We start from the raw sequence: 57,018 nt of genomic DNA, 5'->3' as shown, positions 1-57,018 counted from the left end.
GTGATAGAGTCCGTCAGCTTTTACCTTTTCGCGGAGGTCAGCCCAATCTTGTCCACTTGGAATGAAAATACCTTCAAAGAGTTCTTTGACGCGGTCAGATTGTGGTTGGTAGTCACCAGTCACGTATTTATCGAAATAAGTGCCGTCTGCGTATTTTGATTTTTCAAAGTTATGGAAGGTAGCCTTGCGTTCGCGGGCAATGTTATTTGATTCTACCAAGGTCCAGTAGTTAAGGAGCATGAAGTAGATGTTGGTAAATTCTACGGCTGTTTTTGAACCGTAGTCGATCAGGTTCTGGGCCAAGTATGAATGAAGTCCCATAGCTCCAAGACCGATAGAATGAGCACGTTCATTTCCTGCTTCAATAGATGGTACAGCTGAAATGTGTGAATGATCAGTGACATAAGTCAAAGCACGAGTCATGGTACGGACAGAAAGTCCAAAGTCAGGTGACTTCATGAGGTTGACGATGTTGGTTGAACCAAGGTTACATGACACGTCTGTTCCCATAGTCAAGTATTCCTGAGAGTCGTTGATAACGCTTGGAGTTTGTACTTGAAGAATTTCTGAACAGAGGTTAGACATGATAATCTTGCCGTCAACAGGGTTACTACGGTTAGCTGTATCGATGTTGATAACGTATGGATAGCCAGACTCTTGTTGGAGTTTGGAAATTTCTGTTTCCAAGTCACGTGCCTTGATTTTTGTCTTACGAATGCGTGGGTTTGCTACCAACTCGTCGTATTTTTCTGTGATGTCAAGGTAGCTATAAGGGACACCGTATTCCAACTCAACTGAGTATGGGCTGAAGAGGTACATATCTTCGTTTTTACGTGCCAATTCGTAGAATTTATCAGGAACGGTAATACCGAGTGATAAGGTCTTCACACGAACTTTCTCATCGGCATTTTCTTTCTTAGTCGAAAGGAAGGAAATAATATCTGGGTGGAAAACATCAAGATAAACGACACCAGCCCCTTGGCGTTGCCCAAGCTGGTTAGAATAGGAGAAGCTGTCTTCGAAGAGTTTCATAACAGGAACAACCCCAGAAGCCGCCCCCTCATAGCCCTTGATTGGAGCACCTGCCTCACGCAGGTTGCTGAGGGAGATACCGACGCCACCACCGATACGGGACAATTGTAGCGCAGAGTTGATAGAACGTCCAATAGCGTTCATATCGTCTGTGACTTGAATGAGGAAACAAGACACCAACTCACCACGACGGGCACGGCCTGCGTTGAGGAAAGACGGTGTTGCTGGCTGGTAACGCAAATGAATCATTTCGTTGGCCAGGTTTAGTGCCAATTCTTCGTCGCCCTCAGCAAAATACAAGGCGTTGAAGAGGACACGGTCTTCCATGCTTTCCAAGTAGTAGGCACCGTCGTTGGTTTTAAGGGCATACTGGTTGTAAAACTTGTAGGCTGCCATGAAAGACTTGAAACGGAAGTTTTGGTCTTTCAAGAATTGATCAATTTTGATGATAAATTCTGGACTGTATTGGTCCAAAAACTCTTTTTCAAGATAGTTTTCTTCTAATAAATAGGCAATCTTGTCTAAAATACTATCAAATTGCTTGGTATTTGGGAGGACGTTTTCTTTAAAGAAGGCCTTAACCGCTTCTTGGTCCTTGTGGAGTGGGATTTGCCCATTAACAGGGCGGTTGATTTCGTTATTCAAACGGAAGTAGGACACATCGCCTAATTCTTTCAAACTCATAGTCGCAATCTCTTTCTATACATAAGTGGAAGTTGATGGTGATTATACTAAGGATTTCAATTTTGCAGGTTGGAAACCAGAAAAGACTTCTTTTTCAGTTTCAATAACTGGCGCTGCTGAAAAACCAAGGCTTTTCACATGTTCGATGTATTCTGGTTGTTCGTCTAAGTTGATTTCAGTATAGGCTACATTGTGTTGGTCAAGAAATTTCTTGCTCATCTTGCATTGTACACAATCGTTTTTCGAATAAATAGTAACCATTCTATTTCTCCTTTATTGATTAAATTCACCAATCTAGGATACTAGATTTTGGGGTCAAAGTCAAGAAGGAAGTTTATTGAAAATCACAAAATATAGTGTGTTAAAAAATGAACAAATACCATATATAGTACAAAAATGTATACGAAATAAACAATTGAATACTAGAATTTTTCATGTGGCTAAAAGTTAATTTGGTAGAGATATTGAAGTGATCTAGAGTTACAAATTGGTTATTTTTTGATTGGAATTCCCTTGTTAGTTCGTAGCGAGTTGGTGTTTGAATATCATTCAATAGATTGTTGAAACAGTTGCAAGTTGAGTAAAATTTCTTATTTTTATTAACCTTCAAACAATTTATTTTTTTAATATGCGGTACATGTCAGAAAATGTCACATATTAAGTAATCTATATATTGAATAAATATTACGATCTGTGCTATACTATTCAATAATGCCGAAAGAGGTTAAAATATGGAAAAATCACATAGAAAACGCTTGTTTCATAAAGGGAAAGAATATTCATATTATGCATTGAATTCGATTTCAATGGAAGAAAAAGTGGATATTCAATCACTTCCCTATACTATTCGTATTTTATTAGAGAGTCTTTTAAGAAAAGAAGATGGTGTGGATGTTACAAAAAATCACATAATGGAGTTACTTCATTATCAGGCTGCATCTCCTAAAGGAGAAATTCCTTTTAAACCTAGTCGTGTTATTTTGCAAGATTTTACAGGTGTTCCTGTTGTGGTAGATTTAGCCTCCATGCGTGATGCGGTGGTGAAAGCAGGTGGAAACCCTGAATTGATTAATCCGGAAATTCCAGTGGATTTAGTCATCGACCACTCCGTTCAAGTTGATTTTTTTGGGACTGAAGATGCTCTGGAGAAAAATATTGCCTTAGAGTTCGAAAGAAATAATGAACGTTATGAATTTCTGAAATGGGCAGAGAATTCCTTTGAAAATTATCGCGCTGTGCCTCCAGCAACAGGAATTATCCATCAGGTAAACATTGAATTTCTAAGCGATGTTATTATCAACAAGGATGGTTTGCTTTATCCAGATTCTATGTTTGGTACAGACAGTCATACGACCATGATTAATGGTATTGGTGTACTTGGTTGGGGTGTAGGTGGTATTGAGGCGGAAGCTGCAATGTTGGGTGAAGCATCTTATTTTCCTATCCCTGAGGTGATTGGTGTTCGCCTAGCAGGGCAATTGCCTAAGGTTGCCACTGCAACGGATTTGGCGCTTAAGGTCACTCAACTTCTACGTCAGGAAAATGTAGTTGGGAAGTTTGTCGAATTCTTTGGACCAGGTTTGTCTTCTCTTACATTAGCGGATCGAGCAACTGTTTCCAATATGGCTCCAGAATACGGTGCGACTTGTGGCTATTTCCCGATTGATGGAGAAACTTTACATTATATGAGATTGACCAACCGTTCGGAGGAGCACGTAGAGTTGACAGAAGCCTATGCTAAGGCTAATTATTTATTCTATGATGCTGAACGTTTTCCGTCTTATAGCAAGGTTTTAGAATTGGATTTATCGACAGTAGTCCCATCTATTTCTGGTCCTAAAAGACCACAGGATTTGATAGAATTAACAGATGCAAAAGCAGAGTTTCAGGCTAGTTTAATACGTGAAGTAGGTGTGCGTGGATTTGGTTTGGAGGAGGCAGAGTTAGATAAAACAGCCATGGTTAAGTACGTTGAAGGAGAGGAGCAAATTCAAACAGGTCATGTTGCTATTGCGGCGATTACCTCATGTACAAATACATCCAATCCGTATGTCCTTTTGGCGGCAGGATTACTGGCAAAAAATGCGGTAGAAAAAGGTCTGGCAGTTTCTAAGACGGTCAAGACGTCATTGGCACCAGGCTCAAAAGTAGTGACTGGCTATTTGAAAAAATCAGGTTTGCAGACCTATCTAGATGCCTTAGGGTTCAATTTGGTTGGTTATGGTTGTACAACTTGTATCGGTAATTCAGGTGATCTGCGTCCCGAAGTAGCGGAGGCGATTAAGGAAGAAGATTTATTGGTTTCTGCGGTATTATCTGGAAATCGTAACTTTGAAGGACGGATTAATCCATTGGTAAAAGCTAATTTCTTAGCGAGCCCTCCGCTAGTAGTTGCCTATGCTATTGCGGGAAATATGAATGTAGATTTAACAAGGGAACCGCTGGGGTATGATGAGAAGCAACAAGCTGTCTACCTTGCGGACATCATGCCAAGTCGTGAGGAGGTAGATGACTACATTGAGCGTTATGTGACTCGTGACCTTTATAAGGAAGAATACCAACAGGTATTTACAGATAGTCAGGCTTGGAATGCGATTGAAACAAAGACAGATAAGAATTACAATTGGAATTCCTCTTCTACCTATATTCAAAATCCGCCCTATTTTGAAAATATGCAGGCAGATTTATCCATAAAACCACTGGAAAATTTATCTGTTTTGGCTAAATTTGGCGATACCGTAACGACAGATCATATTTCCCCGGCAGGGAATATTGCACGATTGAGTCCAGCCGCTCGTTATCTCGAAGAGAATGGCATTGTTTATAAGGATTTTAATTCTTATGGAAGTCGTCGTGGAAATCACGAAGTCATGATGCGTGGGACTTTTGCAAATATTCGTATAAAGAATGAGCTGGCAGATGGAAAAATTGGTGGTTGGACAAGAGTTGGCGATGAGATTCTTCCTATCTATGATGCAGCCATGAAATATAAGGCCGCTGGTATTGGTAGTATCGTCATTGCTGGTAAAGACTATGGGATGGGGTCAAGCCGTGATTGGGCAGCCAAAGGTTCAAGTTTACTTGGTGTGAAGGCCGTTCTTGCTGAGTCATTTGAGCGGATTCACCGTTCAAATTTAGTGATGATGGGTGTTCTTCCTTTACAATTTTTAGAAGGTCAGTCGGCAGAAAGTCTTGGCTTGACTGGACATGAAAGCTATACAATTGATTTGCCAGAAGATGTCGGTGTTGGTCAAATTGTAACAGTTCATGCGCAAACAGACGATGTTACAAAGGAGTTTCAAGCTCTGGTGCGGTTTGATGCAGAGGCGGATATTCGTTATTATCGCCACGGAGGTATTTTACCTATGGTAGTAAGAAAGAAATTAGGAGGAAAGGTATGACAGAAACGAATGGGTTAAAAGATACGATTGCCTGTGATACGCGAATCAGTGCAATTGAAAATGACCGCTTGTCCTATGCAGGGTATGACATTGCTGAATTGATGGAGAATAACGCTTCTTTTGAGGAAGTCATCTATCTTCTGTGGAACCTGCATTTGCCAACTCAGATTGAATTAAATTATTTTGAGAAACGCCTGCGAAAAGAATATGCGATTTCAGATGCGGTAGAGCAATGTATTCTGATTCAATCACGGCGACATTTGCATCCTATGAGCGTGTTGCGTTCGACAGTATCTCTCCTTGGAGTATATAATGTACACGCTGAAGAGAATTCGTTAGAAGCTTTGTATGAACAATCTATTCAGATTATGGCCAAGGTTCCGACGATTATTGCAACATTTGCTCGTTTGAGAAGCGGATTGGTTCCAATTGAACCGCGGTCTGATCTGGGTTTTGCGGCGAATTTTCTTTATATGCTGAATGGTGAGGAGCCGAGTGATTTACAAATCAAAGCTTTTAACAAAGCTTTGGTGCTTCATGCTGATCATGAATTGAATGCGTCTACTTTTGCTGCGCGTGTCACGGCATCAACGTTAACGGATTTATATTCTTGTGTTACCACGGCAATTGGGACTCTGAAAGGCTCATTGCATGGTGGTGCAAATGAACGAGTGTTTGACATGTTGCTGGCTATTCGCGAGAGTGGTGATACCGAGAGATATTTGCAGAAGAAGCTGGATTCGAAGGAAAAAATTATGGGATTTGGCCATCGAGTCTATAAAACGGTTGATCCTCGTCAAGAGTATTTGAAGGAGATGGCGCGTGATTTGACATTCGGAACAGACGATGAAGCGTTTTATAGATTGTCAGAGGAAGTAGAGAGTTTTATTAAAAACAAAAAAGGTTTAATTCCAAACGTAGATTTTTATTCGGCGACAGTTTACCATGTGCTAGGTATTGATAGTGATATTTTTACATTGATTTTTGCAATGAGCCGTATGGCGGGGTGGATTGCACATGTCCAGGAACAACGGAAAAATAATAAATTGATTCGTCCGCGCTCTTCCTACTTAGGCGGTAGGAATTTGGTTTACATCCCGATTGGAAAGAGGTAAATATGGCAGAAAAAATCCTGATGAGAGAGGGACGGTTAATTGTCCCAGATTGTCCCGTTATTCCCTATATTGAAGGAGATGGTATTGGTAGGGATATTTGGTCAGTCAGTCAAAAAGTTATTGATGCTGCAGTGAAAAAAGCCTATGCAGGTCAACGTTCTATTCAGTGGAGGGAGGTTTTTGCAGGAGAAAAGGCTTATGAATTAACGGGGACTTCTTTGCCGAGTGAGACACTGGAAATAATCCGTGAGCATTTAGTTGCAATCAAAGGTCCCTTGGGGACGCCGATTGGGAAAGGTCATCGTTCTCTTAATGTTGCACTTCGTCAAGAATTAGATTTGTATGCCTGTGTGCGTCCGATTCGCTATTTTAAGGGAGTGCCAAGTCCGCTGAAAGAGCCTGAAAAGACGGATATTACTATTTTTCGTGAAAATACAGAAGATATTTATGCAGGTATTGAATGGGAAGCTGATTCAGATGAAGTTGCCAAAGTCATTTCCTTTTTACAAGAAGAAATGGGAGTGGTAAATATCCGTTTTCCAGAATCTTCAAGTATTGGTATCAAACCGATTTCGGAAGAAGGGAGTAAACGCCTTATTCGCTCTGCAATAGAATATGCCCTAGAACATCAATTGAAGATAGTGACTTTAGTTCATAAGGGAAATATTCAAAAATTTACAGAAGGCGGTTTCCGCAAGTGGGGTTATGAATTGGCGAAAGAAGAATTTGCTACAGAACTTGCAGAGGGGACTTTGGTAGTAAATGACATTATTGCGGATAACTTTCTGCAGCAGATTTTATTGGCGCCGGAAAACTTCCAGGTGGTCGCTCTTACAAATCTAAATGGAGATTATGCATCAGATGCTCTTGCGGCTCAGGTCGGAGGAATAGGCATCTCACCGGGTGCTAACATTAATTATCAGACAGGTCATGCCATCTTTGAAGCGACACATGGAACTGCTCCTGATATTGCAGGAAAGGATCTGGCTAATCCATGTTCCCTCTTGCTTTCGGCTTGTATGATGTTGGAATATATAGGCTGGAAAGAAGCAGCTGTTTTAATTATTCAGGCCTTGGAAGACGCTTTTATAAATAAAAATGTTACGCTTGATTTTGCTAAAATTTTGGACGTTGCTCATCAATCTACTAGTCAATTTTCAGAAGTTCTAATAGATTCTATTTAATGAAGAAAAAGTAAAAAGAACCTCTCTTTTTATGACGGAAACATGAAAGAAAGGTAAAAAAATCTTGAAAATGATTTCAAAAAGTGGTATAATGTCCTTTGTAAGGGTTATCATTTGCTAACCTACAATTTTTGAAAAAACAAAGGAGAATCCAACTATGGCTTCAAAAGATTTCCACATTGTGGCAGAAACAGGTATTCACGCACGTCCAGCAACTTTGCTTGTGCAAACAGCTAGCAAATTCGCTTCTGATATCACTTTGAACTACAAAGAAAAATCAGTTAACCTTAAATCTATCATGGGTGTTATGAGTCTTGGTGTTGGTCAAGGCGCTGACGTAACAATCTCTGCTGAAGGTGCTGATGCTGACGACGCAATCGCAGCTATCACTGAAACAATGGAAAAAGAAGGATTGGCATAAGAATATGACAGAAATGCTTAAAGGAATCGCAGCATCAGATGGTGTTGCTGTTGCTAAGGCATATCTACTCGTTCAGCCAGATTTGTCCTTCGAAACTGTTACAGTTGAAGATACAAATGCAGAAGAAGCTCGTTTGGATGCAGCTCTTGCAGCATCTCAAAACGAGCTTTCTCTTATTCGTGAGAACGCAGTAGCTAGCCTAGGTGAAGAGGCCGCAGCCGTATTTGATGCACACTTGATGGTTCTTGCTGACCCAGAAATGATTGGTCAAATTAAGGAAACTATTCGTGCTAAGAAAACAAACGCTGAGACTGGTTTGAAAGAAGTAACGGATATGTTCATCGCTATTTTTGAAGGTATGGAAGATAACCCATACATGCAAGAGCGTGCAGCAGATATCCGCGACGTTGCAAAACGTGTCCTAGCTCACTTGCTTGGCGTTCGTTTGCCAAACCCAGCAACAATTGACGAAGAATCAATCGTTATCGCACATGACTTGACACCTTCAGATACAGCACAATTGAACAAACAGTTTGTAAAAGCCTTTGTAACAAACATCGGTGGTCGTACAAGCCACTCAGCTATCATGGCTCGTACACTTGAAATTGCTGCTGTATTGGGTACAAATAACATTACTGAAATTGTGAAAGACGGCGATGTCCTCGCTGTTAACGGTATCACAGGTGACGTAGTGATTAACCCTTCTGAAGAAGTGATTGCAGAATTTAAAGCAGCTGGTGAAGCCTATGCTAAACAAAAAGCTGAGTGGGCACTTTTGAAAGATGCTCAAACTGTTACAGCTGATGGCAAACACTTTGAATTGGCAGCAAATATCGGTACACCGAAAGACGTTGAAGGTGTAAATGATAACGGTGCAGAAGCTGTTGGTCTTTACCGTACAGAATTCTTGTACATGGACTCACAAGACTTCCCAACAGAAGACGAGCAATACGAAGCTTACAAGGCTGTTCTTGAAGGTATGAACGGTAAGCCTGTTGTGGTTCGTACAATGGATATTGGTGGTGATAAGGAACTTCCTTACTTCGATCTTCCACACGAAATGAACCCATTCCTTGGTTTCCGTGCCCTTCGTATCTCTATCTCTGAGACTGGTAACCAAATGTTCCGTACTCAGTTGCGTGCCCTTCTTCGTTCATCAGTACATGGTAAACTTCGTATCATGTTCCCAATGGTTGCCTTGTTGACAGAATTCCGTGCAGCAAAAGCAATCCTTGAAGAAGAAAAGGCCAACTTGTTGGCAGAAGGTGTAGCAGTTGCGGATGATATCCAAGTTGGTATCATGATTGAAATCCCTGCAGCAGCAATGCTTGCAGACCAATTTGCCAAAGAAGTTGACTTCTTCTCAATCGGTACAAACGACCTTATCCAGTACACAATGGCTGCTGACCGTATGAATGAACAAGTTTCATACCTCTACCAACCATATAACCCATCAATCCTTCGCTTGATTAACAATGTTATCAAGGCTGCACACGCAGAAGGCAAATGGGCTGGTATGTGTGGTGAGATGGCTGGTGATCAACAAGCTGTTCCACTTCTTGTAGGTATGGGCTTGGATGAGTTCTCTATGAGTGCAACATCTGTCCTTCGTACACGTAGCCTTATGAAGAAACTTGATACAGCTAAGATGGAAGAATATGCTCACCGTGCCTTGACAGAATGTGCAACGGCAGAAGAAGTTCTTGAACTTCAAAAAGAGTATGTTGATTTCAACTAATTTAAGAATAATAATCTTTTGAAATAATGTTGAATACTATTTTCTATTTTTGGGAGGGCTATTATGAGTCGATTTGCAATGTGTCCAGACTGCGGGCATCGTTTAAGTAGAGTTAAAGATAGTTTTGGCTATTGGGACGAAGAAACGTATATTTGTAACTATTGTTCTGATGAAAATGAGTATAACGAATATGATGAAGAATCGCTAAGTGTTTTTGAAGCAGCTGATATTTGGTTCTCAAATGGCAAAGATGAAGAATTTATGTTTGGTTTTACTGAAGACGAACTAGAGGAAGCATTATAATTTAAAATTAGAAAGAGTATTTTTATATATTTCTTTATTGAAGATAAATGTAAAGTTTGGAGTAGATAAACTACTTCAAACTTTTTTGTTTTATGTGACAAATAAACCACCCGCTATGCGGGTGCGCGATGAAGGTTATACCAAAAAAACTCCAAACGCGATACAATAAAGGTGTTCAAGCCTATTGTAAAGCGAAAGGAGAAAAATATGGCGCAAAAGGCACATAGTTTATCACATACAAAGTGGTTGTGTTCTACCACATTGTCTTCACACCTAAGTATAGACGAAAAATCATCTATAATCAATATCGAAGTGGTTCGGGAGAAATATTCCGACGTTTGTGTAGTTATAAAGGCGTAGAAATTATCGAAGGACATCTGATGCCAGATCATGTTCATATGTTAGTCAGTATTCCTCCGCGATTAAGTGTATCAAGCTTTATGGGCTATTTAAAAGGCAAGAGTGCTCTAATGATGTTTGATAAACACGCCAATCTCTCTATAAATTTGGTAATCGTCATTTCTGGGCAGAGAGCTTCAACAATTTGGGGAATTGTTGAAGAGTGTAAGTTGGACTTAATGAAGTCACAATTAAGAAATATATACAAGAATAAAGAAATTATCCAGTGGATGATTTCTTCACGAGCTGAAAATCTAGAAAGCGAGTTAAACATGATATAGCACTTGATAAGTTAAGTGTAAAAGAGTATGAAGATCCCTTTAGGGATAATGGCAAGTAGTACGAATGCCTCTTTAAGAGGCTAGTGACGAGTCAAAAGCAGTGAGGCTTGAACAAAGTGAAAGCCAGCGTCTTTAGGCGCTGGCTGGTGATGTGGGCTTATAGCCCTTGTTCAAACCACCCGTTTGACGGGTGGTCATGATTTATTGGTTAGATAACAACTAGTCTTAGTATCTACATTTAAAGGGTTAGTAGAATCTAAACGTATCGTATCTTATTTTTTGAGAATATATCTATTTGGAGAATATGGTGTACGGTCAAAGTTTGTTTCTTGATTGAGAATTTCTTTAGCAATTTGCCAACCGATAATTGGGCCATTTGTCAGGCCGGTAGAGCCTAGACCACTAGCTACCCAGACATTGGGCATATCCTCAATATTTCCGTAGAATGGTGAATAAATTGAAGTATAGGCGCGCGTTCCAATGCGAGTTCTGGCTACAGGATAGTTTGCCAAATCAGGCATGAATTCAGCTATTTTATCATGCATGGCTTGGATTTTTTCAGGGTCTAGTTCTAAATCGTACCCCATATCATCTTCATGAGTTGCACCAATAATGATTTTTCCATTTTCAAATGGTAGGATGTCAATCTCTCCGTAAGGCATACAAACTGGCCAATTATCAGTATCGAATTCTGTATCTAATTCTAACAATTGTCCTTTTTGTGGTCGAACATCCACTTGATAACCAAGAGGTTCAAGAATATGTGGCAACCAGGCCCCTGTGGCTAAGATAATATGGTCAGCAGTAAGCACTTGATTATCTACTTCGACAGTATGGTTGTCGAGCAGTTTTGCTTGTCCGTAGATACGTGTACCACCATTTTTCAAAAATTGTTCCTGAAGAATATCAATCAAACGCCCACCATCAATACGACCGCCACCTTCTAAATGGATACCAAAATAGTCTGGTTTAAGTAGTGGCAAGTACTGGTTAATTTCCGAGCCTATAAGCGGAGTAATTTCGCCAATAGTCGGAGTATCTACGCGACGTTCCTCAGCAATTTTTTGGATTTTATCAAGTAGTTCAGGCTTACTTTTTAGGCCGATGGTTCCAGTCTGTTTGAATGGAATTTCAGTAGCACCTGATTTTTCCAAATCGGCTACCAATTGACGGTAGAAAACAGCACCATCGGAAGTCAGCTTGTACCAGTCTTTATTTTTTTTCTGAGCCATCCATGGGCAGATGATACCTGCGGCAGCTCGTGTGGCTGTTCCAATACCTGAATCAATGAGAGTAAGATTGACTTGTTTTTCTTGGGAGAGATAAAAGGCTGCAGTAGAGCCGACAATTCCTCCGCCTATAATAATAACTTGTTTTTTCATAAGTTAATTATATCACAAATTCAGAAGTTTATTTATTTTTTTCAACATGATACAATAGAAAATAAGAAAAATTGAGGAGTTCGTGTGTCAGATATAATGTATCCTGAGGTCCTAACCGTTGGAAGTGGGGCCGTAAAAGTTGCAACAGTCGGAGATAGTTTGACTTATGGATATGGCTTGGAGAATCGTGAAAAAGATGCCTATCCTTGTATTCTAGCTGAGAAACTTGGGCATCACTATCAAGTTTCAAATTACGGATTGAGTGGGCGTTCACTTCAGTCAACTGCAGATTTTCCTTACTTTAAAGAGAAGAATGCCCAACTTTCACTTGAGAGTGAAGCAGATATTGTCATTATCATGATTGGTAGTAACGACAGCCGAGGACCATATTGGAATAGGGAGAGATTTATTCGAGAGTATAGGGAAATGGCAGAGCAGTATATGGATTTACCAAGCCAGCCGGATGTTTATTTAGTCATCCCGCCTTACGTACCAACCAGTCGTTTTGGATTGAATAATCAAATTATTGAAGATGAATTACAAAAGATTATCCCAGCTATCGGAAATGAACTTGGTTTACCAGTTATTAACCTTTACACTGTGACGGAGGGACATCTTGAATACTATAGCGACGGTCTTCATTTGACACCGCTAGGAAACCAAGTTATTGCTGAAGAGATTTACCAGCATCTCAGACACTAATAGCTCTAAATTGTGGTATAATACTAGTGAAATGGAGAGATTATGGTAAAAAGAGATTTAATAAAACAAATCAGTTTATTGGTCTTATTGATTTTTGGAATCATTGGCCTACGATTTTGGTTACTTGAGCCAGTCACGATTACCCCTGAGATGGCAAATAGCTATTTGAAGGAAAACGACTTTATCATGACGGTGCGAAATGTCCGCCCGATTCATGGAGATTTTATTTTGTATAACCATGAGGGAAAAGAGTATGTGAGTCGTGTGATTGCATTGGAAAATGAGACGGTTACCTATATGGACGATGTTCTCTATCGTAATGATATTATTGTTACAGAGAACTATTTAAAAACGCCTCATTCACAAGAAAGTTATACAGATGACTTTACATTGGAAACCTTGACAAATGGAAAGTACAACGTCATTCCAGAGGGGCACTATTTGGTGTTGAATGATGTACGAACGAATCAACAGGATAGTCGTAGTTTTGGTTTGATTTCTAGTGAGGCTATTGTTGGTAGACTGACTTTTCGGATTAGTCCACTTTCAGAATTTGGTTTTATTAAGACAGGGCTGGTTCAGTAGAATCAGCTTTTTTTATTGTGTTGATACTCTTCGAAAATCAAAATTATCCGTTGTCAACTTGCCTTGATGAACTCCAGTTCTATCTTCGGCTTCGTTTCCTAGGCTACTTTTGATTTTCATTGAGTATGAGATGACTGGATCTGTATTTTGAAATTAGACTAGACCAATTAAAATGTTGACAAGTAATAAATCTTGTTATATACTGATTTCACTGGTCTTTTTATATATAAATTAGACTAGACCAATTTATGAAAAAATGAAAGTCGATGTTTAGAAACATCGTAGGTGAACAGTATGTGTGGAATCGTTGGTGTTGTAGGAAATGCAAACGCAACTGATATTTTGATTCAAGGACTTGAAAAATTAGAATACCGTGGTTATGATTCAGCAGGTATTTTTGTGACGGGTGGGGAGCAAGCTCACTTAGTAAAAGCGGTAGGTCGCATTGCAGAGTTGTCTGCTAAGGTAGGCGATAAGACTGAGGGAACAACAGGAATCGGTCATACTCGCTGGGCAACTCACGGGAAACCAACTGAGGATAATGCCCACCCTCACACTTCTCAAACTGCTGGACATATCCTTGTTCACAACGGTGTGATTGAAAACTATGCAGAAATCAAGGAAGAGTATCTTGCAGGTCATGACTTGAAAGGGCAGACAGATACAGAAATTGCTGTGCATTTGATTGGTCAATTTGCAGAAGAAGGTTTGTCAACTCTAGAAGCCTTCAAAAAAGCATTGAAGATTATTCAAGGTTCATACGCCTTTGCCTTGATTGATGCTGAAAATCCTGATGTCATCTACGTTGCCAAAAACAAATCTCCGCTTTTGATTGGTTTGGGCGACGGTTATAACATGGTCTGCTCAGATGCCATGGCGATGATTCGTGAAACTAGCGAATACATGGAAATTCACGATAAGGAATTAGTTATCGTGAAAAAAGATAGTGTTGAAGTCATGGACTATGATGGCAATGCGATTGAACGTGGTAGCTATACAGCTGAGCTTGATCTGTCAGATATTGGTAAGGGAACTTATCCATTCCACATGCTAAAGGAAATTGACGAGCAACCAACTGTTATGCGTAAATTGATTAGCGCCTATACAAATGAAGCTGGTCAGGTAACAGTCGATGCGGATATTATTAAGGCAGTACAAGAAGCTGACCGTATCTATATCTTGGCTGCTGGAACTTCCTATCACGCAGGATTTGCTGCAAAAGACTTCTTGGAAAAATTGACAGATACACCAGTGGAATTGGGAATTTCATCTGAGTGGGGCTACAATATGCCGCTTTTGAGCAAAAAGCCACTCTTTGTCATGATTAGCCAGTCAGGTGAAACTGCTGATAGCCGTCAGGTATTGGTTAAAGCTAATGAAATGGGCATTCCAAGTTTGACAGTAACCAACGTTCCAGGTTCTACCCTATCACGTGAGGCAACTTACACTATGTTGCTCCATGCAGGTCCAGAAATTGCAGTAGCTTCTACAAAAGCCTACACTGCACAGATTGCGACTTTGGCAATCTTGGCTAAGGCTGTCGGTGATGCAAATGGTAATGCCTATGCCAAAGAATTTGATTTGGTGCATGAATTGTCCATCGTTGCCCAATCTATCGAAGCAAGCTTGTCTGAAAAAGACTTGATTGCAGCGAAGGTTGAAAAACTTTTAGCAACCACACGCAATGCTTTCTATATCGGTCGTGGTAGTGATTACTATGTATCTATGGAAGCAAGTTTGAAATTGAAAGAAATTTCATACATCCAATGTGAAGGGTTTGCGGCAGGTGAATTGAAACACGGTACCATTTCCTTGATTGAAGACGGTGTGCCTGTCTTGGCTTTGATTTCAAATCATCCACACCTTGCAAGCCATACTCGAGGTAATATTCAGGAAGTAGTGGCGCGTGGTGCCAATGTCTTGACAATTGTTGATGAAGCAGTAGCTAAGGAAGAAGATGACATCACGGTGACAACTGTTCATCCATTCTTGTCAGCGATTGCTATGGTCGTTCCGACACAGTTGATTGCTTACTATGCGACATTGCAACGCGGTTTGGATGTTGATAAACCACGTAACTTGGCTAAGTCTGTTACTGTTGAATAAGAAGAAGGAAGGCATGGATTTCCAGCCTTCTTTTTGTACTATTGAAAAAATATACAAAATTTTGTTAAATTTATTAAAAATTCTGAAAAATTCTTTGAAATTAAGGATATTTTTTGATATACTAGAACCTAATCATTCTTTTAGGAGAGCTCTATGGATTATGTTTTGGAAGTTCTGCCCAGTCTACTAAATGGTGCAGCAGTCTCCTTGCAAGTATTTTTTCTAGTATTGATATTATCCTTGCCATTAGGAGCTGTTTTCGCTTTTTTAATGCAGATTAAATTTAAACCCTTACAATGGTTATTGCATTTCTATGTATTAATTATGCGAGGAACCCCCTTGCTTTTACAATTAATTTTTGTTTATTACGTTTTACCAAGTGTCGGTATTACATTTGACCGAATGCCTGCAGTGATTCTGGCCTTTACGCTCAACTATGCGGCCTATTTCTCTGAAATTTTCCGTGGTGGTATTGAAGCTATTCCAAAAGGTCAGTATGAAGCGGCTAAGGTATTGAAATTTACCCCTGTTCAGACCATTCGCTATATTGTTTTACCACAGGTCGTGAAAATTGTCCTGCCAAGTGTTTTCAATGAAGTCATGACTTTGGTAAAGGATACTTCTTTGGTCTATGCACTTGGGGTTAGCGATTTGTTGTTGGCTAGTCGTACTGCTGCCAATCGTGATGCCAGCTTGGCGCCTATGTTTATCGCAGGTGCAATCTACCTATTGATGATCGGTGCGGTAACACTGATTTCGAAACAAGTAGAAAAGAAATTTGACTATTATAGATAGGAGGAAGTCATGTTAGAACTACGCAATCTATCCAAACGATTTGATAATAAACAGATTTTCTCCGACTATGATTTGGTCATTCCAGAGGGGAAAATCGTTGCCATCGTTGGTCAATCTGGCGGTGGTAAGACAACTCTTTTACGGATGTTGGCTGGTTTAGAGACTATTGATTCAGGAACTTTGATGTATAATGGTCAAGAACTGCCATTAGAGGAGTTGGGAAAACGACATTTGCTGGGCTTTGTCTTCCAGGACTTCCAGCTTTTCCCGCACCTATCCGTATTGGAAAACTTGGTTCTCTCTCCTATGAAAACGCAAAATATGTCGCGTTCAGAGGCGGAAGACAAGGCCCTTAAACTCTTGGATACTCTTGGACTTGCTAACCACGCAACTGCCTACCCGTTTTCATTATCGGGCGGACAGAAACAACGTGTGGCTTTGGCGCGTGCTATGATGATTGATCCTGAGATTATCGGCTATGACGAACCAACCTCTGCCCTAGATCCTGAATTAAGAAAAGAAGTAGAAAAACTCATTCTTGAAAATAGGGCTACTGGAATCACGCAAATTGTGGTCACCCACGATATGCAGTTTGCTGAAAATATCGCAGATGAAATCATCAAAATTGAACCGAAACACTGAGAAAAGGAACAAATATGATGATGAATATGAAGAAAATGATGCTTGGAGCTGCGGCTCTTGTAACTAGTTTTGCACTTGCTGCATGTGGATCAAGTGAGTCAACGACCAAGTCAGATAATTGGTCAACTTACGAATCTGAAAAGTCCGTTACGATTGGCTTTGATAAGACCTTTGTTCCAATGGGATTTGAACAGACAGATGGTTCTTACACAGGTTTCGATATTGACTTGGCTAATGCAGTCTTTGAAAAATATGGAATTACTGTAAAATGGCAACCAATTGACTGGGACTTGAAAGAAACCGAATTGAATAACGGGAATATTGATTTAATTTGGAATGGTTATTCTATTACTGATGAGCGTAAGGAAAAAGTTCTCTTCACAAATCCCTACATGGATAACCAACAAGTTCTTGTAACCAAAAAATCTTCCAATATTAGCCAAGTATCTGATATGAAGGATAAGATTTTAGGTGCGCAAGCAGGTTCATCTGGCTATTCAGTATTTGAATCACAACCAGCTATTTTGAAAGATATTGTTCAAAATAACGATGCAAGTCAGTATGCAACATTTAATGAAGCTTTGATTGACTTGAAAAACGATCGTATTGATGGCCTCTTGATTGACCGTGTGTATGCAAATTATTACTTGCAACAAGAGGGAATTATCGCAGATTACAACATCATTGATGCAGGTTTTGAAAATGAAGCCTTCGCAGTCGGTGCTCGTAAATCAGATACTACACTCGTAGAAAACATTAATAAGGCATTTGCTGAATTATATAAAGAAGGTAAATTCCAAGAAATCTCCCAAAAATGGTTTGGTGAGGATGTTGCAACCGATGCAGTAAAAAACTAATAATATAAGAAAAAGAGCCATGCGCTCTTTTTTTAATACTCTTCGAAAATCAAAATTATCCGTTGTTATCTTGCCTTGATGAACTCCAGTTCTATCTTTGGCTTCGTTTCCTAGGCTACTTTTGATTTTCATTGAGTATAAAACCAAAATTTAAGGTAAAGGAAAAGCCAGTCATTCGACTAGGCTTGTTTTTTGGAAATCTGGTGGAAAATAACAGTCCAATTTTCATGACGGCGCCAAAGTGACGTATGAACATAATCACCAATTTCAAACGTAACTAATTTTGATTTTTGGCTAATGGAGGTCATTTGGTAATTGGATAAATACCTGGTCTGGATGGGGTGGTCGGCAAGCATCTGAGTTTTATTTCGATAGCGGCCTTTGGCATCAATTAAGAGATACTGGTCGTCAATCAATTCTTCATACCCATTAGTATGTGCTTGTATCTCTGTTTCAAAACGGAAGAGTTTGTCATACACATGCTCATACATCTCATCGTGTGGAATTTCAGATGGTTCTACGTGAATATCCACATCAAAAACTCCATGTTTGAGTGTTAGGAGTTGCTCAACCTGCTCAGTCACTTCATGACTTTCATAAACGGATAAGTCTGGATTCATTTCTAAAACAACATCAAGGTAGATATTGGCTCCATAAGTCCGACCACGTTGTGATTTGACAGAAACGATTTTTGGGAGTTTGAGAATATCTTCCTCGTACTTTTTCAATAAGTTTTCATCAAATCCATCAGATAGGGTAAAGAAGCTTTCCATAAAAATATCGTAGGCTGTTTTTAGGATAAAGAAGGTAATGATGATGGCTGCAATTTTATCGACAATAGGGAAGTTGAAAGCTGCAGCAAAGATTGCGATAGAAGTTCCTATGGAAGTGACTGCATCGGATAGATTATCCTTGGCAGTTGCTTCTAAGGCCTTGGAACGTACTTTTTTTGCCAAGCGGTTATTATATAAATAAACAGCTAACATAACTAGTGCAGAAAAAATTCCGACAATGGCCCCCATAATGTCTACTTCGATAGAAGAATTGCTGATTAGTTTTTGGAGGGTATCATAGAGTACTTGAAAACCAACGACAAACATAATGAAGGATGTAATCAAGCTTGCCAAGTCTTCCATTTTCCAGTGTCCAAATTTATGATCGGTATCAGCTGGTTTCTGTGCCATTTTTAGTCCAACAAGTACAGCGATATTACCGATAATATCAGAAATATTATTGAAGGCATCTGCTCGTAAGGCATCCGAATGAAAGAGCTGTCCTGCAACGAGTTTGATACCTGATAAGACGATATAGGCACCGATAGATAGCAAGGCACCACGTTCAGCAAGTTTTAAATTGGTTACGTTTTGGTTCATAGCATCTCCTTTGATAAGTTTTCATTTTAACAAAAAGGCCCCTTATTTTCAAGGGGTTAGGCTGCTTTTTTGCCTGTTCGAAGAACCTTATAAAGGCGTAATAATATTGTTCCGCTGGCCATACCGATGGGAATGACTAAGGCTAAAGTTAAGACGGTAGTGATATTGGTTAGGGCTTGAGCGTGGTCACCAGAAACGAAATAAGTCGTGGTCATGTAGGCTCGATAGCCTGGAACAAGCGGTGCTAGGATAGCAAGTGAAAAAATAACAGATGGTGTTTTAAGCAAAATACTCATGATTTGACTGATACAGGATCCGATAATTGCCGCGAAAAAGGTAGCAATCAAGACATTTGTTGGTTCCAATAGTAAAAGATAAATAAGCCAAACAAGCATGCCCAGGAGTCCACCAGGGACCAGCATTTTTCTTTGAACATTGAGAACAATTAAGAAGGCTGCGATAGCGATATAAGAGGCGAGTGCCTGTAATAAGAAGTGAACTGGAGTCATAGATTACCTCACAAGCATAAAGGCCACAGTTGTACCTGCACCGAGCGATAAGATAATAAGCGCTGTTTGGAAAAATTTGGTCATCCCTGTATTGATATGATTGGTCATGAGGTCTCTTACGGCATTTGTAAAAGCAATCCCTGGTACAAAAGGCATGACTGCCCCTGCATTAATCAGGTTAGGATTAATGGGGAAAGTAGTGGTTGCGCTTAATAAATAAGAGGTGAGTGAGAAGACAAAGGCGCCAACGAAGGTGGTGACAAAATCAATTCCAATATAGCGCTCGACAATTAGGGAGATAGGGAAAGCTAAAGCTGTTGCGAGGACAGCACCTGCTGCATCTAAAAGAGAACCTCCGAACATGATGGTAAAAAATGGTGCGGCTACTACGGCAGCTAAGGTTATTTGGATATTGTTATAAGGCGGCTTTTGTTGTTTGATTGCATTTAATTGGCTCCATGCTTCTTCTAGGCTGATTTCTTCATTGGCTAGGGAACGGGAGATTTGGTTGACGTCACAAACTTTCTGCATGTCGTAATTTGAATTTACGATGCGTTTCATACGCGAAATATTCGTATGGTCGATGGAGAAAAAGATAGCAGCAGGGATGGCAAGGACATTGGCCTGTTCAATTCCTTGTGAATGTGCAATCCGAATCATGGTATCTTCAACTCGGTGAATTTCTGCACCGCTTTGTGCCAAAATGGCACCAGCGAGCATGAGCACGTCTATGACCAAGTTTAGTCTAGGAGTGTTTTCCATAAGTAAGTCCCATCCCTCTGCTAGTTATTTTCTTAATTATAACAAAATATAAGTGTAGGCAACATATTTTTTTAATAGATAGGCAAAATAGTTGAAAATTGTTCGGATTGTAGTATAATTGACTTATCAATGATTGATTAATCAATCAAAAGAGGTAGACAATGCAAGAAATGGAAGATTTGTTATACAGATTGAAAGTGGCAGATGAGACGATTTCCAATCTTTTTGAAAAGCAGTTGGGAATCAGTTTGACACGCTATTCAATATTGCAAACATTATTAAAAGATGCACCCCTGCATCAGTTGGCTTTGCAGGAGAGGCTTCAGATAGACCGCGCAGCGGTTACGCGTCATCTCAAATTGTTGGAAGAGAGCGGCTATATCATTCGCAAGCGAAATCCTGACAATCAGAGAGAAGTACTTGTCTGGCCAACTGAGCAGGCTAGGGAAGCGCTAATCACGAATCCTTCTGTCCACCACCAAGCTATCAAAACTTCGATGAATCAGATTCTAACTGTTGAGGAGAGCGAGCAATTCCTAGCCACTCTTGATAAACTGTTGATTGGCTTGCAAAATCTACCTATATAATTTTTTGAGAGGAGACATTATGTCTATTTTTACCACTATTTTAGCTAGCATTGTAGCGCTTGAGCACCTATATATTATGTATTTGGAAACTTTTGCGACCCATTCAGATTCTACTAGTCGTGTCTTTAATATGACAAAGGATGAATTGCAACGTAAGTCTGTGACGACACTTTTCAAAAACCAAGGTATTTACAATGGTTTGTTGGCTATTTTCCTCTTATATGGAATTTTCACAGGAAACCTGGAAATTACAACTATTTTTGTCTTGTTTGTTATTGGAGCAGCAGGTTATGGAGCTGTGACATCTAGTCCAAAAATTATCTTGACCCAAGGTGGACCTGCCATCTTGGCCCTAATTTCCATTTTGTTGTTTAAATAAGTTAAAAAGCCTTCCGTTGAGGAGGGCTTTTTGCAATTACCGAATATTCAGTTCCCCATCTAGTGTAGAAATATCGAGGTAATTTGTAGCTTTGGGATTAATATAGTTTGGAAGGTCAATTCCCAGATTATTTTGACTGGCATCTATATGGATGTCAGTTTTTGTTTTGGGATGAAGAGAAATGTCAATCGAACCATTGTAATTACTGATGTTATGTCTTCCTTCTAGTTTTAGATTTTCTGCTCTAAAATCACCATCCTCGACAGTTAGAATACTTCCGGTAGTATCGGTGATGTCCGTTGGACTTGTTAATGTAGAATGATTGATTGCTACTTCTCCATTAAGGTGTGACAAATGAGCAAAGCTGAGTTGACTGTTTTCAATCAACATATCCCCATCTTCTGCAGTGAGTTCAAGATTTTGAATAGTTACTTTATCCAGATAAAGGTCTCCTTGAAGGTTGCCTGAAAGTGTTTCGATTGTGCTGTTTTTGGGGATCTGTAAAACAGGTTGGTAGTAGGCAATATTCTGGTCATTGACAAGATTTAAGATAGGTTCGAGTAAACCATCATATGTAACGATACCTTGATAGGCACTAGAAATGGTTAATTTCCCACCTTGGACTTGGTGACTGAGGAGGTCGATGTCTTTATGCTGATTTCGATAGTAGTGGAGGTGGAATTGGTTGTCAGGCGAGGGCATGATGGACAGTCTTTCATTAACTTCTATAGCCCTAATGTCACTAAAACTGGCTGTTTGGGGCTGAAAATAGTTTTCTGCAACAGTTTTCATATTTGTCCAACCGCCAGCAAAGTAGCCGATGAGGCTGAGAATTGTACCAAGAGTGAACAGGCTCAGACTAATTTTCGTAAATGGTTTAAGCTGTTTCATAATAGCCTCCTTTGCGAATCTTTCTTTGTATCCAATGTAAAACAAGCACGAAGGTTTTGCTTCCAAGGTCTAGAGTGAATTTACTACCCAATAGAGTGAGGGCCAAGCAGATGAGGGCCAAGCCTGTGAAGAGCAGGGAGGTAGACCATGATAGTGTGAAGAGGTCGAAGGCGAGGAGTAGCTGGGCGATTGCCAGGCTGAGGAGGACAATCCAGAGTGAGATAGGGAGCAGAAAGAGGCTAAAGATGATTAGGATTAGGGTAATGAAGAGGGCGACCAAGCTGATGGCTAGGGGTATGCCGATTGGGGCGGCAAGGATAGAGAGGATGGTCAGCCAGACCATATTGCGGGTATTTGGCTTATCCTCAATCTTCTCTTTATCATATAGATTGGCTAGGATTTCACGGGCTGCTTCTTTTGGACTGCCTAATTCTTGAATGGCTTCCTCGTCGTTTTCTTTCTCATCGAAAAACTCATTGAAATAGTCCAAGGTATCTTGAAAATCTTCTTTTGGTAGGTTTTTGATATATTTTTCGAGTTTCTGTAAATATTCCTTGCGATTCATGGAAACCTCCTTTATCCAACAGTAAGCTGGCAGTCTTGACAATGAATAACCAGCTGAGCAGGGCTATTTTCTTGCTTATAGCTGAGATGAGTGATGTCATTCTCTTTCATCATTGTAAACGCCTTATCCTTTGGAAGTTTAAGGCTAGAATCTTCCTCCCAGATGTCCAAACTGATGTCCGTACTTGGTTTATAGGTTACGACAGAATCTTCAGCCTGGCAGTTAAGGCTCTTTTCAAGGACAAAATCCTTCAACTTCCAGACACAGTCTTCTAATGTTATCCTTGCATCTGAAAGGCTCATGCTTGTCAGAGTGATGATAGAATCACTAGCTTTCAGTGTCAAATTCCTTGATTGCCCACCAGAAATAGATAAGGTGGTATCTTCTAGCTGAAGAGAAGCGAGAGGACTTTGTAGATCCGACATTGTCAGACTAGTGTCAGTTGCCTTAAGAGCCAACTGTTCGCTTACTTGCACATCCACCATGGTTAGACTGCTATCTGTCGTTTTCAGATTGAGACTAGTAAGGGGCAGGAGTTTTTTAGGGATTTTGAGAATAGCAGAGCTAGCTTTATTGTTTGAGAAGTAGAGGTGATTAGGGGAAGGCTTACTCGTTAGGTACAAACTATCCTGAACCAGTTGATAGTCAAAAGCCTGATAGCTCCCATCTTCAGAAACGGGATTGTGCAATAAGACAGTTTCTCCGTCATAAGTTTGAACACTCAGAGCCTGATCTTCGAGCAAAATCTGTAGATTTGAAAACTCAGGTAATTCTTCGCTTTTCGCCTTCAATTCCATTCTTTCCCTAGCTTGATAGGTTGAGTGTTTGAAATTGTTGAAAAAATTCTCCCAGTCAAATTGAAAATCAAAATCAAAGTTGAAATCAGATGGTTTAGAAGAATGTGAACTTACTTGGTCTTTTTCGGTAATCAGGGCATCTTCAGGTAGGTTGGCGATGATTTCTTTTGCTGCTTCATCAGGTGTTCCAAGCTCTATAATAGCTTCCTCGTCGTTATCCTTTTCGTCAAAATACTCATTGAAGTAGTCTAAAGCCTCCTGTCTGGCACTTGGATGAAGTTGAAATAATGCTTGTTCCAGTTGGTTCAAATAATCTGCGCGTGTCATTTTCGTAAGCTCCCTTCTATAATTCCGTCAATATGGTCTTTGTAGCTATTCCATTCACCCTGCAGGAAGGGGATATGCTCACGTCCAGCAGGAGTGATGGTATAGTATTTCCGCTTTCTCCCTTGAAATTCTTGGGTGTAGGTGGTGACATAGCCAGCCTTTTCCAATTTTTTCAAAATAGGGTAGAGTGTGGATTCCTTTATATCAGCAACTATCTTGATGGTTTGACTGATTTCATAGCCGTAGGAATCCTGCTTTTCCACGATGGCTAATACCAGAAATTCAATCAAGATAGAGGATACGGGGTAGTACATAAACTCACCTCTTTATCTTTATGTAATTATTTTATATATAAATTATATACCTATTGTTTAGCAAAATCAAGCGATTATATAAAATTTTTATATATCATCAAAATTCTTTTCTATATGCTATACTAGTTTCATGAATGAACTTGAATTATTAGCCCGTGCTCTCGGTTTTATCTTTGTTATCGGTTTAGGTTATACATTAAAAGTCAAAGGGATTGTTCGAAGGGAAGATGCAAGAATCTTTTCTAGCTTAGTGATGAATATTACGCTACCAGCTTCTCTCCTTGTAGCTTCAGCGACAGCCCAAGTATCTATAGATTTATATGTTCCCTTCATATTAGGGATTCTTTGTAATCTTTTTTTGGATATGGTGGGATACTGGGAAGCGAAGAAGTCTGGTCAACAGACTTCCGTCGGTCTTATGCAGTTATCAGGCTATAATATCGGAACCTTTACACTCCCATTTGTGCAAGCTTTTTTTCCGCTATCTAGTCTACTAAGCGTCATCGTATTTGATGCGGGGAATGCAATCATGGTTCTAGGTGGGAATTACAGTATTGCAGCTGGTGTGGATGAAGAGCAGGAAAGAATGACCGTTGCAACTTTTATAAAGAATCTTTCACGCTCAGTTCCACTAGTAGTCTATCTAGTTAGCCTATCGTTAGCAGTCTGCTCTATCAAACTTCCACGCGAACTTATCTCTGCGCTGACGATAGCTAGTAATGCTAATCCTTTTTTAGCCATGCTCATGTTGGGAATCTTGCTTGATTTAAAATTGAATTGGCAAGAAATTAGTCGATTGGTCTATCTTCTCTCTTTGAGGCTGGGTGCGAATATTCTAATAGCAGGAGTCATTTATTTTCTTCTACCTATTGATAAAACGATGAAAATCATGTTGCTGGTCTGTCTCGTTTCTCCGATTTCAGTCATGTCCCCAATTTATGCATTAAAGTTAGGTAGTCGATCAGCTGAACCTGCCAATGTTAACTCCTTATCTATTTTGGTCAGCCTAGTCATGATGGTTCTTCTTATTTTTCTATTCGTTTAAAAAAGCCTCCGCGTGTGCGGGGGCTTGATTGTACATTAATCAATAAAGAATTCTTGTGGACCTTGGTAACGACTTCCATCATTAAAGGCGATGTAGAGGTTAAAGATAGGTGTAAGAAGAACATAGAAGATAGCTTGTACAGCTGATAAACCAAAGCTACGACCAAAATTGTAAACGAGATAGATGCCATATAATGGTCCTGCTAGTGGAATCAGTAAGAATAGAATGAACCATCTTTTTTCATAGCCAAAGGCGATGCATTGTTGGATATAGAGATTGTAGATTGGGATCAATGATTTCCAACCAGCATAGCCTGCTTTTTTGAAGAGGATGTAGTTGGAAATAGCAACAAGAATATACCAAATAAATGAAAATAGTAGTGTTGTACCCCAAATGCCAATGAGAATTCCCTGTGCTAATGTTTCTTCTGTCATAATAAAACTCCATTTCTTTTTGATGGTTCTATTATAACAGTATTAGTTCAATAATACAAGTGGTTTTTCAAAAATTTTGAAAGATTTTCAGAAAAAATCAGACCTTCAATTGAAAGTCTGAACAAATTGTTTATTTATATGCTACAATACCTAAAATCACATCAACAGCTTTTTCCATGGTTTGCAGGCTGACGAACTCGAAGCGGCCATGCATGTTTTCACCGCCAGCAAAGATATTTGGCGTTGGAATGCCCATGAAGGAAATCTTAGAGCCATCTGTTCCTCCGCGAACAGGCTCAATCAGTGGCTTGATGCCTAGATTTTCCATAACGTCCTTAGCAATGTTAATTGGAGTCATATCTTTTTCGATGATTTTCTTCATGTTGTAGTACTGGTCATGTAGGTTGACAATGACACGTGGTGTGTCAAACTTGGCATTCATTTTCTCAGCAATGTCCAGCATAAGCTGTTTGCGGGCTTGGAAATCTGCTTCCTCGAAGTCACGGATGATGTAGGTGGTAGAAGCAGTATCAACACTGCCTTCCATATTCATCAAATGGAAGAAACCTTCATAGCCTTCTGTTTTCTCAGGGCGGTCTGTTTCTGGAAGGGCATTGTGGAAGTCGATAGCTAGTTGGAAGGCATTGATCATCTGATCCTTGGCAGAGCCTGGGTGGACATTGCGTCCTAGGAAATCAATCTTGGCACCAGCTGCTGAGAAGGTCTCGTACTGGAGTTCGCCCAGCGGGCCACCGTCCATAGTGTAGGCAAAGTCCACATCAAAGTCTTCCACATCAAACTTGTCAGCACCGACACCGATTTCTTCGTCAGGGCCAAAGCCGACACGGATTTCACAGTGTTTGATGTCGGGGTTTTGGACTAGGAATTCAATAGCTGTCATGATTTCTGCAATTCCTGACTTGTCATCAGAGCCTAGCAAGGTGGTACCATCTGTGGTAATCAGGGTTTGACCGTGGTAGTTGGCAAGTTGTGGGAAGTCTTTTGGATGCAATTCATAGCCAGAAGTTCCCAAAGCAATTGGATTTCCGTCGTAGTTTTCGATGATTTGCGGATTGACACCTTCTGCGTTGAAATCTGCCGTATCCATATGGGCAATAAAACCAATCTTACGTGTCAAACTTGGGTCGTTGGCAGGCAGTGTTCCCACAGCAAAGCCATTTGGCAGGTAGTGGACATTCTGTAAGCCGATGCGTTTCATTTCAGGCAAGAGGATATTCTGTGCAAACTCGACTTGGTTTTGGGTAGAAGGAGTGGTTGTCGAATTTTCATCTGAGCGAGTATTTTCTTTGACATAGACTAAAAAGCGGTCTAAAAGTGTTGGGTATTTCATAGTGTCTCCTTATTTGTTCAAAATATGTTTTTCAATGGCTTTGGCAACGCCGTTGTTTTCATTGGTGTCTGTGATGTCCTGGGCGATAGCCTTGACCTGCTCGTTAGCGTTGCCCATGGCAATACCAAGTCCAGCAAATTCAATCATTTCCAGGTCGTTGTTGGCATCTCCCATAGCCATGATTTCTTCAGGAAGGATACCGAGGCGGTTTGCCAGTTTTTTTAAACCAGAGGCCTTGCTAGCTCCGTTTGGTAAAATTTCTAACAGATAGTCCTGTGAACGAACGGTGGAATAGTGTTGGCTGAGTATAGGATTGTGTTGATTTTCAAAAGCATCGATATGCACTTTTTCACCGACGAACATGGCTTCAAAGAAGCGATGCTGACCTGACTTAGCTTCTTTTAAATCAATTGGTTGAGGAGTCATTCCTACTAAACCTGCGTCTAAATTAACGCGTGCATTGGCTTTCTCTGCAAGAACGAAGTAGTCTTCCTCATCAAAGAGAGAAATTTGCACATCATCATTTTCAATAAAAGTGGAAAGATAATCAATATCAGAGATAGATAGTTCTTCCCAGTCAATCAGGCTCCAATCCTTTGTCGAATGGGTTGAACAGCCGTTATTGACAATGATAAATTCTTCCTCGGTGTCAAAGCCGAGCTGCTCTACAAAAGGTTTAACACCAGCCAAGGGCCGACCAGTACAAAGAACAATCTTGACGCCCGCTTCAACAGCCTGATGAATGGCATCAATCTGTGGCTGTTTCAACTCTTTTTGCTCATTCAAGAGCGTTCCGTCCATATCAAGAGCGATTAGTTTAATCATATGAACCTCCTTGTTTTCAATACATCTAGTATAGCATAAAATGAGAAAGGAATGATTGAAATGCTAGAAGAAATACGGTATAAAAATTGAGAATGGGCTGCTTACTGATGGTCAAAAATTATAAATATATATGGAACATCGGTTATAGACTGGTGTTTTTTGGTATAATAGAAGGATAGAATAGGAGTATGATATGAAGATTAGTGTAAAGAAGGAGGCGGGGCACTACCTGCTCAGCATTTGCTATTCTGTGTCGGCTAGTTTGGTGGAGGCATGGAATTTGTTGGCAACGAATAGTGGCTTTGTTCGCTGGTTTCCACAGTTGAGGGTTGAGGGTGACAAGTTGATATTTGAAATGGAAGACTTCCGTGAAACCATGGATTTACTGGAATATCGAAAAAATGAAAAAATTGCCTACAGGTGGGATTCAGCAACAGTTTCATTTACACTGTCTCAGCTAGAAAATCAGACCTTGATTACTTTTGAAGAACGAATTCCAGAAGATTTTGGTAATGAATTTGCGAATGCTCCAAAAGACATGATAGGATGGTTGGTGCAAAATGAATGTATCAAAAAAGTCTTAGGAGGTCAGGAGCCGCCTGTGCGTCAACCCTTGCAGGAAAAGTGGAGGACTTTTCTGGAGCTTGAATTAGAAGGTCTGTAATCTGAAAGGAGGTTGTTATGAAAAAGTGGTGGGAACAACTGAAAGAAGAATATTATGAAACACGGTTTGATTCTAATGAAGATTGGATGGAATGGTTTATCAAACGGAAGATGACCTGGGGCTGGAGATGGCCGACTGCTATAACGATTTTTGTCCTTTGGGCTCTATCACTTCCAGATGCTAGAAATGCGGTTCGTTTCTTTTATTTTATTTTTTATTGGCGCTGGGAGTAGCTACGGTTTTACATAAATTAATATCTTATTTGAAAAGAAGAAAGTGAGAGAATATGCATCAAATTACTTGCCCCCATTGTGGGACGGCCTTTCAGGTCAATGAAACAGAATATAGTCAGCTTTTAGCCCAGGTGCGTGGTGCGGAGTTTGACAAGGAAATCCATGAACGATTGGAGCGGGAACGAGAATTATTAAGCCAGAAGGCTGAAAATGATTTGCAGGCTAGATTGAGTGATAAGGATAAGGAGATTCTGGAACTGACCGCAAAACTTGATAAATTTGCTAGTCAGACGGAACTGGAAATCAGCTCTGCTATTTCCCAAAAAGACCAAGAAATTCAAGAGCTTAAGGCTCAGTTGGGGCAAATCGGTCTTGCCAAGGACTTGGAGTTGCAGCAGGCGGTAGCTCAGGTGGAAAAAGAGCGGGATGCGGCACAAAATGCTTTGGTTTTGCAGGAACAAAAGCAAGAGTTAGCCCTGGCGACCACTCGTCAGGAGTACGAAGTACGGCTCAAGGCGGCGGATGAGCAGGTGGAATTTTACAAAAATTTCAAGACCCAGCAGTCTACTAAGGCAATTGGAGAGAGCTTGGAGCAATTTGCTGAGGCAGAGTTTAACAAGGTTCGTTCCTATGCTTTTCCACGTGCCAAATTTGCGAAGGACAACGAAGTATCAGCGTCCGGTTCAAAAGGAGATTTCATCTTCCGTGATTTTGACGAGTCGGGCTTGGAATTTATTTCCATCATGTTCGAAATGAAAAACGAGGCAGATACGACCAAGACCAAGCATAAAAACGCTGATTTCTTTAAGGAGTTGGATAAGGACCGTCGGGAGAAAAAGTGCGAATATGCTGTATTAGTCAGCATGCTAGAGGCGGACAATGACTATTACAATACAGGGATTGTGGATGTTAGTCATGAATATGAGAAGATGTATGTTATTCGACCACAGTTCTTTATCCAATTAATCGGAATTTTACGAAATGCTGCGCTCAATAGTCTGCAATATCAGCAGGAGTTAGCCTTGGTTAAGGAGCAGAATATCGATATTACTCATTTTGAAGAAGATTTGGAAATTTTCAAGAATGCTTTTGCCAAAAACTATCAATCGGCCAGCAACAATTTCCAAAAAGCTATTGATGAAATCGACAAGGCTATTAAGCGGATGGAAGCTGTCAAGGCAGCCCTGACCACCAGCGAAAACCAGCTTCGCCTAGCTAATAATAAACTAGACGATGTCTCCGTCAAAAAACTAACCCGCAATAACCCAACCATGAAAGCCAAGTTTGAGGCGTTGAAAGATGAGAAAGAATGATATTCAAGAATTACTGAATGAAATTTGTATCATATTCCAAAATGAATTAGGAGAGAATTTACTTGGTATCTATCTGCATGGTTCTCTTGCAACAGGTAGCTTTATCTGGGAGAATAGTGATGTAGATTTTCTAGTAGTTGTTGAACATTCCTTAACACAGATAGAAAAAATAAGAATAATTCAATCTCTTTATACTTTGTTGCCCCAAACTCCTCCTAAAGGGTTGGAGATGAGTATTGTATTGAAAAGTTGTCTTAAACCATGTGATTATCCTGTCCCGTATGAACTACATTTTTCAAATATGCATATCCAGGCTATCCATGATAATATAGAAAAATATTGTGATAATATGCAGGGAAGGGACGAAGATTTAACTGCTCATATTATGGTTATCTGGCATAGAGGAATTAATTTATGTGGTCCAGATATACAACAACTGTTTGAAGAGCCAAGGCGAGAAGATTACTTGAACAGTATTTGGTTTGACATTCAAGATTACGAGAATAAAGTCTTGGAACGACCTGTTGACGCGGTACTAAATCTTTGTCGAACACTTGCCTACCTTGATGAGAATATCATTCTATCAAAAAGAGAAAGTGGGGAGCGGGTGCTCACAGTTTGTCATCCTATGTACCAAACTCTGCTAGAAGATACTTTATCAGTTTACAAGGGAGAACGATTAGAGGCAGTAATTGATAGGCAGTTAGCAAAACGATTTGTGGAAGAGCAGATGAGGCAAATACGGGAGAAAATCAGATGAAACTCATTATTTTACATGGTCTAGGTCAGACTGTGGCCAGTTACGATGACTTGAAAAACTCTTTGACCGATGTTGAGGTTGATGTGTTGGAATTGCCCAAGGCACAGAATTTTGAACGCCTTTGCAGTCAATTACGGAACAGATTGCAGCAGGAAAGGGAATCTTTTGTACTCTTTGGATTGTCGCTAGGCGGTGTTCTAGCTTTGGTTTTAGCCAATCATTTGCCCCAGTGCCGAGGGTTGATTGTTTCTGGTGCCCAGTATCGCTTAGAGGGGAATTGGTTGTTTGGTCTTCAAATCGCGATTATGTCCTTGCTTCCCAAGCCCTTTTATCGTAAGCAGGGGCTAGATAAGGCACAGTTGTTAGAATTGCAGAAAAGCATGCGTCAGCTTGATTTAAGGAAAGAAATTAGTCAACTCAGTCGGCCCACCTTGCTAATCTGTGGATCAACGGACAAACCCAATCTGAAACCTGCACATGAACTGACCAAATTAATACCACAGGCTGAGCTAGTTATCATCGAAGGTGGAGGACATGAATTAAATGTTCATAGGCCAGCGGAATTGGCTCAAGCTATAAAGCAATTTTTTAAGAGGAATTTTTAATGAACACAATCGACCTAAATCTGCCTGTTGCAGAGATTATCAACCAGCACCCAGAAATCAAGGAGATTCTGGTAGAGCTTGGTTTCAAGCCCTTGGCCAATCCAGCCATGCTGAATACAGTTGGTAAGGTGACCAGTCTTAAAACAGGCTCCAAGATGACCAATATTCCGTTAGACCGTATTCAACAGGTCTTGGAATGCAACGGCTATGAGGTAACAGGAGGAGAAGCATGACAGACAAACGGATTGACATTTTGAAGAATATTCTCTTGGACCTGCACAATGGGGCCAGTCCAGAGTCTGTTCAGGACCAGTTTAATCAGCATTTCACGGGAGTTTCTGCTCTGGAAATCTCCATGATGGAGCATGAACTTATGTCCAGCGACACAGGCATTACTTTTGAAGACGTCATGAGCCTCTGTAATATCCACGCCAACCTTTTCAAAGGAGCCATTGCGGATGTGGAAGTGGCAGATATGGACCAAGAAGGTCACCCTGTCTATGTCTTCAAGCAGGAAAACCTTGCCCTGCGGGCGGCTCTCTTGCGCATCCGCCGTATCCTCGACCAGTATGAGCAGACAGAGGACACGGAACTTCAAGACCAGCTTCTGCAAGGTCTGACACGCCAGTTTGGCCTCCTCGGTCAGTTTGAAAACCACTACACCCGCAAGGAAAAGGTCTTCTTTCCGATTATGGAACGCTATGGTCACGATGCACCGCCCAAGGTCATGTGGGGCGTGGACGACGAGATTCGCGACCTCTTCAAAACGGCTCGTAAAACCCTTAACACAGGCGACATAGTGGCAACAAAAGCCCATTTCGAAGCCTTTGCCAAGGAATTTGAAGAGATGATTTTCAAGGAAGAGGCCATCCTTCTCATGATTTTATTGGAGACATTCACTCAGGATGACTGGCTCCAAGTGGCAGCAGACAGCGACGCCTACGGTTACGCCATTGTCAAGCCGACAGCCAAGTGGGTGCCCCATCGGGAGGTTTTTGGAGAAATAGCAGAGCAGGAAGCAGATTCTGTTTCTTCGCAGCCAGCAGGACCAAATCAGCAGATTATCGACACGCCAGAAGGCCAGTTTACCATTACCTTCACACCCAAGGAAAAATCAGAAACTGTTCAGGACAGGACTAGTCCGCAGACCTTCGGCAACGGTTATTTATCTGTCGAGCAGGCTAATCTGATCCTCAATCATTTACCGCTGGAATTAACCTTTGTCAACAAGGATGACATTTTCCAATATTATAATGACAGCCACCCTGTCGAAGACATGATTTTCAAACGGACGCCAAGCCAGATTGGACGCCATGTGGAGCTCTGCCATCCTCCCAAAATAGTAGATAAGGTCAAGAAGATTTTTGACTTGCTCCGCACAGGGCAAAAAGACCAGGTCACCATGTGGTTCAAGTCCGAGAGCATGGGCAAGTTTGTCTATGTGGTCTATAAGGCGGTGCGTGATGACCAAGGAGAGTTTCAAGGCGTTTTGGAGTATGTCCAGGATATCCAACCATTTTTTGAGATTGATAGCGATTTTCATCGGGATATCTAAATCATACCGGACCGCCCGCAAGAGCGGTCCTTTGTGTTATAATGGAAGAATGATTTCAGGAATTATTAACGTAAAAAAAGAGGCGGGCATGACCTCGCACGATGTTGTTTTTAAGCTCCGCAAGATTTTGCAGGAGAAGAAGATTGGTCACGGAGGGACCTTGGACCCAGATGTGACAGGCGTTCTGCCCATTGCAGTCGGCAAGGCCACACGCATGATTGAGTACATGCAGGAAGAGGGCAAGATTTACGAGGGGGAGATTACCCTCGGCTATTCGACCACGACAGAGGATGCTTCTGGTGAGATTGTTGAGCAGACACCGGTTTTGGACATAGCAGAGCAGGCAGTTGATGAGGCTATGGCTAGTTTTGTCGGTACTATTACCCAGATTCCGCCTATGTACTCTGCTGTCAAAGTAAACGGCCGCAAACTCTACGAATACGCACGGGCGGGTGAAGAAGTCGAACGTCCCCAACGCCAAATTGACATATATAGTTTTGAACGTACCAGTCCTATTGAATTGGCAGATGATTGTGCACGATTTACCTTCCGAGTTCGTTGTGGAAAAGGCACCTACGTCCGTACTCTTTCTGTTGACTTAGGGGCTAAGTTAGGCTACGCCAGCCACATGTCTAAGTTGGAACGAACTGGTTCAGCTGGAATGGACCTAGCGGACGCCTTAACTTTGGAAGAAATTTCTTCGCTGGTAGCTGAAAATGATTTTTCATTCCTCCAACCTATTGAACGTGGTATCGGAGATTTACCTGTTGTAGAATTGAAAGAAGAGCAGGTGCAAGATGCTATATTTGGTCGATTTGTAGAATTGAATGCAGAAGCAGAGCGCTTAGCAGGCTTTCATGATGGTCAGTTGATTGCTATTTTTGAAAAACGCGACCAGCTGTATAAACCGAGCAAGGTTTTGGTCTAAGAAATTTCTCAATAACTGTGATAAAATAGAAAACATGAACATTAGAACAATTAAAGATTATAGTGAATTGAATCAAGAGGAGCCGACGGTTTTAGTACTAGGCTACTTTGATGGGATTCATCTTGGGCACAAAGCTTTACTTGATCGAGCAAGAAAAGTAGCAGATGAGCAAGGTTTGACAGTAACTGTTCTGACCTTTCCAGAGTCACCTCGGTTGGCTTTTTCTCGCTTCAGCCCAGAACTTTTACTGCATTTGACTAGTCAAGAGCAACGCTACCTCTTATTGAAAAAATATGGTGTTGATAATCTTATTTTGACTGATTTTACTAGTGAATTTGCTAATAATACTCCTCAGCAGTTTTTGGATTGCTATATCAAAGGTCTCAATGCCCAGATTTTGGTCGCAGGTTTCGACTATCATTTTGGAAATTGCAGAGCAGATGTCAAAGATTTGACAGAGCTATTTGATGGTCAGGTAGAAATTGTAAGTGAAGTGAGCCTGGATGGAGAAAAAGTTTCTTCAACTCGCATTCGTCAGGCTATCCAGGCAGGGGATGTCTCTCTAGCTAATCAACTTTTAGGTTATCCATTTATGACGGAGGGAATTGTTGTTCACGGAGATGCCAGAGGGCGCACTATTGGTTATCCGACTGCAAATCTGGCTCCTTTTGACCGAGTCCATTTACCATCTGAGGGAGTCTACGTCGCTGATGTCGAAGTAGATGGAAAACGCTATCGAGCTATGACAAGCGTTGGGAAAAATGTGACCTTTGATGGAACTGAGATGCGGATAGAAGCCCATATTTTTGACTTTGATCGTTTTATATATGGTGAAAAAATGACCATTTTCTGGCTTGAGAAGATTAGGGACATGGTAAAATTTGATGGTATCGAAGGCTTGATGGAACAAATGAAGTCCGATGAAGTGTTTGCCTTGCAATGGGGTCAGCATGATTAAACGATTGATTCGTCATCCTTTTTATGAGAAGGCTATGACCTACATAGCTGTAGTCTATGTATTTCTTATCGTACTTGAATTAATGGATGCTAGTATTGCCAATTCTAGTGGCTATCGGGTACTGGATTGGCTCCTGTGGTTTATCTTTGTCTGCGATTATTTTGCTCAGCTTTATTATGCGGATAACATACTTGAATATGTACAGGGGCATATCTTGGAATTAATTGCCATTATTCCATTTGATTCATTCTTCAGTTTTCTTCGCTTGGGAAGACTTGCACGACTCTTCAGATTGGTCAAAGTAACGAGAATATTTGCCCTGTCTAATCGATTCTGGGATACAATCAACAAGCTTTTGCATACCAACAGTTTATCCAAGGTATTGATGCTAAATAGCTCAGCAGTACTAGTTGCAAGTGTCTTATTATCAGTGATTGAAGGGAAATCATTCTTCGATGCACTTTGGTGGTCCATTGTAACGATGACAACTGTAGGGTATGGAGATATTGTCCCCAAAGATACGATTTCTAAAATTATAGCCATCCTCCTGATGTTGGTTGGTATTTGTACTTTTGGTATGGTTACCTCCACGATAACTCGTTTTTTCTCTGAAACAGAGCGTGAAACGAAGTTGGATACCTTGATGGCAAAAATTGATGAACAAAACGAAATATTGCTACGCTTAGAGAAAAAAATAGAATCTTTGGAAAAATTACAGGGAAGAGATTAGATTTACTATTGAAAACTCTTTTAAGTTAGAGTATACTATAAGAAGAAATATGTTTTTAGAGGGGATGGAAGACATGATTACTTTATTTTTGTCACCGAGTTGTACCAGTTGTCGTAAAGCTCGTGCTTGGCTGACAAGTCACGAAGTCCCTTTTATTGAGCACAATATTATGACTAGCCCTCTAACTGCTGAGGAATTAAAGAACATTTTAGCATTGACAGAAAATGGGACAGATGACTTGATTTCTACCCGTTCAAAAGTTTTTCAGAAACTAGATATTGATGTTGATGAGCTTTCTGTGAAGCAGCTTATTGGGTTAATCGAAACCTATCCAAGTCTCTTACGACGTCCGATTATTTTGGACGAAAAACGGATGCAGATTGGTTTTAACGAAGATGAAATTCGTGCATTTCTTCCGCGGAAGTATCGCAAACAAGAACTAAAAAATGCTACATTGAGAGCAGAAATAGGATAAGAAAGATAACAGATATGAACAAAAATTATTCATATCCACTTGATTTTTCGTGGAGCACAGAGGAGATTTCCTCCGTGCTTTCTTTTTTGAATCAGGTGGAGGCAGCTTATGAAAAAGGAGCAGATGCGGTAGCTATATTAGCTAGTTATAAAAGCTTCAAAGATGTTGTTAAAAGTAAGGGACAGGAACGTCAAATTGATCGTGACTTTGAAGCAGTTTCTGGTTATTCAACCTATCGAGTTGTTAAGGCTGCTCGAGATAAAGGGAAAGGAGTTATTCGTTTTGGAAACTAAGTATCACTTTGCCCAAACGATTGTCCTGGAAGCTGGAAATTTTCTCCGACAGCATTTACATGATGATCTTCAGATTGAAGAAAAAGGTGACTTTACAGACTTGGTAACACACCTTGATAAACAAGTGCAAGAAATGCTGACTAAACAGATTCAATCTCGCTATCAAGGTGATGGGATTTTAGGCGAGGAAGGTGGGGACGTTTCTTCTATTCATGAAGGAAATGTTTGGGTTATTGATCCAATTGATGGCACCACAAATTTTATTGCTCAGAAAACTGATTTTGCCATTATGATTGCCTATTTTGAAAATGGAGTAGGAAAGTTCGGTATCATTTATGATGTCATGCGAGACAAACTTTTCCATGGGGGAGATTCATTCCCTGTTTATTGCAATCAAGAACGCTTAAAAAAACCAGAGCTGCGCCCTCTTCGCCAGAGTTTGATAGGAATCAATGCAAAGTTGTATGCAGGCAATGCACATGGAGTGGCAGAATTAGCAAATCAAAGTTTAGGTACAAGATCTGTAGGAAGTGCTGGAATTGGTTTCGCCCACGTTCTGGAAGGAAGATTATTTGCCTATGCTTCTTATCTGTGTCCATGGGACTACGCAGCAGCCAGTATTATTGGTTCCTCTTTAGGTTTAGTCATGTTAAGTTTTGATGGTCCGAGTCTGGCCTATGATAAACGAGAGTTTGTCATGCTAGTATCAGAATCCCATCTTGAGGAAGTGAAGGGGTATATATTCTAATGCAATTGCCACAGGATTTTATAGATAAATATAATCATTTGCTTGGTAGTGAAGCCCAAGCATTTTTTGAGAGTTTCGAACAAGACCCAATCTCAGGATTTCGCACAAATCCTCTTAAAGAAAGCCAATTGGATTTTGAGCAACCAATCCCTAATATGACTTGGTCATACTATGGTAAGGTCTCAGGAAAGTCTCCAGAACATGTAACTGGCTTAGTCTACTCACAAGAGCCAGCTGCACAGGTTGTCGGTCAGATTGCAGCTCCGGAAAAAGGGATGAAAGTGTTGGACTTGGCAGCAGCGCCAGGAGGAAAGTCTACTCACTTGCTTTCATACTTAGAAAATACGGGGCTCTTGGTTAGTAATGAAATTTCCAACAAACGAGCAAAAATCTTGGCTGAAAATATTGAGCGTTTCGGAGCGAGGAATGTTGTTGTAACAAATGAATCAGCAGACCGCTTGGAAAAGGTCTTTCCAGGATATTTCGATATGATTGTCCTAGATGCTCCCTGTTCAGGTGAAGGGATGTTTCGAAAAGACCCCGATGCGATTCAATATTGGTCCAAACATTATCCAGCACAATGTGCAAGCTTACAAAGAGAGATTTTAGAATCGGCCTTGAACATGTTGGCTCCAGATGGTCAATTGATTTATTCTACTTGCACTTGGGCACCAGAGGAAAATGAAGAAGTAGTGACTTGGCTCTTAGAACAATATGATTTGGAACTGATAGACATTCCTAAAATCAATGGAATGGTAGAAGGAATCGGTTATACAGAAGTTGCTCGTATGTATCCCCACCATTTTGCAGGAGAAGGTCAGTTCGTTGCCAAATTTAGATTTCTAGGGGAAGCCAGTCAGAAAAAATTAAAACCAGGAAAATCCAATTTGAATAGAGAACAGCAAGCTCTCTGGAAAGAATTTGAACAGAAGCATTTAAGGGTTCAATTGGATGGTTTACTGCAGGTTTTTGGGGACAATCTCTATCTACTGCCACACGGCCTTCCTGATTTGTCAAAAGTAAAGATTGCTCGAAATGGTCTTCACTTGGGGACGTTTAAGAAAAAAAGATTTGAACCAAGTTTTGCTTTAGGTCTAGCACTCCATAGTTCGGAGGTTAAAAATCGAGTAGAAATCAGCTTAGAAGAATTCTCGTCCTATACTGCTGGACATACAATAGCTGTGTCCAAGGATTTATCTAATGGCTGGTATCAGGTAGCAGTTCAGGGGAACGGTCTTGGTTTCGCAAAAATTGTATCTGGAACGCTTAAAAATGGCTTTCCAAAAGGGCTGAGATTTTAAAATAAATCAGCAAATTTTTTTTGCAACTTGTCTTTTTATATGATATAGTGGATGAGTGGAAATATCTTGTAAATTCTATGTAAAATACAGAGTTAATTTTAGGAGATTCCACTGAAAAATGTAAAGGAAAAAACGAAATGAAAAAAAAGCAGAAGCTTGGAATTGCAGCTTTGTTTCTTTTGAGTAGTATGGCTCTTTCAGGTTGTTCTTCTTGGATCGATCGAGGAGAGTCTATTACAGCCGTAGGTTCGACAGCGCTTCAACCACTTGTTGAGGCAGCAGCAGATGAATTTGGTAGTGTCAATATCGGTAAATCCGTCAACGTTCAGGGTGGAGGGTCAGGTACTGGCTTGTCACAAGTTCAGTCTGGAGCTGTTCAGATTGGTAACTCTGACGTATTTGCTGAGGAAAAAGAAGGGATTGATGCCAGCAAATTGGTAGACCATCAAGTTGCCGTTGCAGGTCTTGCTGTGATTGTCAATGAAAAAGTCACAGTTGATAATATTACTACAGAAGATCTGCGTAAAATTTTTACTGGTGAGATTACCAACTGGAAAGAGCTGGGTGGTAAGGATTTGGAAATTTCAATCATTAACCGTGCAGCTAGTTCAGGTTCACGTGCGACCTTTGATAGTGTTATCATGGATGGAAAAACCGCAGCTCAGAGTCAAGAACAAGATTCTAACGGTATGGTAAAATCTATTGTTGCTCAGACACCAGGTGCAATTTCCTACCTATCATTTGCTTATCTAGATGATTCCGTTAAAACAATTAAGTTAAACGGTTTTGAACCAACCGCTGAAAATGTAGCAACAAATGATTGGCCAATTTGGTCCTATGAGCATATGTATACGATGGGAAAAGCGACTGATTTGACAGAAGAATTTTTAGATTACATGATGTCAGATGAGGTTCAAGATGGTATCGTTGAAAGCATGGGATACATTTCTATCAACGATATGAAAGTTGTGAAAAGTGCTGATGGCACGGTGTCTGAGAAGGAGTAAGCATGAAAAACGAACAACTAGCAAAAGAGTTATCGTCTCCATCTAAAAACTCTCGATTAGAGAAGTTTGGTAAGGTAATTACATTCCTTTGTCTGTCATTGATTGTCTTTATTGTTGCAATGATTTTGATTTTCGTTGCGCAGCGTGGATTATCGACTTTCTTTGTTGACGGTGTGAGCATCACTGATTTCTTATTTGGAAGCAAGTGGGAACCAAGCTCGAAAATATTTGGTGCCCTGCCAATGATTTCAGGTTCTTTCATTGTTACGATTCTGTCAGCTGTTGTTGCGACCCCTATCGCAATCGGTGCAGCAGTCTTCATGACAGAAATATCACCAAAACGTGGTGCAAAAATCTTACAACCTGTTATCGAACTTTTGGTCGGTATTCCATCGGTTGTATATGGTTTCATTGGTTTGCAAGTAGTTGTGCCATTTGTACGTTCAATCTTCGGTGGAACAGGTTTCGGTATCTTGTCGGGTGTATTTGTACTTTTCGTTATGATTTTGCCAACAGTAACCTTTATGACGGTTGACAGTTTGCGTGCAGTACCTCGTCACTACCGCGAAGCAAGTTTGGCTATGGGAGCCACTCGCTGGCAGACGATTTGGCGTGTTATTTTGAACGCAGCTAAGCCAGGTATTTTTACGGCCGTTATCTTTGGTATGGCGCGTGCCTTTGGTGAAGCCTTGGCTATTCAGATGGTAGTGGGGAACTCTGCGGTTATCCCGACTTCCTTGACAACGCCAGCAGCGACTTTGACTTCTGTTTTGACAATGGGTATCGGTAATACGGTTATGGGAACTGTTCAGAACAACGTCCTATGGTCCTTGGCCCTAGTCTTGCTCTTGATGAGCCTTATCTTTAACATGATTATGAAATTTATTACAAGAGAGGGTAAGAAAAACTATGCACGCTAAAAAATTTGATAAATTGGCGACTGGTATTCTTTACTCAATCGCTGGTGTGATTGTCGTTATCTTGACGTCACTGATTCTTTACATCTTGCTACGTGGTCTGCCACATGTAAGCTGGGATTTTTTGACAAGTAAATCTTCGTCTTACAAAGCTGGTGGTGGTATTGGAATTCAGCTCTACAACTCATTCTTCCTATTGGTTGTAACGCTCTTAATTTCTGTTCCCTTGTCAACCGGTGCAGGTATTTATCTGGCTGAATATGCTAAAAAAGGTCCATTGACTAACTTTATCCGTACCTGTATTGAGATTTTATCATCCCTACCGTCCGTTGTCGTTGGTTTATTTGGTTACTTGATTTTCGTTGTTCAGTTTGAGTACGGTTTTTCTATCTTATCAGGTGCCTTGGCTCTTACAGTCTTCAACTTACCACAGATGACGCGTAACGTAGAGGACAGCCTTCGTCACGTTCACCATACACAACGTGAAGCAGGATTGGCTCTTGGTCTATCACGTTGGGAAACTGTTCTCCATGTTGTTATTCCAGAAGCACTTCCAGGGATTGTAACAGGCATCGTCTTGGCATCTGGTCGTATCTTCGGTGAGGCAGCAGCTCTTATCTACACGGCTGGTCAGTCAGCTCCAGCTCTTGACTGGTCAAACTGGAATCCATTGAGTGTTACTAGTCCGATTTCTATCTTCCGTCAATCAGAAACCCTTGCGGTTCATATCTGGAAGGTAAACAGCGAAGGTACAATTCCAGATGCAACCCAAGTTTCTGCTGGTTCAGCAGCGATCCTCTTGGTCTTCATCTTGATTTTCAACCTTTCTGCACGATATATCGGTAAGAAACTTCATGCGAAAATGACTTCAGCAGCCTAGAAGTCTGACTTATAAGGAGAAAAAATGGCAGATTACAACTGGAATGAACGCCATATCATCACTTTCCCAGAGGAAAAAATTGCCCTTTCAACAAAAGATGTTCATGTTTACTATGGTAAAAATGAAGCCATCAAGGGCATTGATATGCAGTTCGAGAAAAATAAAATTACAGCCTTGATTGGTCCTTCAGGCTGTGGTAAATCAACCTATCTTCGCAGTCTCAATCGTATGAATGATACGATCGATATTGCTAAGGTAACCGGTCAAATTCTTTATGAAGGAATCGACATCAATAGACCAGATATGAATGTTTACGAAATTCGTAAGCATATCGGAATGGTATTCCAACGTCCCAACCCATTTGCAAAATCGATTTACCGCAACATCACATTCGCACATGAACGTGCAGGCGTGAAAGATAAGCAGGTTTTGGATGAGATTGTTGAAACTTCTCTGAAACAAGCAGCCCTTTGGGATCAGGTAAAAGATGACTTGCACAAGTCAGCCTTTACCTTATCAGGTGGACAGCAACAGCGTTTGTGTATTGCACGAGCTATCTCTGTAAAACCACAAATCTTGCTTATGGATGAGCCTGCATCAGCCTTGGACCCGATTGCGACTATGCAGTTAGAAGAAACTATGTTTGAATTGAAGAAGGACTACACCATTATCATTGTTACGCACAATATGCAACAAGCAGCTCGTGCAAGTGATTACACAGCTTTCTTCTATCTGGGTGACTTGATTGAATATGATAAGACAGCAAACGTCTTCCAGAATGCAAAACTCAAGTCAACTAGTGACTACGTTTCAGGACATTTTGGATAGAAAGGGAACAAATGACATCACCTATTTTACAAGTAAAAGATTTGTCTGTTTACTATAACAAGAAGAAAGCCTTGAATAATGTGTCAATCGATTTCTATCCAAATGAAATTACTGCTTTGATTGGACCATCTGGTTCTGGTAAGTCAACCCTCTTGCGTTCTATTAACCGTATGGGAGATTTAAACCCAGAGGTAACATTGACAGGTGCGATTGATTACAATGGAAAGAACATATACAGTCCTCGTACGGATACTGTTGATCTTCGTAAGGAAATCGGTATGGTATTCCAACAACCAAACCCATTCCCGATGTCTATCTACGAGAATGTCGTTTATGGTTTACGTATTAACGGTATCAAGGACAAGCAGGTCTTGGACGAAGCAGTTGAGCGTTCTTTGATTGGTGCTTCTATTTGGAATGAAGTGAAAGATCGCTTGCATGACTCAGCAGTTGGACTTTCAGGTGGTCAGCAGCAACGTGTATGTGTGGCCCGTGTATTGGCAACAAGCCCAAAAATTATTTTGTTGGATGAGCCAACATCAGCCCTTGACCCAATCTCAGCTGGTAAAATTGAGGACACACTTTATGGTCTGAAAGATAAGTATACAATGGTGCTAGTAACACGTTCTATGCAACAGGCATCACGTATTTCAGATCGAACAGGTTTCTTCCTTGATGGCGATTTGATAGAATACAATCTGACAAAAGAAATGTTCTTGAATCCTGCCAATAAAGAAACAGAAGACTACATTACAGGTAAGTTCGGCTAAGGCCTATAAGAAAAAGAAAGAGGTTCACATGTTAAGAGCTCAATTTGAAGAGGAATTAGGAAAACTTCATAACCAATTTTACGCCATGGGGAACGAAGTGTTGGCACAAATCAACAATGCCGTTCGTGCCTTTACAACACATGATCGTGAATTAGCAAAAGAAGTCATTGAAGCAGATAAGAAAATTAATGCTTTCGAAGTGAAATTGGAGAAAAAATCACTTGAAATCATCGCCCTTCAACAACCAGTTTCTACAGATTTACGGAGTGTTATCACTGTTTTAAAAGCAACCAGCGACTTGGAGCGTATGGGGGATCATGCTGTGTCTATTGCAAAAGCTGCTATTCGGATGAAGGGCGAAGTTCGCATTCCTGTAGTCGAGGAAGAAGTCAAGAAAATGGGGAAAGAAGTTCGCAAACTTGTGGAGGAAACGCTCGAACTATATCTAGCAAACTCTGATGTTGAGGTCGCTTATGAAGTGGCAGCTCGTGACGAAATCGTCAATGACTTTTATTCAGCCATCCAAGAATTAACAACAGAAGAAATCAAGAAGAATCCAGAATCCTTGGTTGCTGGTCGTGACTATTTCCAAGTCTTGACTTACTTGGAACGTGTTGGTGACTATGCTAAAAATATCTGTGAGTGGGTTGTTTACCTACGAACAGGCGACATCACTGAATTGTAAGATGGAAGTCCGAAAGGACTTCTTTTAGTTTGCTTTAAGGAAAATGCAATGAATCTTTAGCTTGGTTTAAGTTTCTCATTCTATACTGTTCGTGTCATCAGGTGAGTAAAGACTCGCTATGAAAAAATTTTATTGAAAAGAGGAATTTTATGTCAATAATCAATCAATTAAAGTCACAGTCGAAAACAGTTTTGGCAGCGGTTGCTATTACGGCAGCAACTGTAGGTTTTGCTGGAGGTGTGAGCATTTCAAAATCTTCAACAGCTGTATCGACACAAAGCCAAGCGGCATTAGCTCAGAATGGAGCAACGAACGGACAAGCTAATTCAATCGCAGGTAATCAAATGCCGCCCGCCTCTAATGGTGGTATGCAAGGCATGCCACCTGGTCAAAATGGAAACACTCAAGGCCTGCCTCCAGGACAGAATGGAAATAGTCAAGGCCTGCCCCCTGTTCAAGGGACAACCCCTCCAGATGCTACAAGTGGTGCAACACAATCAAATACTTCCTCAGATGAGGTAAATGCTTTAAAAGAGAAGAATCAAGAAATAAAAGCACAAATTTCAGGTAGTTCTAGCACTTCAAACCAATAGGAAAAATTTGAGATAAGTGGTATAATAAATTAAACTCTGACAGAAATGCAGAGGCAACTTATTAAAGTGAAAAAATATGTTCAAAGACCAAGTTTTTACTTGTGTCTTTGAATTGTCTTTTAAAGATTAGGTTAAGGAGATAGACATGATAAAGATTTTGTTGGTAGAAGATGATTTAAGCCTATCCAACTCCGTTTTTGATTTCCTAGATGATTTTGCAGATGTTATGCAAGTCTTCGATGGAGAGGAAGGAATTTACGAAGCTGAGTCAGGAGTCTATGACTTGATTCTTTTGGATTTGATGTTGCCTGAAAAAGATGGCTTCCAAGTCTTGAAAGAATTGCGTGAAAAAGGAGTGACAACTCCTGTCTTGATTACAACAGCCAAGGAAAGTCTTGAGGATAAAGGTCATGGATTTGAATTAGGTGCAGATGATTATTTGACCAAGCCTTTCTATCTGGAGGAATTGAAGATGCGTATTCAAGCCCTCCTAAAACGTTCGGGTAAATTCAATGATAATTTATTAACCTATGGTGATGTGACAGTTGACCTTGCGACCAATACCACAAAGGTAGAGGGTAAAGAAGTTGAACTACTGGGTAAAGAGTTTGATTTGTTGGTCTACTTCCTACAAAATCAGAACGTTATCCTACCTAAGACACAGATTTTTGATCGTCTCTGGGGATTTGATAGCGATACAACGATTTCAGTAGTAGAAGTTTATGTGTCTAAAGTTCGTAAAAAATTGAAAGGAACGACCTTCGGAGAAAATCTGCAAACCCTTCGCAGTGTCGGCTACATTCTGAAGAATGTTTAAGAGATATAAAAAGATAGTAGCTACGGAAAGTTTTTCCTTCTTCATACGCTACTTTGCTGTATTTACATTGATCTTTGGTCTAATGACTGCTATCATATTCCAACTTATGCGTTCGACCATGTATCAAACAACAGATGATACACTAGATCGGATTAAAGATGAACCAGCCATGCTGGTTGGTTTTGCGATTGCACGGACCTATGAGCCTGATTCTGAATTTATTATTCAGGACGAAAATGACCAGCCGTCAGCGACTAGTTCATCTCCAACATCTTCCTCAACATCTTCTTCGGTCCAAGAACCACCTCAAAAGGATATGAAGGGGAATCATCAAATGAGGCTGGGAACTAATACTCATGTTCTGCTCTATAGTAAGAGTGGAGAGCTCTTGAATCCTGATAACTTTACAGGCTTGTCTAATTTGAAGGTTGATAAAGAAAAATTGGGTGAAATCAAGGAGTTAACATTAGAAACACCATTTGGTTCTGAGGAACATTACCGCTATATAACGGTTGAACTATCTACATCGGATTTGGGCTATTATTCGAACTATGATATTACTTGTGCGACAATTTTGGTCAATGTTAGCCAGATAAAATCTTCTATTGCGACCTATGAATCGACAGTTGCTATTGTTATGGTATCAGCTTGGCTCATTTCTATCTTGGCTAGTATTTACCTATCAAATCTTAGTATGCGTCCGATTCTAATTAGCTATCAAAAGCAAAAAGACTTTGTTGAAAATGCTAGTCATGAGTTGCGTACGCCGTTGGCTGTTCTCCAAAATCGCTTGGAGAGCCTATTTCGCCATCCCGAAGCGACGATTTTAGAGAGTAGTGAAAGCATCGGATCTAGTTTAGAAGAAGTCCGAAATATGCGATTATTGACAACGAACCTGCTCAATTTGGCTCGTCGTGATGATGGCTTAAAAGTCGATATGATCAATGTCCAACCTAACTATTTTGATGAAATCTTTGCTAATTACCTTATGATTGCCGAAGAAAATGGAAAAACACTAACAGTTAATAATTTGATTCATCAGCCGATTCGAACAGACAAGGTCCTGATTAAACAGTTGCTTACCATTTTATTTGATAATGCAATGAAGTATACCGACGATGATGGCAGAATTCAAATTACAGCTAATATCAAGGATAAATCTGTCTACTTCACAGTTGCCGACAATGGTTTGGGAATCAGCGATGCCGATAAGAAGAAAATCTTTGATCGCTTTTATCGAGTTGATAAGGCCAGAACGCGTCAAAAAGGTGGTTTCGGTCTAGGATTATCGCTGGCTCAGCAAATTATCAAGACACTAGGTGGGAAAATCTCTGTTAGAGATAACCAACCGAAAGGAACTATTTTTGAGGTAGGATTACCTAAATAAAACAATATTATTAGGCTAGGAAAATTCTAGTCTAATTTTTTGTGTAGTTCGTCAGAAGCCTCCTAATTATGTTATACTTAAACAAGAATGGAGGTAAATATGAGGAAAGTTTCTCGTGGCGTTTTAACCATATTATTATCGGCGACAGTCCTTTCTGCTTGTTCAGGAGGAGGACAAGAGCTGAGTGAACGTTTGGAAGCAGTTAAAATTGAATTTTCTAAAGAAAAAAAGCAACTAGAAGCAGAATTAACAGCATTAAAAGAAGAGGTTCAAGGAAATTTCTACTACCAACAATTGGATACTGATAAGGAACGTCGTGTCTATCTCCAATTTGTTAATGGGCTCAGCAAGCGGATGCAAGTGATCGATATTGATTCTGTTAATGATGAAATATATTCGCGCGTCTATTTTTCTGCCGCTCATGATTATCCAGAATTTTACTGGCTAACAGATGAAGCGGCAATGAGTGGCGGAGTTGATATATTGGATTTAGAAGAGCCAGCGTATCCGACTGATTTATCTCCGACACGAAATAAAATAGAAGAGGAAGTGGATAAAATACTTGCTCAGGCACCAACAGGGTCGGACTATGAGAAGGTTAAGTATTTTTACGAGGTGATTATAAAGCAAACGGATTACGACCTTGAAGCCCTTCAGACCAACTCTGTCACGTGGAGAAGCCAAGGAATTACCAGTGTGCTATTAGATAAGAAATCCGTTTGTGCTGGCTATAGTCGCACCTTCCAATATCTATGTAAAAAAGCAGGCATTGATTGTATCTATGTCACAGGGATTGCAAAAAATGGGCAAAACGGTGAGTTTGGGCATGCTTGGAATCTAGTCAAGATAAATGGACAATACTATGGTGTCGATACGACTTGGGGAGATCCAGTTTTTGATCAAGCTATAAGTGGAGAAGCGCATACAGATATTTCATACGATTATCTATGTGTCCCTGATGAAATATTAGAGAGAAGTAGGATTGTTGATACCGACCTACTCGACTACTGGGGAGAAGAACAATATTACGAACCTAGAGCATTGACCTATCCAAAGTGTACAGATAATTCATTGAATTACTATGTTCAAAAGGGAGTTTATTTCACAAGCTGTGATGAAGCTGCAGTTTTACAGTCCATCACTGACCAGCGACTACAAGGTACGGATAAAGTAGTCTTGCAATTCGGAACAGCAGAAGCAATGCAACAAATGATTACATTGGCCTCTACTGAAAATAATGCTATTTTTCAGGCTTTGGGCGATGTAGGAGAGTATCAGTACTATTATAATGACCAAACCTATACATTTGAACTAGCAGATTGGTTTTAACGAATTAGTTTGAATCTCTAGGAGCGTGTTCTTCCCTAGTAATAAAAAATAGGGAGTGGGAAAGACATCCATGATGGCTCCGCCCTCACCCACAGAATAATGAAAACAAACATAAAGCCCTCACTAGGTGTATAATCTTAGTGAGGGCTTTGTGATTGACGAGTTAATGATGTTAGTCATCGCGGGAAAACTGTTCCACTTTGTCCCGCCTCCTTATGATGGAAAAAATAAAAAAAAGGAAACCCAAAGGTTTCTCTTTTAATTAAGCAAGTTTTGATGCAAGACGTGCTTTATCGCGGCTTGCTTTGTTTTTGTGAATCAAACCTTTAGTTTCTGCTTTATCGATTGCTGAACTAGCAGCACGGAAAAGCTCTTCAGATGGGTTAGCTTCAAATGCTTTGATTGCAGTACGCATAGCTGATTTTTGTGCTGAGTTTTTCTCGTTTTGTTTAACGTTCAATTCAGCGCGTTTGATAGCTGACTTAATGTTTGCCAATGGTTTCACCTCCACCCTTTCTTGTACTAACTATACCATTATATCTGAAAAGAGTATTTTTGACAAGTGAAATTTATTTTTTTAGATAAATTTTATCAATCTCATGGTTTTCAGCCTTATGAAGAATAATATCAGCACGGTTTCTGGTTGGTTCAATGAATTTTTCTAAGTTAGCTAGATTAATATTTTTCCAAGTATTCTGGGCAATAGATAGAATCTCAGGGTATGTCATCTGGGTAAAACGATGGTAATAGTTGTTAGGGTCGTTTTTTGCCAATGTCAATAATTTTTGGAATCGCTCCAAGTACCAGGTTTCAATATGCTCCACATCAGCGTCAACGTATATAGACAGGTCAAAATAGTCACTGACATAGAGGCGCTGGTTTTGTGGATTTTGAAATACATTGATTCCTTCAACAATCAAGAAATCTGGAGACTTAATATCCTGAGTTTTGTTGGGGACAATATCATAGATTTCATGTGAATAGACAGGAATTTGGCAGTCGTAGCCGTTTTTTATCTTATCAAGGAAATCAATCAATTTCTCCATGTCATAGGATTCAGGAAAACCTTTTTTATTTAACAGTTGCCGTTCTTCTAAGACTGCATTTGGATGGAGAAAACCATCTGTTGTCACTAATTCAACCTTGGCGTGTTTAAATGTCCGAGCAATAAGAATTTGCAGCAATCTACTAGTTGTTGATTTGCCGACAGCAACACTTCCGGAAACGCCAATGATAAATGGTTGAGGCTTGATAGTTTTCTGTAGAAATAAACTCTTCGTAAAATTGAGGTCTTTGCGTGCTTTCCGATAGATATGGATAAGATTAACCAAAGGAAGATAGATGTCAGAAACCTCATGTAATTGAATGCGGTCGTTAAAACTTTTAATAGAATTTAGTTCACTTTGACTAAGTGGAATGGTAGTCTTACGATGTAGTTGTTGCCAAGTGGCTCGGTCAATTTGTTCAAAATTTAAAAATTCATTTTTCATACATAATTCTTCCTGTAGGTAAGCGTTTCAATATCGATTTCATTTTATCATACTTTTCATGTAAGAAAAACTCTTGAAAACGTTTTTAGGAAATGTTATAATAAGTACATGTCCAATATGTATTACGAAAAAAATCCTACAGTAGCACATGATATTCATGAGATCCACGTAAACTTACTAGACACCCCAATGTCTTTCATGACAGATGCAGGTGTTTTTAGCAAGAAGATGGTTGATTATGGTAGTCAAGTGCTTTTAAAAACCCTTCATTTTGAAAAAGGGGCATCGGTGTTGGATGTTGGTTGTGGTTATGGACCAATTGGTTTGACACTTGCTAAGGTGTTCAGCACCAAGACAACACTGATTGATATTAATAGCAGAGCTTTGGATTTAGCTACAAAAAATGCTGAGAGGAATGGTGTTACCGCTAAAATTTATCAGTCCAATATCTACGAAAACGTGGACGAAACATTCAATCATATTGTTTCAAATCCACCTATTCGGGCCGGAAAATCGGTTGTACATGAAGTAATTGCTGGCGCTTTTCAACGCTTAGAGGCAAACGGAACCTTGACCATTGTCATTCAAAAGAAACAAGGTGCACCGAGTGCCAAGGCTAAGATGGAAGAGGTGTTCGGCAACTGTCAGATTATAAAGAAAGACAAGGGTTACTACATCCTTGAAAGTGTGAGAGAATGAGAGCAGTTGATTTAATTCAAAAAAAGCGTGATGGCTTAGAACTATCGTCTGAAGAAATCAAATGGTTGATTGATGGATATGTAGCTGGGACAGTACCGGATTATCAAATGTCAGCCTTGGCGATGGCGATTTATTTCAAAGGGATGTCAACATGTGAGATTTCTGATTTGACAATGTCTATGGTTGCAACGGGTGAACAGATTGATTTGTCTGCAATTCCAGGCATCAAGGTAGATAAGCATTCTACAGGTGGTGTCGGAGATAAGGTCACACTCATCTTAGCGCCATTGGTAGCAAGTTTTGATATTCCAGTTGCAAAGATGAGCGGTCGTGGACTTGGTCATACTGGCGGAACCTTGGATAAGTTAGAGTCAATCAAAGGATACCAGATTGAAGTTAGTCAAGAAGATTTTATCAAGCAAGTTCAAGATACTGGTGTTGCAGTTATTGGTCAGTCAGACAATCTTGTTAAAGCTGATAAATTGCTCTATGCCCTTCGAGATGTGACAGCAACCGTTGACATTATTCCACTGATTGCCAGCTCGGTAATGTCTAAGAAAATTGCCGCAGGTGCGGATGCGATTCTTCTAGATGTAACAGTGGGAGAAGGCGCCTTCATGAAGACCATTGAAGAAGCACGGATTCTAGCTCAAACCATGGTTGATCTTGGCAAGGCGGTTGGGCGTAAGACCGTTGCTGTTTTGACTGACATGTCTCAACCAGTTGGAACTTCGATTGGAAATCGTTTGGAAATTTTAGAGGCTATTGAAATTTTACGGGGTAAAGGTCGAGAAGATGTTACCGAATTTATCTGTGAATTAGCCCAAATTATGTTGGGGCTTGCAAATGTTGAGAAAAGCATTGAAGAAGTACGCCAACATATTGACAATGGTGCAGCTTTGAAGAAATTTGAAGAGATGGTCCTTGCTCAAGGTGGTGACTTAGAAGATTTATATCGTCCAGTTCAGGTTACACAGCAAGTTCCAGTTCTTGCGGAGGAGGATGGATACCTTGTAGGGCTTCCTGCGTTGGAATTCGGTCTCTTTGCAATGAAACTTGGTGCAGGTCGCGCAGTCAAGACAGACGATTTAGATTATGAAACAGGTATTGTCTTCCATAAGAAAGTAGGGGAAGCTGTTTCTAAGGGTGAACAAATTGCAACGATTTATGCCAATGAAAATATTTCGGAAAATATGCTTACAAATTTCCAAAAAAATGTTAAAATAGATAAAGAAAGTGTAAAAACGAAAGAAATCATAGAGATTATTTCTTAATATACGGAGAAAACTATGAAATTGAATAAATATATTGACCATACAATCTTGAAACCTGAGACAACACGAGAGCAGGTTGAAAAGATTTTGGCAGAAGCAAAAGAATATGATTTTGCAAGTGTCTGTGTTAACCCAACTTGGGTTGCTTTAGCAGCTGAAAGCTTGAAAGATAGTGATGTAAAAGTTTGTACGGTTATTGGTTTCCCTCTCGGAGCAAACACACCTGCTGTAAAAGCATTCGAAACAAAAGATGCAATTTCAAATGGAGCAGATGAGATTGACATGGTTATTAATATCGGTGCTCTGAAAACTGGAAATTACGATTTGGTTTTGGAGGATATTAAAGCTGTTGTAGCAGCAAGTGGTGATAAACTAGTCAAAGTTATCATCGAAGCATGCCTCCTTACTGATGATGAGAAAGTGAAAGCTTGTCAATTATCTCAAGAAGCTGGTGCGGACTATGTTAAAACATCTACAGGATTTTCTACAGGCGGTGCCACAGTAGCGGATGTTGCCTTAATGAGAAAAACAGTAGGTCCTGACATGGGAGTGAAGGCTTCAGGTGGTGCACGTTCGTATGAAGATGCCATTGCCTTTATCGAAGCAGGAGCGTCTCGTATTGGTGCGTCATCAGGCGTGGCAATCATGAATGGAGCACAGGCGGATGGAGACTATTGATTTAATTGAATTAGCTGTAAAAAACAGTCAAAAAGCATACGTACCGTACTCAAAGTTTCCAGTTAGTGCAGTTCTTGTAGCTAAGACAGGGGAAATATTTACGGGTGTAAATATTGAAAATGCAAGCTTTGGTTTGACCAATTGCGCTGAAAGGACAGCTATTTTCAAGGCCATTTCTGAAGGTGTGAAAGATTTTTCTGAAATCATTATTTATGGCGAAACAGAAAAGCCAATATCTCCTTGTGGAGCTTGTCGCCAAGTTATGGCAGAATTTTTTGATAAGGATTTAAAAGTGACCTTGGTCGCTAAAGATCAATCGACAGTCGAGATGACAGTCGGGGAATTACTTCCATATTCCTTTACAGACTTAACCTAGTCTGTATGACAGTCATTTGACTGTAGCAATATTACTCTGCAACAATGTAGTTGCAAAAAGATTTTTAGGAGGGTTCAGAAATGAACAAGAAACTTGTTGGACTTGGTCTAGCAGCTGTTGCGGCTGTATCTTTGGCTGCATGTGGTAACCGTGCTTCAAAAAGCAGTAGCTCAGAAGCATCTTCATCAGCAGACACATCTGTGAAAGCTGCTATCGTTACTGACATTGGTGGTGTTGATGACCGTTCATTCAACCAATCTGCATGGGAAGGTCTTCAAGAATGGGGTAATGCAGCTGGTCTTTCTAAAGGTAATGGCTACGATTACTTCCAATCAGCTAATGAATCAGAATACATTACAAACCTTGATTCAGCTGTTGCTGGTGGTTACAACCTTGTGTTCGGTATTGGTTTTGCCTTGGAGAGTGCGATTGCTGAGGTTGCACCAAATAATCCTGACACACACTATGTAATCGTGGATAGTGTTGTTCCAGATCAAGACAACGTAGTCAGCGTAGGTTTCGCAGACCATGAAGCATCATATCTTGCTGGTGTTGCTGCAGCTAAGTCAACTAAAACAAACCACGTAGGTTTCATCGGTGGTATGGAAGGTGTTATCATCGATCGCTTTGAAGCTGGTTTCGTTGCGGGTGCTAAGTCTGTAAACAAAGACATCAAGATTACAGTTGACTATGCAGGTTCATTTGGTGATGCTGCTAAAGGTCAAACTCTTGCAGCTGCTCAATATGCTGCAGGTGCAGACGTGATCTTCCACGCTTCTGGTGGTACTGGTAACGGTGTATTTGCTGCTGCTAAAGCAGAAAATGAAACTCGTAATGAAGCAGATAAAGTTTGGGTAATCGGAGTTGACCGTGACCAATCAGCAGAAGGTGAATACACTTCTAAAGATGGTAAGTCTTCTAACTTTGTATTGGCTTCAACATTGAAACAAGTTGGTACTTCAGTTAAAGATATTGCAACTAAAGCTGTTGCAGGTGAATTCCCTGGTGGTCAAGTACTTCAATTCTCATTGAAAGATAAAGGTGTTGAATTGGCAGAAACTAACCTTTCAGAAGATGCTTCTAAAGCAGTTGCAGATGCTAAGCAAGCTATCTTGGATGGTAAAGTAGAAGTTCCTGAAAAACCTTAATGAATTTCTTTTCGACAATTCCGATTCGGCGACCCGACGGGGTCGCCGTTTTCGGGCTGAGATTTTTCTCAGTAAAGCCTATCAGCTATGGTAGGTTTTACTGACAAAAATGGTATAGTTGATGAAGAATTTTCAGAAGGCTATAGTCAGAAAGGATAATAGATTATGACTAAGGATTATGTCATTGAAATGCGCAATATCACTAAGATATTTGGTGAATTTGTAGCAAATGACCACATCAATTTGAATGTCAGACGTGGTGAAATCCATGCTCTTCTTGGTGAGAATGGTGCGGGTAAATCTACTCTGATGAACATGCTTGCTGGCTTGTTGGAACCTACAAGCGGTGAAATTGTTATCAACGGTCAATCCGTGAAGATTGACTCTCCATCCAAAGCTGCTCAATTGGGTATTGGTATGGTGCACCAACATTTTATGTTGGTTGATGCTTTCACAGTTGCTGAGAACATCATTCTTGGTTCTGAAACCACCAAAGGTGGCGTGATTGACCTTAAAAAAGCTATCGCAGAAATTAAAGAACTTTCTGCTAAATATGGTCTTGAAGTTGATCCGACTGCAAAGGTTGCAGATATTTCTGTAGGTGCACAGCAACGTGTAGAAATCCTTAAAACACTTTACCGTGGAGCAGACCTTTTAATTTTTGATGAGCCGACAGCTGTATTGACCCCCGCGGAAATTGCAGAGCTCTTGAAAATTATGAAAGCCTTGGTTGAAGAAGGTAAATCTATTATTTTGATTACGCACAAATTGGATGAAATTCGTGCAGTTGCCGATACTGTAACAGTTATTCGTCGAGGTAAATCAATCGAAACAGTTGCCGTTGAAGGAGCAACAAACCAAGATTTGGCTGAGTGGATGGTTGGACGTTCCGTTTCCTTTAAAACAGAGAAAGTTGAAGCGAGTCCTAAAGAAGTCATTTTATCAATTAAGGATTTGGTTGTCAATGAAAACCGCGGTATCCCAGCAGTTAAGGGCTTATCGCTTGATGTTCGAGCAGGTGAGGTTGTTGGTATTGCCGGTATCGACGGAAACGGTCAAAGTGAGTTGATTCAGGCAATCACTGGTTTACGTAAGGTAAAATCTGGTTCAATCACTATCAAAGGTGAGGAAGTAGTTGGTAAAACTCCACGTAAAATTACAGAAATGCAAGTGAGCCACGTTCCCGAAGATCGTCATCGCGATGGACTCGTTCTTCCGATGACTGTTGCTGAGAACTTTGCGCTTCAAACTTACTATAAAGAACCGATTTCAAAAAATGGTATCTTGAACTATAATATCATTAATGAAAAAGCACGCGCGTTAATGGAAGAATTTGACGTTCGTGGGGCGAGTGAACTCGTTCCAATCAAGGCTCTTTCAGGCGGTAACCAGCAAAAAGCTATCATCGCGCGTGAAATCGATCGCAACCCAGACCTTTTCATTGTTAGCCAACCAACACGCGGTTTGGACGTTGGTGCTATTGAGTATATTCGTAAGCGTCTCATTGCAGAACGTGATAAGGGTAAGGCTGTTCTTGTTGTCAGCTTCGAATTGGATGAAATTTTGGATGTATCAGATAGAATTGCTGTTATCCATGATGGTGTCATCCATGGTATTGTTGAACCTGCTAAGACCAATAAACAAGAGTTGGGTGTCTTGATGGCAGGTGGACATATTGAGAAGGGAGAAGAACATGCTTAATAAATATAAGAATTTGGCCCTTCCATTAATGGCTGTGGTCAGTGGTATCCTACTTGGAGCGATTGTCATGCTTGTTTTTGGCTACGATCCACTTTGGGGCTATGAAGAGTTATTCTATTCAGCTTTTGGTAATATCAAATCAATTGGTGAAATTTTCCGTGCAATGGCACCACTTGTTTTCACTGCTCTCGGTTTCGCAGTAGCTAGTCGTGCAGGTTTCTTCAACGTTGGTTTGTCTGGTCAGGCCTATGTTGGTTGGGTTTTTGCTGGATGGTTTGCCTTGGCGAATCCTGACTTACCACGTCCAGTTTTGATTTTGGGAACAGTCTTGATTGCTATGTTGGCAGGCGGTATTGCTGGAGCTATTCCAGGTATTCTACGTGCCTATTTGGGAACAAGTGAAGTTATCGTTACGATTATGATGAACTACATCTTACTCTATTCATGTAACTATATCATTCGTGATGTATTTGCAGATAGTTTGATGAAGAATACAGACTCGACAGTTAACGTGTCAGCAAATGCCTCTTACCAAACAGAGTGGCTCCGTGCATTGACAGATAACTCACGTATGAATATTGGTATTTTCTTTGCCATTATTGCAGTTTTTGTGATTTGGTTCCTATTGACCAAAACGACTCTTGGTTTTGAGATTCGCTCAGTGGGTCTTAACCCAACAGCATCGGATTATGCGGGTATGTCTGCGAAACGTACAATTATTCTATCTATGATTATTTCAGGTGCTCTTGCGGGTCTTGGGGGAGCTATCCAAGGTTTGGGTACTTTCCAAAACGTTTACATCCAAAGCGGTAACTTGGATATTGGTTTTAATGGTATGTCAGTAGCGCTTTTAGCTTCTAATTCACCGTTAGGTATTCCATTGGCTGCCTTTCTATTCGGTGTTCTTTCTGTCGGTGCCCCAGGTATGGTACGTGCACAGATTCCACCTGAATTGATCAACGTTGTTACTGCATCAATCATTTTCTTTATCGGTGTGAAATTTATTTTTGAACAATTATTAAAATCTAGAAATAAAGCGAAAGGAGCGAAATAAGATGAATGTTTCAATTCTTGCCTTACTCATTTCGCAAATGTTGATTTATTCAGCACCCTTAATCTTTACCAGTCTTGGAGGAGTTTTCTCTGAACGCGGTGGTATTGTAAACGTTGGTCTAGAAGGAATCATGGTTATCGGTGCCTTTGCTGGTGTTGTTTTCAATATCGAATTTGCAGGGACATTTGGTAATGCTACTCCATTATTAGCTGTTATTGTAGGAGGTCTTGCTGGTGTTGTCTTTGCCGCTATTCATGCGATGGCGACGATTAATTTCCGTGCAGACCACGTTGTATCAGGTACGGTGTTGAACCTTTTGGCTCCAGCATTGGGAGTTTTCCTAGTCAAGGTTATCTATAATAAGGGTCAAACTGATAGTATTACTGAATCATTTGGTAAATTTTCATTCCCTATCTTGGCAGATATTCCAATCATTGGTGAAATTTTCTTCAAAAATACAAGCTTGATGGGTTATGTAGCTATTGCAACAGCATTTCTTGCTTGGTTCATCCTTTATAAAACCAAGTTCGGTTTGCGTCTTCGTTCAGTAGGTGAACATCCGCAGGCAGCGGATACTTTGGGAATCAATGTCTACGCCATGCGTTATGCAGGTGTGTTGATTGCTGGTTTCCTTGGTGGTGTTGGTGGAGCTGTAAGTGCTCAATCAGTGAATATCAACTTCTCTGCAACAACAATCGTAGGTTCGGGTTTCATCGCTCTAGCAGCTGTAATTTTTGGTAAGTGGAATCCAATTGGCGCTATGCTTGCCAGTCTATTCTTCGGTCTTTCGCAAAGTTTGGCAGTAGTGGGTGGACAATTACCAGGATTGAAAGATATTCCAACGGTTTATCTTCAAATTGCACCATATTTGATTACTGTTATTGCTCTGTCTGCTTTCTTTGGTAAAGCAGTCGCTCCTAAAGCAGACGGTATCAACTATATCAAATCAAAATAAAAAGGGCTCTTTGTCAACTGTAGTGGGTAGATGAAAAGCTAACACCTAGAGAGGACGAACTTCGTTCTCTCTTTCTTTATG

General features: G+C 40.4%; 61 protein-coding genes and 2 pseudogenes (1 of these 63 only partly in view). 48 read left to right on the top strand and 15 right to left on the bottom strand.

The window, feature by feature from the left end:
- Together nrdE and nrdH are read right to left on the bottom strand one after the other, a co-directional pair.
- On the bottom strand, window positions 1-1,716 hold the 5' portion of the coding sequence (nrdE, locus tag P7J49_RS01515; RefSeq protein ID WP_408568986.1) for a class 1b ribonucleoside-diphosphate reductase subunit alpha. It extends 444 nt beyond the left edge of the window; 1,716 of the gene's 2,160 nt are visible here — the first part of the coding sequence; the start codon lies at window positions 1,714-1,716; its stop codon lies off the left edge, out of view.
- Between the two features lie 42 nt (window positions 1,717-1,758).
- Window positions 1,759-1,977, bottom strand: a complete 219-nt coding sequence (gene nrdH, locus P7J49_RS01510) for a glutaredoxin-like protein NrdH (RefSeq protein ID WP_029996479.1) — start codon at window positions 1,975-1,977, stop codon at window positions 1,759-1,761.
- Between the two features lie 470 nt (window positions 1,978-2,447).
- On the opposite strand from nrdH, the gene acnA reads away from it, so the two are divergent.
- From acnA to tnpA, 7 genes and pseudogenes are all read left to right on the top strand, one after another.
- Window positions 2,448-5,117: an aconitate hydratase AcnA gene (acnA, locus tag P7J49_RS01505; RefSeq protein ID WP_408568984.1), complete on the top strand. Its 2,670-nt coding sequence runs from the start codon at window positions 2,448-2,450 to the stop codon at window positions 5,115-5,117.
- Entirely contained in the window at window positions 5,114-6,232 is a 1,119-nt protein-coding gene (locus P7J49_RS01500) for a citrate synthase (protein WP_408568982.1), read from the top strand. Before acnA ends, P7J49_RS01500 begins: the two co-directional genes overlap by 4 nt.
- Before the next feature lie 2 nt (window positions 6,233-6,234).
- Window positions 6,235-7,416 (top strand): NADP-dependent isocitrate dehydrogenase, encoded by a 1,182-nt coding sequence (gene icd / locus P7J49_RS01495; protein ID WP_408568980.1) that lies wholly within the window; start codon window positions 6,235-6,237, stop codon window positions 7,414-7,416.
- Between the two features lie 157 nt (window positions 7,417-7,573).
- Window positions 7,574-7,837: a phosphocarrier protein HPr gene (locus P7J49_RS01490; RefSeq protein ID WP_002936050.1), complete on the top strand. Its 264-nt coding sequence runs from the start codon at window positions 7,574-7,576 to the stop codon at window positions 7,835-7,837.
- Between the two features lie 4 nt (window positions 7,838-7,841).
- Window positions 7,842-9,575: a phosphoenolpyruvate--protein phosphotransferase gene (ptsP, locus tag P7J49_RS01485; protein ID WP_172102614.1), complete on the top strand. Its 1,734-nt coding sequence runs from the start codon at window positions 7,842-7,844 to the stop codon at window positions 9,573-9,575.
- Between the two features lie 63 nt (window positions 9,576-9,638).
- The gene (locus P7J49_RS01480) at window positions 9,639-9,878 is read left to right on the top strand and encodes a hypothetical protein (RefSeq protein ID WP_024379643.1); all 240 of its coding nucleotides are present in this window, start codon (window positions 9,639-9,641) and stop codon (window positions 9,876-9,878) included.
- Window positions 9,879-10,085: 207 nt separating this feature from the next.
- Window positions 10,086-10,617: pseudogene (gene tnpA / locus P7J49_RS01475) on the top strand (IS200/IS605 family transposase).
- 213 nt (window positions 10,618-10,830) lie between these two features.
- Here the strand turns inward: tnpA and P7J49_RS01470 are convergent.
- On the bottom strand, window positions 10,831-11,940 hold the full coding sequence (locus tag P7J49_RS01470; RefSeq protein WP_408568977.1) for an NAD(P)/FAD-dependent oxidoreductase: 1,110 nt from the start codon (window positions 11,938-11,940) through the stop codon (window positions 10,831-10,833).
- A gap of 84 nt (window positions 11,941-12,024) precedes the next feature.
- Here P7J49_RS01470 and P7J49_RS01465 point away from each other — a divergent pair, with 84 nt between their 5' ends.
- The 6 genes from P7J49_RS01465 to P7J49_RS01440 all read left to right on the top strand — a co-directional run bounded on the left by P7J49_RS01465 (window position 12,025) and on the right by P7J49_RS01440 (window position 17,627).
- Window positions 12,025-12,642: a GDSL-type esterase/lipase family protein gene (locus tag P7J49_RS01465; protein WP_002935518.1), complete on the top strand. Its 618-nt coding sequence runs from the start codon at window positions 12,025-12,027 to the stop codon at window positions 12,640-12,642.
- A 42-nt stretch (window positions 12,643-12,684) separates the two neighbouring features.
- On the top strand, window positions 12,685-13,227 hold the full coding sequence (gene lepB, locus P7J49_RS01460; protein WP_002940970.1) for a signal peptidase I: 543 nt from the start codon (window positions 12,685-12,687) through the stop codon (window positions 13,225-13,227).
- Window positions 13,228-13,521: 294 nt separating this feature from the next.
- Entirely contained in the window at window positions 13,522-15,333 is a 1,812-nt protein-coding gene (gene glmS, locus P7J49_RS01455) for a glutamine--fructose-6-phosphate transaminase (isomerizing) (RefSeq protein WP_408568975.1), read from the top strand.
- A 153-nt stretch (window positions 15,334-15,486) separates the two neighbouring features.
- Window positions 15,487-16,128: an amino acid ABC transporter permease gene (locus P7J49_RS01450; RefSeq protein WP_002940990.1), complete on the top strand. Its 642-nt coding sequence runs from the start codon at window positions 15,487-15,489 to the stop codon at window positions 16,126-16,128.
- Window positions 16,129-16,137: 9 nt separating this feature from the next.
- A complete protein-coding gene (locus tag P7J49_RS01445; protein ID WP_408568973.1) occupies window positions 16,138-16,770 on the top strand; it encodes an amino acid ABC transporter ATP-binding protein in 633 nt (210 codons plus the stop codon).
- Window positions 16,771-16,796: 26 nt separating this feature from the next.
- On the top strand, window positions 16,797-17,627 hold the full coding sequence (locus tag P7J49_RS01440) for a transporter substrate-binding domain-containing protein (RefSeq protein ID WP_398582397.1): 831 nt from the start codon (window positions 16,797-16,799) through the stop codon (window positions 17,625-17,627).
- A 179-nt stretch (window positions 17,628-17,806) separates the two neighbouring features.
- Here the strand turns inward: P7J49_RS01440 and P7J49_RS01435 are convergent, their stop codons facing one another.
- From P7J49_RS01435 to P7J49_RS01425, 3 genes are read right to left on the bottom strand one after another with little or no spacing between them, the layout of a single operon-like run.
- Window positions 17,807-19,000, bottom strand: coding sequence for a cation diffusion facilitator family transporter (locus P7J49_RS01435; RefSeq protein ID WP_408568971.1), 1,194 nt, complete (start codon window positions 18,998-19,000; stop codon window positions 17,807-17,809).
- A gap of 56 nt (window positions 19,001-19,056) precedes the next feature.
- Window positions 19,057-19,509 (bottom strand): threonine/serine exporter family protein, encoded by a 453-nt coding sequence (locus P7J49_RS01430; protein WP_408568969.1) that lies wholly within the window; start codon window positions 19,507-19,509, stop codon window positions 19,057-19,059.
- Between the two features lie 3 nt (window positions 19,510-19,512).
- Window positions 19,513-20,271: a threonine/serine exporter family protein gene (locus tag P7J49_RS01425; protein WP_408568967.1), complete on the bottom strand. Its 759-nt coding sequence runs from the start codon at window positions 20,269-20,271 to the stop codon at window positions 19,513-19,515.
- Window positions 20,272-20,432: 161 nt separating this feature from the next.
- Between P7J49_RS01425 and P7J49_RS01420 the strand changes: the two genes are divergently transcribed.
- Window positions 20,433-20,858, top strand: a complete 426-nt coding sequence (locus P7J49_RS01420; RefSeq protein ID WP_044754509.1) for a MarR family winged helix-turn-helix transcriptional regulator — start codon at window positions 20,433-20,435, stop codon at window positions 20,856-20,858.
- A 19-nt stretch (window positions 20,859-20,877) separates the two neighbouring features.
- Entirely contained in the window at window positions 20,878-21,237 is a 360-nt protein-coding gene (locus P7J49_RS01415; RefSeq protein ID WP_248055163.1) for a DUF1304 domain-containing protein, read from the top strand.
- A 36-nt stretch (window positions 21,238-21,273) separates the two neighbouring features.
- On the opposite strand, the gene P7J49_RS01410 is transcribed toward P7J49_RS01415, so the two are convergent.
- The 4 genes from P7J49_RS01410 to P7J49_RS01395 are packed head-to-tail and all read right to left on the bottom strand — an operon-like array spanning window position 21,274 to window position 24,131.
- Window positions 21,274-22,128, bottom strand: coding sequence for a DUF4097 family beta strand repeat-containing protein (locus P7J49_RS01410; protein ID WP_408568964.1), 855 nt, complete (start codon window positions 22,126-22,128; stop codon window positions 21,274-21,276).
- Window positions 22,115-22,693, bottom strand: a complete 579-nt coding sequence (locus P7J49_RS01405; RefSeq protein WP_408568962.1) for a DUF1700 domain-containing protein — start codon at window positions 22,691-22,693, stop codon at window positions 22,115-22,117. The genes P7J49_RS01410 and P7J49_RS01405 overlap by 14 nt, the downstream gene beginning before the upstream one ends.
- Before the next feature lie 11 nt (window positions 22,694-22,704).
- Entirely contained in the window at window positions 22,705-23,817 is a 1,113-nt protein-coding gene (locus P7J49_RS01400) for a DUF4097 family beta strand repeat-containing protein (protein ID WP_408568960.1), read from the bottom strand.
- Window positions 23,814-24,131 (bottom strand): PadR family transcriptional regulator, encoded by a 318-nt coding sequence (locus tag P7J49_RS01395; protein ID WP_002940906.1) that lies wholly within the window; start codon window positions 24,129-24,131, stop codon window positions 23,814-23,816. Before P7J49_RS01395 ends, P7J49_RS01400 begins: the two co-directional genes overlap by 4 nt.
- Window positions 24,132-24,261: 130 nt before the next feature.
- Here P7J49_RS01395 and P7J49_RS01390 point away from each other — a divergent pair, with 130 nt between their 5' ends.
- Window positions 24,262-25,176 (top strand): AEC family transporter, encoded by a 915-nt coding sequence (locus P7J49_RS01390; protein WP_002937688.1) that lies wholly within the window; start codon window positions 24,262-24,264, stop codon window positions 25,174-25,176.
- A 35-nt stretch (window positions 25,177-25,211) separates the two neighbouring features.
- Here P7J49_RS01390 and P7J49_RS01385 read toward each other — a convergent pair whose 3' ends face one another.
- From P7J49_RS01385 to P7J49_RS01375, 3 genes are all read right to left on the bottom strand, one after another.
- Entirely contained in the window at window positions 25,212-25,610 is a 399-nt protein-coding gene (locus P7J49_RS01385) for a DUF5684 domain-containing protein (protein ID WP_002940890.1), read from the bottom strand.
- Between the two features lie 130 nt (window positions 25,611-25,740).
- Window positions 25,741-26,961 (bottom strand): peptidase T, encoded by a 1,221-nt coding sequence (pepT, locus tag P7J49_RS01380; RefSeq protein ID WP_029180242.1) that lies wholly within the window; start codon window positions 26,959-26,961, stop codon window positions 25,741-25,743.
- Between the two features lie 9 nt (window positions 26,962-26,970).
- Complete coding sequence (locus tag P7J49_RS01375) at window positions 26,971-27,786, bottom strand: Cof-type HAD-IIB family hydrolase (RefSeq protein ID WP_172026398.1); 816 nt, start codon at window positions 27,784-27,786, stop codon at window positions 26,971-26,973.
- A gap of 193 nt (window positions 27,787-27,979) precedes the next feature.
- Here P7J49_RS01375 and P7J49_RS01370 point away from each other — a divergent pair, with 193 nt between their 5' ends.
- The 24 genes and pseudogenes from P7J49_RS01370 to P7J49_RS01255 all read left to right on the top strand — a co-directional run bounded on the left by P7J49_RS01370 (window position 27,980) and on the right by P7J49_RS01255 (window position 47,562).
- Window positions 27,980-28,450 carry an ATPase gene (locus P7J49_RS01370; RefSeq protein WP_408568957.1) on the top strand — a complete coding sequence of 157 codons (471 nt, stop codon included), beginning with the start codon at window positions 27,980-27,982 and terminating at the stop codon, window positions 28,448-28,450.
- A 17-nt stretch (window positions 28,451-28,467) separates the two neighbouring features.
- Window positions 28,468-28,730: pseudogene (locus P7J49_RS01365) on the top strand (hypothetical protein).
- Window positions 28,731-28,736: 6 nt separating this feature from the next.
- Window positions 28,737-29,996: a DUF2130 domain-containing protein gene (locus P7J49_RS01360; RefSeq protein WP_408568956.1), complete on the top strand. Its 1,260-nt coding sequence runs from the start codon at window positions 28,737-28,739 to the stop codon at window positions 29,994-29,996.
- Entirely contained in the window at window positions 29,983-30,756 is a 774-nt protein-coding gene (locus tag P7J49_RS01355) for an aminoglycoside adenylyltransferase domain-containing protein (protein WP_408568955.1), read from the top strand. The genes P7J49_RS01360 and P7J49_RS01355 overlap by 14 nt, the downstream gene beginning before the upstream one ends.
- Window positions 30,753-31,361, top strand: coding sequence for an alpha/beta fold hydrolase (locus tag P7J49_RS01350; RefSeq protein ID WP_408568953.1), 609 nt, complete (start codon window positions 30,753-30,755; stop codon window positions 31,359-31,361). The genes P7J49_RS01355 and P7J49_RS01350 overlap by 4 nt, the downstream gene beginning before the upstream one ends.
- Window positions 31,361-31,594 (top strand): DUF1858 domain-containing protein, encoded by a 234-nt coding sequence (locus P7J49_RS01345; protein WP_408568951.1) that lies wholly within the window; start codon window positions 31,361-31,363, stop codon window positions 31,592-31,594. Before P7J49_RS01350 ends, P7J49_RS01345 begins: the two co-directional genes overlap by 1 nt.
- Complete coding sequence (locus P7J49_RS01340; RefSeq protein WP_408568949.1) at window positions 31,591-32,916, top strand: DUF438 domain-containing protein; 1,326 nt, start codon at window positions 31,591-31,593, stop codon at window positions 32,914-32,916. Before P7J49_RS01345 ends, P7J49_RS01340 begins: the two co-directional genes overlap by 4 nt.
- A gap of 49 nt (window positions 32,917-32,965) precedes the next feature.
- The gene (gene truB, locus P7J49_RS01335) at window positions 32,966-33,844 is read left to right on the top strand and encodes a tRNA pseudouridine(55) synthase TruB (protein ID WP_408568947.1); all 879 of its coding nucleotides are present in this window, start codon (window positions 32,966-32,968) and stop codon (window positions 33,842-33,844) included.
- 34 nt (window positions 33,845-33,878) lie between these two features.
- The gene (locus tag P7J49_RS01330; protein ID WP_408568946.1) at window positions 33,879-34,802 is read left to right on the top strand and encodes a bifunctional riboflavin kinase/FAD synthetase; all 924 of its coding nucleotides are present in this window, start codon (window positions 33,879-33,881) and stop codon (window positions 34,800-34,802) included.
- Window positions 34,795-35,532 carry a potassium channel family protein gene (locus P7J49_RS01325; RefSeq protein WP_408568944.1) on the top strand — a complete coding sequence of 246 codons (738 nt, stop codon included), beginning with the start codon at window positions 34,795-34,797 and terminating at the stop codon, window positions 35,530-35,532. The genes P7J49_RS01330 and P7J49_RS01325 overlap by 8 nt, the downstream gene beginning before the upstream one ends.
- A gap of 73 nt (window positions 35,533-35,605) precedes the next feature.
- Window positions 35,606-36,007 carry a Spx/MgsR family RNA polymerase-binding regulatory protein gene (locus tag P7J49_RS01320; protein ID WP_009909989.1) on the top strand — a complete coding sequence of 134 codons (402 nt, stop codon included), beginning with the start codon at window positions 35,606-35,608 and terminating at the stop codon, window positions 36,005-36,007.
- Window positions 36,008-36,021: 14 nt separating this feature from the next.
- Window positions 36,022-36,300, top strand: a complete 279-nt coding sequence (locus P7J49_RS01315; protein ID WP_024379624.1) for a UPF0223 family protein — start codon at window positions 36,022-36,024, stop codon at window positions 36,298-36,300.
- Window positions 36,290-37,048, top strand: a complete 759-nt coding sequence (locus P7J49_RS01310) for an inositol monophosphatase family protein (protein WP_099831321.1) — start codon at window positions 36,290-36,292, stop codon at window positions 37,046-37,048. The genes P7J49_RS01315 and P7J49_RS01310 overlap by 11 nt, the downstream gene beginning before the upstream one ends.
- Window positions 37,048-38,349, top strand: a complete 1,302-nt coding sequence (locus P7J49_RS01305; protein ID WP_408568942.1) for an RsmF rRNA methyltransferase first C-terminal domain-containing protein — start codon at window positions 37,048-37,050, stop codon at window positions 38,347-38,349. Before P7J49_RS01310 ends, P7J49_RS01305 begins: the two co-directional genes overlap by 1 nt.
- Window positions 38,350-38,486: 137 nt before the next feature.
- Window positions 38,487-39,356, top strand: coding sequence for a phosphate ABC transporter substrate-binding protein PstS family protein (locus P7J49_RS01300; protein WP_408568940.1), 870 nt, complete (start codon window positions 38,487-38,489; stop codon window positions 39,354-39,356).
- Window positions 39,357-39,358: 2 nt separating this feature from the next.
- Window positions 39,359-40,276 carry a phosphate ABC transporter permease subunit PstC gene (gene pstC / locus P7J49_RS01295; RefSeq protein ID WP_002937619.1) on the top strand — a complete coding sequence of 306 codons (918 nt, stop codon included), beginning with the start codon at window positions 39,359-39,361 and terminating at the stop codon, window positions 40,274-40,276.
- Complete coding sequence (gene pstA, locus P7J49_RS01290; protein ID WP_014635996.1) at window positions 40,266-41,153, top strand: phosphate ABC transporter permease PstA; 888 nt, start codon at window positions 40,266-40,268, stop codon at window positions 41,151-41,153. Before pstC ends, pstA begins: the two co-directional genes overlap by 11 nt.
- 24 nt (window positions 41,154-41,177) lie before the next feature.
- On the top strand, window positions 41,178-41,981 hold the full coding sequence (gene pstB / locus P7J49_RS01285; protein ID WP_222297120.1) for a phosphate ABC transporter ATP-binding protein PstB: 804 nt from the start codon (window positions 41,178-41,180) through the stop codon (window positions 41,979-41,981).
- An 11-nt stretch (window positions 41,982-41,992) separates the two neighbouring features.
- Window positions 41,993-42,751: a phosphate ABC transporter ATP-binding protein PstB gene (gene pstB / locus P7J49_RS01280; RefSeq protein ID WP_002937614.1), complete on the top strand. Its 759-nt coding sequence runs from the start codon at window positions 41,993-41,995 to the stop codon at window positions 42,749-42,751.
- A gap of 28 nt (window positions 42,752-42,779) precedes the next feature.
- Entirely contained in the window at window positions 42,780-43,436 is a 657-nt protein-coding gene (gene phoU, locus P7J49_RS01275) for a phosphate signaling complex protein PhoU (RefSeq protein ID WP_002940865.1), read from the top strand.
- A gap of 149 nt (window positions 43,437-43,585) precedes the next feature.
- Window positions 43,586-44,029, top strand: a complete 444-nt coding sequence (locus P7J49_RS01270; protein WP_408568938.1) for a hypothetical protein — start codon at window positions 43,586-43,588, stop codon at window positions 44,027-44,029.
- Window positions 44,030-44,174: 145 nt separating this feature from the next.
- Window positions 44,175-44,846: a response regulator gene (locus P7J49_RS01265; RefSeq protein ID WP_172028895.1), complete on the top strand. Its 672-nt coding sequence runs from the start codon at window positions 44,175-44,177 to the stop codon at window positions 44,844-44,846.
- Entirely contained in the window at window positions 44,839-46,233 is a 1,395-nt protein-coding gene (locus P7J49_RS01260; RefSeq protein ID WP_408568936.1) for a sensor histidine kinase, read from the top strand. Before P7J49_RS01265 ends, P7J49_RS01260 begins: the two co-directional genes overlap by 8 nt.
- A 99-nt stretch (window positions 46,234-46,332) precedes the next feature.
- Window positions 46,333-47,562 (top strand): transglutaminase domain-containing protein, encoded by a 1,230-nt coding sequence (locus tag P7J49_RS01255; RefSeq protein WP_408568935.1) that lies wholly within the window; start codon window positions 46,333-46,335, stop codon window positions 47,560-47,562.
- A 262-nt stretch (window positions 47,563-47,824) separates the two neighbouring features.
- Here P7J49_RS01255 and rpsT read toward each other — a convergent pair whose 3' ends face one another.
- Complete coding sequence (rpsT, locus tag P7J49_RS01250) at window positions 47,825-48,073, bottom strand: 30S ribosomal protein S20 (RefSeq protein WP_012027069.1); 249 nt, start codon at window positions 48,071-48,073, stop codon at window positions 47,825-47,827.
- Between the two features lie 58 nt (window positions 48,074-48,131).
- Window positions 48,132-49,052: a type I pantothenate kinase gene (gene coaA, locus P7J49_RS01245; RefSeq protein ID WP_002940857.1), complete on the bottom strand. Its 921-nt coding sequence runs from the start codon at window positions 49,050-49,052 to the stop codon at window positions 48,132-48,134.
- A gap of 108 nt (window positions 49,053-49,160) precedes the next feature.
- Here coaA and P7J49_RS01240 point away from each other — a divergent pair, with 108 nt between their 5' ends.
- The 8 genes from P7J49_RS01240 (at window position 49,161) to P7J49_RS01205 (ending at window position 56,937) form a co-directional block, all read left to right on the top strand.
- Entirely contained in the window at window positions 49,161-49,751 is a 591-nt protein-coding gene (locus P7J49_RS01240) for a class I SAM-dependent methyltransferase (RefSeq protein ID WP_024376492.1), read from the top strand.
- The gene (locus P7J49_RS01235; protein WP_408568933.1) at window positions 49,748-51,025 is read left to right on the top strand and encodes a pyrimidine-nucleoside phosphorylase; all 1,278 of its coding nucleotides are present in this window, start codon (window positions 49,748-49,750) and stop codon (window positions 51,023-51,025) included. The genes P7J49_RS01240 and P7J49_RS01235 overlap by 4 nt, the downstream gene beginning before the upstream one ends.
- Before the next feature lie 15 nt (window positions 51,026-51,040).
- Window positions 51,041-51,703 carry a deoxyribose-phosphate aldolase gene (deoC, locus tag P7J49_RS01230; RefSeq protein WP_099810524.1) on the top strand — a complete coding sequence of 221 codons (663 nt, stop codon included), beginning with the start codon at window positions 51,041-51,043 and terminating at the stop codon, window positions 51,701-51,703.
- Entirely contained in the window at window positions 51,690-52,079 is a 390-nt protein-coding gene (locus P7J49_RS01225; protein WP_024376490.1) for a cytidine deaminase, read from the top strand. Before deoC ends, P7J49_RS01225 begins: the two co-directional genes overlap by 14 nt.
- Before the next feature lie 80 nt (window positions 52,080-52,159).
- The gene (locus P7J49_RS01220; RefSeq protein ID WP_002940836.1) at window positions 52,160-53,227 is read left to right on the top strand and encodes a BMP family protein; all 1,068 of its coding nucleotides are present in this window, start codon (window positions 52,160-52,162) and stop codon (window positions 53,225-53,227) included.
- Between the two features lie 165 nt (window positions 53,228-53,392).
- Window positions 53,393-54,928, top strand: coding sequence for an ABC transporter ATP-binding protein (locus P7J49_RS01215; protein ID WP_024415454.1), 1,536 nt, complete (start codon window positions 53,393-53,395; stop codon window positions 54,926-54,928).
- A complete protein-coding gene (locus P7J49_RS01210) occupies window positions 54,921-55,982 on the top strand; it encodes an ABC transporter permease (protein WP_408568931.1) in 1,062 nt (353 codons plus the stop codon). Before P7J49_RS01215 ends, P7J49_RS01210 begins: the two co-directional genes overlap by 8 nt.
- 1 nt (window position 55,983) lies before the next feature.
- On the top strand, window positions 55,984-56,937 hold the full coding sequence (locus tag P7J49_RS01205; protein WP_012775589.1) for an ABC transporter permease: 954 nt from the start codon (window positions 55,984-55,986) through the stop codon (window positions 56,935-56,937).
- The last annotated feature ends 81 nt before the right edge of the window (window positions 56,938-57,018 follow it).

This window comes from Streptococcus suis, assembly GCF_046032515.1.
Lineage (GTDB): Bacteria > Bacillota > Bacilli > Lactobacillales > Streptococcaceae > Streptococcus > Streptococcus suis_AL.
The sequence above is the reverse complement of the archived record's forward strand: the minus strand, read 5'-3'. Positions and strand labels throughout refer to the sequence as shown.

Coding starts and splice junctions, on each gene's coding strand:
- P7J49_RS01220 (WP_002940836.1), top strand. CDS start 52,160: ATGAACAAGAAACTTGTTGGACTTGGTCTAGCAGCTGTTGCGGCTGTA.
- P7J49_RS01325 (WP_408568944.1), top strand. CDS start 34,795: ATGATTAAACGATTGATTCGTCATCCTTTTTATGAGAAGGCTATGACC.
- P7J49_RS01270 (WP_408568938.1), top strand. CDS start 43,586: ATGTCAATAATCAATCAATTAAAGTCACAGTCGAAAACAGTTTTGGCA.
- P7J49_RS01240 (WP_024376492.1), top strand. CDS start 49,161: ATGTCCAATATGTATTACGAAAAAAATCCTACAGTAGCACATGATATT.
- P7J49_RS01265 (WP_172028895.1), top strand. CDS start 44,175: ATGATAAAGATTTTGTTGGTAGAAGATGATTTAAGCCTATCCAACTCC.
- P7J49_RS01330 (WP_408568946.1), top strand. CDS start 33,879: ATGAACATTAGAACAATTAAAGATTATAGTGAATTGAATCAAGAGGAG.
- P7J49_RS01470 (WP_408568977.1), bottom strand. CDS start 11,940: ATGAAAAAACAAGTTATTATTATAGGCGGAGGAATTGTCGGCTCTACT.
- phoU (WP_002940865.1), top strand. CDS start 42,780: ATGTTAAGAGCTCAATTTGAAGAGGAATTAGGAAAACTTCATAACCAA.
- P7J49_RS01355 (WP_408568955.1), top strand. CDS start 29,983: ATGAGAAAGAATGATATTCAAGAATTACTGAATGAAATTTGTATCATA.
- icd (WP_408568980.1), top strand. CDS start 6,235: ATGGCAGAAAAAATCCTGATGAGAGAGGGACGGTTAATTGTCCCAGAT.
- deoC (WP_099810524.1), top strand. CDS start 51,041: ATGAAATTGAATAAATATATTGACCATACAATCTTGAAACCTGAGACA.
- P7J49_RS01400 (WP_408568960.1), bottom strand. CDS start 23,817: ATGACACGCGCAGATTATTTGAACCAACTGGAACAAGCATTATTTCAA.
- P7J49_RS01305 (WP_408568942.1), top strand. CDS start 37,048: ATGCAATTGCCACAGGATTTTATAGATAAATATAATCATTTGCTTGGT.
- P7J49_RS01440 (WP_398582397.1), top strand. CDS start 16,797: ATGAAGAAAATGATGCTTGGAGCTGCGGCTCTTGTAACTAGTTTTGCA.
- pepT (WP_029180242.1), bottom strand. CDS start 26,961: ATGAAATACCCAACACTTTTAGACCGCTTTTTAGTCTATGTCAAAGAA.
- P7J49_RS01425 (WP_408568967.1), bottom strand. CDS start 20,271: ATGGAAAACACTCCTAGACTAAACTTGGTCATAGACGTGCTCATGCTC.
- nrdH (WP_029996479.1), bottom strand. CDS start 1,977: ATGGTTACTATTTATTCGAAAAACGATTGTGTACAATGCAAGATGAGC.
- P7J49_RS01225 (WP_024376490.1), top strand. CDS start 51,690: ATGGAGACTATTGATTTAATTGAATTAGCTGTAAAAAACAGTCAAAAA.
- P7J49_RS01260 (WP_408568936.1), top strand. CDS start 44,839: ATGTTTAAGAGATATAAAAAGATAGTAGCTACGGAAAGTTTTTCCTTC.
- P7J49_RS01395 (WP_002940906.1), bottom strand. CDS start 24,131: ATGTACTACCCCGTATCCTCTATCTTGATTGAATTTCTGGTATTAGCC.
- P7J49_RS01370 (WP_408568957.1), top strand. CDS start 27,980: ATGAAGATTAGTGTAAAGAAGGAGGCGGGGCACTACCTGCTCAGCATT.
- truB (WP_408568947.1), top strand. CDS start 32,966: ATGATTTCAGGAATTATTAACGTAAAAAAAGAGGCGGGCATGACCTCG.
- ptsP (WP_172102614.1), top strand. CDS start 7,842: ATGACAGAAATGCTTAAAGGAATCGCAGCATCAGATGGTGTTGCTGTT.
- P7J49_RS01210 (WP_408568931.1), top strand. CDS start 54,921: ATGCTTAATAAATATAAGAATTTGGCCCTTCCATTAATGGCTGTGGTC.
- P7J49_RS01205 (WP_012775589.1), top strand. CDS start 55,984: ATGAATGTTTCAATTCTTGCCTTACTCATTTCGCAAATGTTGATTTAT.
- P7J49_RS01415 (WP_248055163.1), top strand. CDS start 20,878: ATGTCTATTTTTACCACTATTTTAGCTAGCATTGTAGCGCTTGAGCAC.
- P7J49_RS01340 (WP_408568949.1), top strand. CDS start 31,591: ATGACAGACAAACGGATTGACATTTTGAAGAATATTCTCTTGGACCTG.
- P7J49_RS01420 (WP_044754509.1), top strand. CDS start 20,433: ATGCAAGAAATGGAAGATTTGTTATACAGATTGAAAGTGGCAGATGAG.
- pstC (WP_002937619.1), top strand. CDS start 39,359: ATGAAAAACGAACAACTAGCAAAAGAGTTATCGTCTCCATCTAAAAAC.
- P7J49_RS01215 (WP_024415454.1), top strand. CDS start 53,393: ATGACTAAGGATTATGTCATTGAAATGCGCAATATCACTAAGATATTT.
- P7J49_RS01345 (WP_408568951.1), top strand. CDS start 31,361: ATGAACACAATCGACCTAAATCTGCCTGTTGCAGAGATTATCAACCAG.
- pstB (WP_222297120.1), top strand. CDS start 41,178: ATGGCAGATTACAACTGGAATGAACGCCATATCATCACTTTCCCAGAG.
- lepB (WP_002940970.1), top strand. CDS start 12,685: ATGGTAAAAAGAGATTTAATAAAACAAATCAGTTTATTGGTCTTATTG.
- P7J49_RS01315 (WP_024379624.1), top strand. CDS start 36,022: ATGAACAAAAATTATTCATATCCACTTGATTTTTCGTGGAGCACAGAG.
- P7J49_RS01490 (WP_002936050.1), top strand. CDS start 7,574: ATGGCTTCAAAAGATTTCCACATTGTGGCAGAAACAGGTATTCACGCA.
- P7J49_RS01445 (WP_408568973.1), top strand. CDS start 16,138: ATGTTAGAACTACGCAATCTATCCAAACGATTTGATAATAAACAGATT.
- P7J49_RS01405 (WP_408568962.1), bottom strand. CDS start 22,693: ATGAATCGCAAGGAATATTTACAGAAACTCGAAAAATATATCAAAAAC.
- P7J49_RS01235 (WP_408568933.1), top strand. CDS start 49,748: ATGAGAGCAGTTGATTTAATTCAAAAAAAGCGTGATGGCTTAGAACTA.
- P7J49_RS01430 (WP_408568969.1), bottom strand. CDS start 19,509: ATGACTCCAGTTCACTTCTTATTACAGGCACTCGCCTCTTATATCGCT.
- pstB (WP_002937614.1), top strand. CDS start 41,993: ATGACATCACCTATTTTACAAGTAAAAGATTTGTCTGTTTACTATAAC.
- P7J49_RS01450 (WP_002940990.1), top strand. CDS start 15,487: ATGGATTATGTTTTGGAAGTTCTGCCCAGTCTACTAAATGGTGCAGCA.
- pstA (WP_014635996.1), top strand. CDS start 40,266: ATGCACGCTAAAAAATTTGATAAATTGGCGACTGGTATTCTTTACTCA.
- P7J49_RS01390 (WP_002937688.1), top strand. CDS start 24,262: ATGAATGAACTTGAATTATTAGCCCGTGCTCTCGGTTTTATCTTTGTT.
- P7J49_RS01435 (WP_408568971.1), bottom strand. CDS start 19,000: ATGAACCAAAACGTAACCAATTTAAAACTTGCTGAACGTGGTGCCTTG.
- P7J49_RS01300 (WP_408568940.1), top strand. CDS start 38,487: ATGAAAAAAAAGCAGAAGCTTGGAATTGCAGCTTTGTTTCTTTTGAGT.
- P7J49_RS01360 (WP_408568956.1), top strand. CDS start 28,737: ATGCATCAAATTACTTGCCCCCATTGTGGGACGGCCTTTCAGGTCAAT.
- P7J49_RS01500 (WP_408568982.1), top strand. CDS start 5,114: ATGACAGAAACGAATGGGTTAAAAGATACGATTGCCTGTGATACGCGA.
- P7J49_RS01410 (WP_408568964.1), bottom strand. CDS start 22,128: ATGAAACAGCTTAAACCATTTACGAAAATTAGTCTGAGCCTGTTCACT.
- P7J49_RS01375 (WP_172026398.1), bottom strand. CDS start 27,786: ATGATTAAACTAATCGCTCTTGATATGGACGGAACGCTCTTGAATGAG.
- coaA (WP_002940857.1), bottom strand. CDS start 49,052: ATGAAAAATGAATTTTTAAATTTTGAACAAATTGACCGAGCCACTTGG.
- P7J49_RS01350 (WP_408568953.1), top strand. CDS start 30,753: ATGAAACTCATTATTTTACATGGTCTAGGTCAGACTGTGGCCAGTTAC.
- P7J49_RS01320 (WP_009909989.1), top strand. CDS start 35,606: ATGATTACTTTATTTTTGTCACCGAGTTGTACCAGTTGTCGTAAAGCT.
- P7J49_RS01385 (WP_002940890.1), bottom strand. CDS start 25,610: ATGACAGAAGAAACATTAGCACAGGGAATTCTCATTGGCATTTGGGGT.
- P7J49_RS01480 (WP_024379643.1), top strand. CDS start 9,639: ATGAGTCGATTTGCAATGTGTCCAGACTGCGGGCATCGTTTAAGTAGA.
- glmS (WP_408568975.1), top strand. CDS start 13,522: ATGTGTGGAATCGTTGGTGTTGTAGGAAATGCAAACGCAACTGATATT.
- P7J49_RS01255 (WP_408568935.1), top strand. CDS start 46,333: ATGAGGAAAGTTTCTCGTGGCGTTTTAACCATATTATTATCGGCGACA.
- acnA (WP_408568984.1), top strand. CDS start 2,448: ATGGAAAAATCACATAGAAAACGCTTGTTTCATAAAGGGAAAGAATAT.